Source organism: Tenacibaculum skagerrakense (assembly GCF_004345825.1).
Classification (GTDB): Bacteria; Bacteroidota; Bacteroidia; order Flavobacteriales; family Flavobacteriaceae; genus Polaribacter; species Polaribacter skagerrakensis.
In genome coordinates, this window is the sequence record NZ_SLXM01000001.1 from 461,374 (window position 1) to 519,044 (window position 57,671).

Annotated in this window: 51 protein-coding genes and 12 tRNA genes (2 of these 63 only partly in view); 42 read left to right on the forward strand and 21 right to left on the reverse strand. The window is 30.6% G+C overall.

Annotated elements, in window-relative coordinates:
* The 18 genes from EV195_RS02105 to EV195_RS02185 form a co-directional block, all read left to right on the forward strand.
* A protein-coding gene (locus EV195_RS02105) for a M90 family metallopeptidase (RefSeq protein ID WP_132792253.1) crosses the window boundary here: on the forward strand, positions 1-585 show its 3' portion. 192 nt of this gene lie to the left of the window's left edge; only the last 585 of its 777 coding nucleotides appear in the window; its start codon lies off the left edge, out of view; the stop codon is at positions 583-585.
* A 37-nt stretch (positions 586-622) separates the two neighbouring features.
* Positions 623-1,360 carry a hypothetical protein gene (locus tag EV195_RS02110; RefSeq protein ID WP_132792255.1) on the forward strand — a complete coding sequence of 246 codons (738 nt, stop codon included), beginning with the start codon at positions 623-625 and terminating at the stop codon, positions 1,358-1,360.
* 886 nt (positions 1,361-2,246) lie between these two features.
* Positions 2,247-3,608 carry a PcfJ domain-containing protein gene (locus EV195_RS02115; RefSeq protein ID WP_132792257.1) on the forward strand — a complete coding sequence of 454 codons (1,362 nt, stop codon included), beginning with the start codon at positions 2,247-2,249 and terminating at the stop codon, positions 3,606-3,608.
* Between the two features lie 57 nt (positions 3,609-3,665).
* Positions 3,666-5,057, forward strand: a complete 1,392-nt coding sequence (locus EV195_RS02120) for an RtcB family protein (RefSeq protein WP_132792260.1) — start codon at positions 3,666-3,668, stop codon at positions 5,055-5,057.
* Between the two features lie 168 nt (positions 5,058-5,225).
* Positions 5,226-5,768: a hypothetical protein gene (locus EV195_RS02125; RefSeq protein WP_132792262.1), complete on the forward strand. Its 543-nt coding sequence runs from the start codon at positions 5,226-5,228 to the stop codon at positions 5,766-5,768.
* 146 nt (positions 5,769-5,914) lie between these two features.
* Entirely contained in the window at positions 5,915-6,607 is a 693-nt protein-coding gene (gene prfH, locus EV195_RS02130) for a peptide chain release factor H (protein WP_132792265.1), read from the forward strand.
* A 135-nt stretch (positions 6,608-6,742) separates the two neighbouring features.
* Positions 6,743-7,270, forward strand: coding sequence for a tetratricopeptide repeat protein (locus tag EV195_RS02135; RefSeq protein WP_132792267.1), 528 nt, complete (start codon positions 6,743-6,745; stop codon positions 7,268-7,270).
* A gap of 18 nt (positions 7,271-7,288) precedes the next feature.
* A complete protein-coding gene (locus EV195_RS02140) occupies positions 7,289-7,606 on the forward strand; it encodes a hypothetical protein (protein ID WP_132792270.1) in 318 nt (105 codons plus the stop codon).
* 621 nt (positions 7,607-8,227) lie between these two features.
* Positions 8,228-8,308: transfer RNA gene (locus tag EV195_RS16610), tRNA-Asn, on the forward strand.
* Positions 8,309-8,611: 303 nt separating this feature from the next.
* Entirely contained in the window at positions 8,612-9,712 is a 1,101-nt protein-coding gene (locus tag EV195_RS02145; RefSeq protein WP_132792273.1) for a slipin family protein, read from the forward strand.
* A gap of 117 nt (positions 9,713-9,829) precedes the next feature.
* Positions 9,830-10,645, forward strand: a complete 816-nt coding sequence (locus EV195_RS02150) for a glycosyltransferase (protein ID WP_132792276.1) — start codon at positions 9,830-9,832, stop codon at positions 10,643-10,645.
* Positions 10,642-11,547 (forward strand): nucleotidyltransferase domain-containing protein, encoded by a 906-nt coding sequence (locus EV195_RS02155; RefSeq protein ID WP_132792279.1) that lies wholly within the window; start codon positions 10,642-10,644, stop codon positions 11,545-11,547. The genes EV195_RS02150 and EV195_RS02155 overlap by 4 nt, the downstream gene beginning before the upstream one ends.
* The gene (locus EV195_RS02160; protein WP_132792282.1) at positions 11,540-13,006 is read left to right on the forward strand and encodes a B12-binding domain-containing radical SAM protein; all 1,467 of its coding nucleotides are present in this window, start codon (positions 11,540-11,542) and stop codon (positions 13,004-13,006) included. Before EV195_RS02155 ends, EV195_RS02160 begins: the two co-directional genes overlap by 8 nt.
* Positions 12,999-13,781 carry a class I SAM-dependent methyltransferase gene (locus EV195_RS02165; protein WP_132792285.1) on the forward strand — a complete coding sequence of 261 codons (783 nt, stop codon included), beginning with the start codon at positions 12,999-13,001 and terminating at the stop codon, positions 13,779-13,781. The genes EV195_RS02160 and EV195_RS02165 overlap by 8 nt, the downstream gene beginning before the upstream one ends.
* Positions 13,778-15,148, forward strand: coding sequence for a B12-binding domain-containing radical SAM protein (locus EV195_RS02170; RefSeq protein ID WP_132792288.1), 1,371 nt, complete (start codon positions 13,778-13,780; stop codon positions 15,146-15,148). Before EV195_RS02165 ends, EV195_RS02170 begins: the two co-directional genes overlap by 4 nt.
* 6 nt (positions 15,149-15,154) lie before the next feature.
* Positions 15,155-16,141, forward strand: coding sequence for a glycosyltransferase family 2 protein (locus tag EV195_RS02175; protein WP_132792291.1), 987 nt, complete (start codon positions 15,155-15,157; stop codon positions 16,139-16,141).
* A 335-nt stretch (positions 16,142-16,476) separates the two neighbouring features.
* On the forward strand, positions 16,477-17,832 hold the full coding sequence (locus EV195_RS02180; RefSeq protein ID WP_165915668.1) for an ATP-binding cassette domain-containing protein: 1,356 nt from the start codon (positions 16,477-16,479) through the stop codon (positions 17,830-17,832).
* Positions 17,825-18,880, forward strand: a complete 1,056-nt coding sequence (locus tag EV195_RS02185) for a glycosyltransferase (protein WP_132792297.1) — start codon at positions 17,825-17,827, stop codon at positions 18,878-18,880. Before EV195_RS02180 ends, EV195_RS02185 begins: the two co-directional genes overlap by 8 nt.
* Positions 18,881-18,884: 4 nt before the next feature.
* On the opposite strand, the gene EV195_RS02190 is transcribed toward EV195_RS02185, so the two are convergent.
* Both EV195_RS02190 and EV195_RS02195 read right to left on the reverse strand, forming a co-directional pair.
* Entirely contained in the window at positions 18,885-19,652 is a 768-nt protein-coding gene (locus EV195_RS02190; RefSeq protein ID WP_132792300.1) for a hypothetical protein, read from the reverse strand.
* Positions 19,645-20,394 carry a class I SAM-dependent methyltransferase gene (locus EV195_RS02195; protein ID WP_132792303.1) on the reverse strand — a complete coding sequence of 250 codons (750 nt, stop codon included), beginning with the start codon at positions 20,392-20,394 and terminating at the stop codon, positions 19,645-19,647. The genes EV195_RS02190 and EV195_RS02195 overlap by 8 nt, the downstream gene beginning before the upstream one ends.
* Before the next feature lie 68 nt (positions 20,395-20,462).
* Between EV195_RS02195 and EV195_RS02200 the strand changes: the two genes are divergently transcribed.
* The 3 genes from EV195_RS02200 to EV195_RS02210 all read left to right on the forward strand — a co-directional run bounded on the left by EV195_RS02200 (position 20,463) and on the right by EV195_RS02210 (position 23,722).
* Positions 20,463-21,404: a sulfotransferase domain-containing protein gene (locus EV195_RS02200; protein WP_132792306.1), complete on the forward strand. Its 942-nt coding sequence runs from the start codon at positions 20,463-20,465 to the stop codon at positions 21,402-21,404.
* 13 nt (positions 21,405-21,417) lie between these two features.
* On the forward strand, positions 21,418-22,581 hold the full coding sequence (locus EV195_RS02205) for an amidohydrolase family protein (RefSeq protein ID WP_132792309.1): 1,164 nt from the start codon (positions 21,418-21,420) through the stop codon (positions 22,579-22,581).
* A 109-nt stretch (positions 22,582-22,690) separates the two neighbouring features.
* Entirely contained in the window at positions 22,691-23,722 is a 1,032-nt protein-coding gene (locus tag EV195_RS02210) for a glycosyltransferase family 9 protein (RefSeq protein WP_132792312.1), read from the forward strand.
* Positions 23,723-23,757: 35 nt separating this feature from the next.
* Here the strand turns inward: EV195_RS02210 and EV195_RS02215 are convergent, their stop codons facing one another.
* The 7 genes from EV195_RS02215 to EV195_RS02245 all read right to left on the reverse strand — a co-directional run bounded on the left by EV195_RS02215 (position 23,758) and on the right by EV195_RS02245 (position 29,261).
* On the reverse strand, positions 23,758-24,492 hold the full coding sequence (locus EV195_RS02215) for a sulfotransferase family protein (RefSeq protein ID WP_132792315.1): 735 nt from the start codon (positions 24,490-24,492) through the stop codon (positions 23,758-23,760).
* Between the two features lie 3 nt (positions 24,493-24,495).
* The gene (locus tag EV195_RS02220; RefSeq protein ID WP_132792318.1) at positions 24,496-25,053 is read right to left on the reverse strand and encodes an SIS domain-containing protein; all 558 of its coding nucleotides are present in this window, start codon (positions 25,051-25,053) and stop codon (positions 24,496-24,498) included.
* Positions 25,050-26,420: a D-glycero-beta-D-manno-heptose-7-phosphate kinase gene (rfaE1, locus tag EV195_RS02225; RefSeq protein ID WP_132792321.1), complete on the reverse strand. Its 1,371-nt coding sequence runs from the start codon at positions 26,418-26,420 to the stop codon at positions 25,050-25,052. The genes EV195_RS02220 and rfaE1 overlap by 4 nt, the downstream gene beginning before the upstream one ends.
* Positions 26,420-27,415: an ADP-glyceromanno-heptose 6-epimerase gene (rfaD, locus tag EV195_RS02230; protein ID WP_132792324.1), complete on the reverse strand. Its 996-nt coding sequence runs from the start codon at positions 27,413-27,415 to the stop codon at positions 26,420-26,422. Before rfaD ends, rfaE1 begins: the two co-directional genes overlap by 1 nt.
* A gap of 10 nt (positions 27,416-27,425) precedes the next feature.
* Positions 27,426-27,953: a D-glycero-beta-D-manno-heptose 1,7-bisphosphate 7-phosphatase gene (gene gmhB, locus EV195_RS02235; protein ID WP_132792326.1), complete on the reverse strand. Its 528-nt coding sequence runs from the start codon at positions 27,951-27,953 to the stop codon at positions 27,426-27,428.
* 49 nt (positions 27,954-28,002) lie between these two features.
* Complete coding sequence (locus tag EV195_RS02240) at positions 28,003-28,581, reverse strand: sugar transferase (RefSeq protein WP_132792329.1); 579 nt, start codon at positions 28,579-28,581, stop codon at positions 28,003-28,005.
* 104 nt (positions 28,582-28,685) lie between these two features.
* Positions 28,686-29,261 carry a phosphatase PAP2 family protein gene (locus EV195_RS02245; RefSeq protein WP_132792332.1) on the reverse strand — a complete coding sequence of 192 codons (576 nt, stop codon included), beginning with the start codon at positions 29,259-29,261 and terminating at the stop codon, positions 28,686-28,688.
* A gap of 441 nt (positions 29,262-29,702) precedes the next feature.
* On the opposite strand from EV195_RS02245, the gene EV195_RS02250 reads away from it, so the two are divergent.
* The 15 genes from EV195_RS02250 to EV195_RS02305 all read left to right on the forward strand — a co-directional run bounded on the left by EV195_RS02250 (position 29,703) and on the right by EV195_RS02305 (position 37,427).
* Positions 29,703-32,786: a SusC/RagA family TonB-linked outer membrane protein gene (locus tag EV195_RS02250; RefSeq protein WP_165915669.1), complete on the forward strand. Its 3,084-nt coding sequence runs from the start codon at positions 29,703-29,705 to the stop codon at positions 32,784-32,786.
* A gap of 10 nt (positions 32,787-32,796) precedes the next feature.
* Entirely contained in the window at positions 32,797-34,260 is a 1,464-nt protein-coding gene (locus EV195_RS02255) for a SusD/RagB family nutrient-binding outer membrane lipoprotein (RefSeq protein WP_165915670.1), read from the forward strand.
* Positions 34,261-34,275: 15 nt separating this feature from the next.
* Positions 34,276-34,791: a hypothetical protein gene (locus EV195_RS02260; protein WP_132792341.1), complete on the forward strand. Its 516-nt coding sequence runs from the start codon at positions 34,276-34,278 to the stop codon at positions 34,789-34,791.
* Between the two features lie 919 nt (positions 34,792-35,710).
* Positions 35,711-35,783: transfer RNA gene (locus EV195_RS02265), tRNA-Cys, on the forward strand.
* A gap of 108 nt (positions 35,784-35,891) precedes the next feature.
* Positions 35,892-36,027: transfer RNA gene (locus EV195_RS16615), tRNA-OTHER, on the forward strand.
* A gap of 8 nt (positions 36,028-36,035) precedes the next feature.
* Positions 36,036-36,107: transfer RNA gene (locus EV195_RS02270), tRNA-Gly, on the forward strand.
* A gap of 6 nt (positions 36,108-36,113) precedes the next feature.
* Positions 36,114-36,184, forward strand: a tRNA-Trp gene (locus EV195_RS16620).
* Between the two features lie 84 nt (positions 36,185-36,268).
* A tRNA-Pro gene (locus tag EV195_RS02275) sits at positions 36,269-36,341 on the forward strand.
* A gap of 96 nt (positions 36,342-36,437) precedes the next feature.
* Positions 36,438-36,510: transfer RNA gene (locus EV195_RS02280), tRNA-Lys, on the forward strand.
* Positions 36,511-36,515: 5 nt separating this feature from the next.
* Positions 36,516-36,589: transfer RNA gene (locus EV195_RS02285), tRNA-Leu, on the forward strand.
* Positions 36,590-36,594: 5 nt separating this feature from the next.
* A tRNA-Gln gene (locus EV195_RS02290) sits at positions 36,595-36,666 on the forward strand.
* 5 nt (positions 36,667-36,671) lie between these two features.
* A tRNA-His gene (locus tag EV195_RS02295) sits at positions 36,672-36,744 on the forward strand.
* 5 nt (positions 36,745-36,749) lie between these two features.
* Positions 36,750-36,833: transfer RNA gene (locus EV195_RS16625), tRNA-Phe, on the forward strand.
* A 31-nt stretch (positions 36,834-36,864) separates the two neighbouring features.
* Positions 36,865-37,350, forward strand: coding sequence for a ribonuclease H-like YkuK family protein (locus EV195_RS02300; protein WP_132792344.1), 486 nt, complete (start codon positions 36,865-36,867; stop codon positions 37,348-37,350).
* Positions 37,351-37,355: 5 nt separating this feature from the next.
* Positions 37,356-37,427 (forward strand) — tRNA-Arg (locus EV195_RS02305).
* 5 nt (positions 37,428-37,432) lie between these two features.
* On the opposite strand, the gene EV195_RS02310 is transcribed toward EV195_RS02305, so the two are convergent.
* Genes EV195_RS02310 through EV195_RS02320 form a run of 3 tightly spaced genes read right to left on the reverse strand, consistent with a single transcriptional unit; the run spans position 37,433 to position 41,947 of the window.
* On the reverse strand, positions 37,433-38,455 hold the full coding sequence (locus EV195_RS02310) for a cytochrome d ubiquinol oxidase subunit II (RefSeq protein ID WP_132792347.1): 1,023 nt from the start codon (positions 38,453-38,455) through the stop codon (positions 37,433-37,435).
* The gene (locus EV195_RS02315) at positions 38,452-39,765 is read right to left on the reverse strand and encodes a cytochrome ubiquinol oxidase subunit I (protein ID WP_132792350.1); all 1,314 of its coding nucleotides are present in this window, start codon (positions 39,763-39,765) and stop codon (positions 38,452-38,454) included. The genes EV195_RS02310 and EV195_RS02315 overlap by 4 nt, the downstream gene beginning before the upstream one ends.
* Before the next feature lie 52 nt (positions 39,766-39,817).
* Positions 39,818-41,947: a Tex family protein gene (locus EV195_RS02320; protein ID WP_132792352.1), complete on the reverse strand. Its 2,130-nt coding sequence runs from the start codon at positions 41,945-41,947 to the stop codon at positions 39,818-39,820.
* A 191-nt stretch (positions 41,948-42,138) separates the two neighbouring features.
* Here EV195_RS02320 and EV195_RS02325 point away from each other — a divergent pair, with 191 nt between their 5' ends.
* Together EV195_RS02325 and EV195_RS02330 are read left to right on the forward strand one after the other, a co-directional pair.
* On the forward strand, positions 42,139-43,206 hold the full coding sequence (locus tag EV195_RS02325; protein WP_132792354.1) for a hypothetical protein: 1,068 nt from the start codon (positions 42,139-42,141) through the stop codon (positions 43,204-43,206).
* Positions 43,207-43,395: 189 nt separating this feature from the next.
* Positions 43,396-44,268, forward strand: a complete 873-nt coding sequence (locus EV195_RS02330; RefSeq protein ID WP_132792357.1) for a DUF4437 domain-containing protein — start codon at positions 43,396-43,398, stop codon at positions 44,266-44,268.
* Between the two features lie 237 nt (positions 44,269-44,505).
* Here the strand turns inward: EV195_RS02330 and EV195_RS02335 are convergent, their stop codons facing one another.
* From EV195_RS02335 to metG, 5 genes are all read right to left on the reverse strand, one after another.
* The gene (locus tag EV195_RS02335; protein ID WP_132792360.1) at positions 44,506-45,951 is read right to left on the reverse strand and encodes a hypothetical protein; all 1,446 of its coding nucleotides are present in this window, start codon (positions 45,949-45,951) and stop codon (positions 44,506-44,508) included.
* A gap of 48 nt (positions 45,952-45,999) precedes the next feature.
* A complete protein-coding gene (locus tag EV195_RS02340; RefSeq protein ID WP_132792362.1) occupies positions 46,000-47,220 on the reverse strand; it encodes a hypothetical protein in 1,221 nt (406 codons plus the stop codon).
* A gap of 56 nt (positions 47,221-47,276) precedes the next feature.
* Complete coding sequence (locus EV195_RS02345; RefSeq protein WP_132792364.1) at positions 47,277-48,179, reverse strand: histone deacetylase family protein; 903 nt, start codon at positions 48,177-48,179, stop codon at positions 47,277-47,279.
* Positions 48,180-48,216: 37 nt separating this feature from the next.
* Entirely contained in the window at positions 48,217-49,683 is a 1,467-nt protein-coding gene (locus tag EV195_RS02350) for a hypothetical protein (protein ID WP_132792367.1), read from the reverse strand.
* 120 nt (positions 49,684-49,803) lie between these two features.
* On the reverse strand, positions 49,804-51,870 hold the full coding sequence (metG, locus tag EV195_RS02355) for a methionine--tRNA ligase (RefSeq protein WP_132792369.1): 2,067 nt from the start codon (positions 51,868-51,870) through the stop codon (positions 49,804-49,806).
* Positions 51,871-52,026: 156 nt separating this feature from the next.
* Here metG and EV195_RS02360 point away from each other — a divergent pair, with 156 nt between their 5' ends.
* Complete coding sequence (locus EV195_RS02360; protein WP_317128200.1) at positions 52,027-52,941, forward strand: S66 peptidase family protein; 915 nt, start codon at positions 52,027-52,029, stop codon at positions 52,939-52,941.
* Positions 52,942-53,085: 144 nt separating this feature from the next.
* Here the strand turns inward: EV195_RS02360 and EV195_RS02365 are convergent, their stop codons facing one another.
* Entirely contained in the window at positions 53,086-53,442 is a 357-nt protein-coding gene (locus tag EV195_RS02365; protein WP_132792374.1) for a hypothetical protein, read from the reverse strand.
* A 37-nt stretch (positions 53,443-53,479) separates the two neighbouring features.
* Here EV195_RS02365 and EV195_RS02370 point away from each other — a divergent pair, with 37 nt between their 5' ends.
* The gene (locus tag EV195_RS02370; protein ID WP_132792376.1) at positions 53,480-53,836 is read left to right on the forward strand and encodes a YraN family protein; all 357 of its coding nucleotides are present in this window, start codon (positions 53,480-53,482) and stop codon (positions 53,834-53,836) included.
* 56 nt (positions 53,837-53,892) lie between these two features.
* Here EV195_RS02370 and EV195_RS02375 read toward each other — a convergent pair whose 3' ends face one another.
* Complete coding sequence (locus EV195_RS02375) at positions 53,893-55,281, reverse strand: TlpA family protein disulfide reductase (protein ID WP_132792379.1); 1,389 nt, start codon at positions 55,279-55,281, stop codon at positions 53,893-53,895.
* A gap of 122 nt (positions 55,282-55,403) precedes the next feature.
* Here EV195_RS02375 and EV195_RS02380 point away from each other — a divergent pair, with 122 nt between their 5' ends.
* Positions 55,404-56,198, forward strand: coding sequence for an SDR family oxidoreductase (locus EV195_RS02380; RefSeq protein WP_132792381.1), 795 nt, complete (start codon positions 55,404-55,406; stop codon positions 56,196-56,198).
* Here EV195_RS02380 and EV195_RS02385 read toward each other — a convergent pair.
* The gene (locus tag EV195_RS02385) at positions 56,195-56,551 is read right to left on the reverse strand and encodes a hypothetical protein (RefSeq protein ID WP_132792383.1); all 357 of its coding nucleotides are present in this window, start codon (positions 56,549-56,551) and stop codon (positions 56,195-56,197) included. The genes EV195_RS02380 and EV195_RS02385 overlap by 4 nt on opposite strands.
* Positions 56,552-56,614: 63 nt before the next feature.
* Between EV195_RS02385 and EV195_RS02390 the strand changes: the two genes are divergently transcribed.
* Complete coding sequence (locus tag EV195_RS02390) at positions 56,615-57,133, forward strand: CvpA family protein (RefSeq protein WP_132792386.1); 519 nt, start codon at positions 56,615-56,617, stop codon at positions 57,131-57,133.
* A gap of 51 nt (positions 57,134-57,184) precedes the next feature.
* Here EV195_RS02390 and EV195_RS02395 read toward each other — a convergent pair whose 3' ends face one another.
* Positions 57,185-57,671, reverse strand: partial view of a carbonic anhydrase family protein gene (locus tag EV195_RS02395; protein WP_132792388.1) — the 3' portion only. 143 nt of this gene lie beyond the right edge of the window; the window shows 487 of its 630 coding nt (coding positions 144-630); its start codon lies off the right edge, out of view; it ends in the stop codon at positions 57,185-57,187.

Genomic DNA, 57,671 nt, shown 5'->3' on the forward strand with positions numbered 1-57,671 from the left:
TCTTTTTTAAATAGTGTTGAAATTGTTGCGGTAGATTTTGAATTGGAAGATTTAGATATTCTTTTAGTGGCATCAAGCGCAGTAATTCCGGTATTTGGTTTTAATAACTGGATGTATCCAAATTTGAAAACGGTTATTATTTATCCAGATTATTTTAATGAGAATTTGGAGTTTGCTGCTAAGTCTGAAAACAAAATTATAGGCGGTTTAGTCGGAAACGGGATGTTCGAAAACAAAATGATTTTATCTAGACGTGCCTTACATCATGGTTTTCTAAATAAAACAGATAAAGGGAATACAGGAATTCACGAGTTTGTTCATTTATTGGATAAACTTGATGGAAACATAGATGGAATTCCAAAAGCATTAATTGATAACGAGAATCTACTACAATGGTTAGATGTGGTTCATGATAAAATGGAGGCGATTAACAACGATGATTCTGATATTAGAAACTATGGAGGTACATCTAAAGAAGAATTTTTTGCGGTTGCTTCTGAGTATTTTTTCGAGCGCCCAAAATTATTACAACGTAAGCATCCCGAGTTATATAAAATGTTACACGACTGTTTTAATATAGATTAGAACTTTTTGAGGCTAAAGTTGGAAACGTAAAAAGGTTATGAAAATAATTGTAAGAGCACTTTTTGAATTCAAAGATGAGACTTATAGAGTTAATTCCCTTGAAGAAATTATTATATTCTTAGAAGAGCTTCAGAATTTTACTCAGTATAATTTTATAGTTTTTAAAGTGTATTCTGAAGAACAATACGAAGGAATAAGATTACATAAGAAAGATCAAATATATTCTATAAAGTACTTTAATCAGACAGAATCAAATTTTGATACGATACAAATTTCTACTATTTCCGAGTATTTTAGTTATGTCCGAAGTTTTCTGAATGAAAATGAAAATAAAACGAGAGAATTATTCGATAAATTAACCCTTCAGAATAAGGAAGAACAAAAAATAAAATATGAAAAATGGAAAAAGGAATATTCTGAATCAAAAGTTTCAAATAAATCTAAGTTTATAAAGAATATTATTATAGGGTTGTCCTTAATACCATTAGTGTTATATGTGTTGAATTTATTTTACACAGGAGATTATAAATTTATAGGTCAAGAAACTGAGATAATTAAAGCAGAGATTTATAAAACAAATTGGGCTCATGCAGCAGGTGGAGGATATTATCAAAGAATTTACTTTAAATTTAAATGTGAAGGGAAGACTTACAATGACATTACAAGGATAAATAAGTTCGTTGGAGAAAGAAAAATTGGAGATAAAATGTTATTGAAAGTTTCAAAATCAGATCCAATGAGATATGTAATCTTAGAATATTTAATTTCTGAGTAGTTTAAAAAGTCAATTTAAAATCAATCTAAGGACTTTTATCAAATAAAAATGGCATATTTGCCTCCTAATAAGTAATAAAACAATAAAATATATAACCTATGACAATGCAATTTGATTACATAATGGACGCCCAAAAGCGATTTCTATGGTGTTACAAATAGGTTATTGTAGTATAAAATCACTTAAAAGCGTCCAAGTTGTAAAATTTGGACGCTTTTTTTATGAAAAATTTTCAAGCTATTGAAAACATCCTGTGAAGTACTACATAGTTCTGCATCAGTAGATTAGTTATCTGAAGAAATTCGGACAGGAATTTTATTCTGTAAAAACAATATAACTAGTTGATTTTCAATAAAATAAATTTAAAAAAGATTTGTGTAATTCAAAAAAGCCTCACATCTTTGCATCGCAATTATGCAACAAAGCAACTAAAAGTTTATAGGTGTTTTGTCAGATCGAGCGCAGTCGAGATCATGTAAAATAAAAAGTTAAACAATTTTAAAACGAAGTACATATGTTTAGTAAAACAGTAAAACAAAGTATTACAATAGAACTAGGTTCTTTAGTATACTCGCTTCGTGACTTCAATAATAAATAGAATTCCAATCTAATTATATGAATAGTCCGAAGCCAAATTAAAGTTTCGGATTTTTTTTATGCCTTTTCCAAAAGTAGTTTAAGCAAAATTTCGAAACATAAAAGATTCGACAGCACCCTTTTTAGGAAGAATTGATCTGTGGAAAACTCTCAAATAACTAGTTATCGTGAGTTTTTTGAATGAAGAAGTATTTGCCAAAATTAATCGCTAATGCAAAAAAATCAACATGTATTGGCTTAGAAATTAAGTGGCTTTACATAGACAATAATCTAGTAAAGAACTTTAAAAATGAAAACGAATTGGAAAACACAAAATGTAGAGAACCGTCAAAGTAGTTTTATTCAACTTGTTGAAAGAATTGATAGAGAAAACAATAAACCAACACGTTATAAAAGAACTATTGAGACCATGCTTCTTGAGTTTTTTGGAAAAACTAGTAAGAAGCGCTATACCTGGAAAAGAGAGACTTTTAAAAGACTATTAATTCATTTATATAATCAAAAGTGTTATGCAATACTAAGAGATTATTACAGTGTAGAGGTAGTTCATAAAATGAGTTCTTTCGGAAATAAAATAGTGAGAAACATAGAAGACTGGAAGCAAGAAGGTTTTGAAAAAGAGGAACAGTTAAAGTCATTAATACAGCACTGTTTTGCAATTTATGAAACACCAGCTTTTTTGGAGAGTTCATTCTTTAGAAGTGATAAAAAACACATGCTTTGGTATATACAAATTGGTAGAGGAAAAAGCATTAAAGAGTTGTCACAAATGCCAGTACAATTAACAAGTAAAATGGCTCACGAATTTAGGAATGCTCCAGCTTTTTTTGAAGCGAACCAAGCATTACGATATGCACAAGCGCTCGGGTTTGGAGCTTCAACAGAAACAGCCAAAACAATAGGTTTTTCAAGGCTTTCAATTATCAGAGAAAGTGAAGAGGAATTTTGGGTAACAGTGGTTCAGTTTTTTGCAAAACAAAAAGGATTAGTTAAAAATGAAGTTGATCAAATAATCGATTATTTGACATATAAATATCGAGAAGATCAGTCATTTTCAATGAAAAGTAGAACGCTAAATGCACTAGTAAATCAAACCAGAGAGTGGCATAGAAATGTATACAAAGCTGAAATAGGTGAGGTATTAACTTGGAAACCATCGGGAATAAAACCTTTGTATGTAGAGGAAGTTGAGGAAGGTAAAAAAGTGATTTATAAAACAGTTGAATTATTAAACTCAGTTGAGCTCTACGAAGAAGGAAATGAAATGCATCACTGTGTTGCTGAATATGACGACGATTGTAAAGATAAGGCTTGTACAATCTTTTCATTACAGCGTCAAGTTGAAGGAGAACAGATGAAGCGTATGGTAACCATTGAAGTAGGATTACCTGAAAGAGAAATCTTGCAAGTTCAAGCAAAGTACAATGAAGAGCCAGATAAGAAATCTGCAGAATTGATTGACTTATGGATGACAAATGCAAAGATTAAAAAGCCAAAAGCTGTTTCGTACGGCGGACCAGTAAATGCAGTAGGAGGTGAAGTTTTAAATACAGTTCATACTCAAAGTTCTGAATATGATACAGGCGAAGTGATTAAAGCAGTTTTTTGGATTTTGTATTTCATTTTTAAGGTAATACTGTTCAGCAGATAAAAGAGAAGATGATGAAATTAACATTCATCTTCTCTTCAACAGAAAAGATTAGAAATAATGGGAAAAAAATTAAAAGGAAAAGACCTAATCAATTTAGGATTTCCAAAGAATAATAGTATAAACATCGCCTTAGGGCAAATTAACCGATATAGGAAAAAGGAAAAGAAAGATCGCATTTTAGAAGAAGCAAAAGACGTGTTGCTTCATCCAGAAAAATATCAAGGAAATGCGATTTGGGGGAAAGTTGCAGAAGGTTTAACAAAACCAGTAGAAGTGAGAATGCATCAATTACGAAATACAAGAGCACCATTTTCAATTTATGGAGAAAACGAAATTGACGATCAAGCGAAGTATCAATTGTACGATGCATTAAAATTACCAATAACAGTGCAAGGCGCATTAATGCCAGATGCACATTCGGGTTACGGTTTGCCCATAGGAGGTGTTTTAGCTACAGAGAATGCTGTAATTCCTTACGGCGTAGGATTAGACATTGGTTGTAGAATGGCCTTAAGTATTTTTCCGATGAAGGCTTCGTATTTAAAAGGGAAGCAACATCAACTAGAAAATATTTTAAAAGACCATACCAAGTTCGGAATGTATGAAACGCATGATAAAAAACAAGATCATGAAATTTTTGAACGAAAAGAGTTTCAAGACATTCCTTTGGTAAAGAGATTAAAAACAAAAGCCTACAACCAATTAGGAACTTCTGGAGGTGGAAATCATTTTGTGGAGTTTGGAATTGTAAACATAGTAGATGAGAATAATGAGTTCAATGTTACAGTTGGTGAATATGTAGGATTGCTAACACACAGCGGATCAAGAGGATTGGGAGCTAACATAGCAAAGCATTATACCTATTTAGCAACGAAACAATGTCCGTTACCAAAAAATGTGCAGCATTTAGCGTGGTTAGATTTAAATACGCACGATGGACAAGAGTATTGGTTGGCTATGAATTTAGCGGGAGATTATGCAAAAGCATGTCATGATAATATTCATAAACGAATTACCAAGTTGTTAGGTGTAAAACCATTGACTATGATCGAAAACCATCACAATTTTGCTTGGAAAGAACAAGTAGATGGGATAGAAAGAATTGTTCATAGAAAAGGAGCAACACCAGCAGGAAAAGGAGTTTTAGGAATTATTCCTGGATCTATGACAGCACCAGGATACATTGTTCGTGGAAAAGGTAATTCAGATAGTTTACAATCAGCATCACACGGAGCAGGAAGAAAACATTCTCGAAGAAAGTGTAAAGAGAAATTTACAAAAAGCGATATCAAACATCAATTAAAAATGAATGATGTTAGTTTAATCGGTGGAGGAATTGATGAAGCACCAATGGCGTATAAAAACATCAAAAAAGTGATGGGAAATCAACAAGAATTAGTTGATGTCGTTGGAACATTTACACCGAAAATCGTACGAATGGATAAGTAGTTAATTCAATAGTAAACCGGAGCCTGAGCGGAGTCGAAGGCTTAATATAAACCGTCATTACGATGAATGTAACGGAGTGAAGAGAAGAAGTAATCTTACGGATATAGATTAACAGATTGCTTCATTTCTTCCGAAGTTTCAGGATGTAATGACAAAAACAAAAAAACTATGGGAGCAAATCATAATATAAAAAGATACGGAGAATTATGGCCTGATTACCGAATAGAATTAGGCTTAAAAATATTAGAAAAATTAAAGCAATGGATTATTGTTTCTGGAGGATGGGCATGGCATTTTATGTCAGAAATGAATCATAAAGAATATAAACATGCTCATGATCATAAAGACATAGACATTTTTGTGAATCCGAAGAATATTGGAATTGTAATGCAAATTTTATTGGAAGAAGGATTTCAAAAAGTTTGGACGAGATACGATAAACTTCAAAGTGATGAAAACTTTAGACGATACGAAAAAGTAGAATGGTTAGATATTGGAAAAGAAGTAAGAATTACCATCGATTTTTTTGAATCAAAATCGCTTAAAACTATAGAGGTGAATGGATGGAATGTGGTAGATCCTGAAACCTTATTGAGTTTCTATTCAAACATTCATTCAAGTGATAAATGTTGGGCGGTAAAAGGAGCATTACAATTAGTATCGGAACATAAAAACCCAGTTGGTAATCCATTGTTATCAAAAATGCCTTAAAGGCACTTTGTCAATTCGAGTGAAAGTATTCGAAATGAAATGGAGAATAGTTTTGTATCGATAAGTGTACATATAGTTCTCGATAAAATTTTAATCTCATTTTTTATTCAATTAAAATCACTTGAACTAACAGTAAGAAATAATACATGGAAACAAAAACAATTCAGTTTACAGCAGGGCGTGGTCCGGCAGAATGTACTTGGGTAGTTGCAAAAGTTTTAAAAACGTTCATTAAAAATAGTTCGAATGCGGGAATATCATATGTGATTCTGCATCAAGAAAAAGGAGTTGAAAACGGAACAGTTCAATCTGTTTCGTTACAACTTAAAGGTCAAAACCTAACGCTCTTTTTAAAAGATTGGTTAGGAACAATTCAGTGGATTGGAAAATCAACTTTTAGGAAATATCATAAACGCAAAAATTGGTTTATCGGTTGTTTCGAATTAAAGGAGTTGAAAATTTTAGAGGTTTTTGAGAGAGATATAGAATTTCAAGCAATTCGTAGTTCTGGACCTGGTGGCCAGCATGTAAATAAAGTGAGTTCGGCAGTTCGAGCAAAACATATTCCAACAGGAGTACAAGTGCTAGTTTCAGAAAGCAGATCGCAACATCAAAATAAAAAGTTAGCGATTAATCGATTAAAAGAACAATTGGCAAATTATAATATTCAGCAATTGCAAGAGAATATTCAAGACGAATGGGAAAATCATTTGAATTTAGAAAGAGGTAATCCAGTTCAAATATTTACTGGAACAGATTTTAAAATTCAGAAGAAAAAGAAAAATTATAAATCAAAACGCGGTCAATTAAAAAGTGATTTGCGAAAAGAATTAAACTAATAAAACTCGTCATTACGATGAACAAAACAAAGTGAAGAGAAGAAGTAATCTGCTTATTTTATCCTAAATCTAGTTTAGAAAGTAACAGATTGCTTCGTTTCACTCGCAATGACGTTTAGTAAGAATTAAACTAAAATGAAAACACTAACGAATAATTACATTTTTAAGGCATTGGATGCATATCCATATGATTTAGAAGAAGCAATCGAAGCGTTAACATATGCCTTAGCCTACGATGAAAAAAATGTTATGGCTTTATGTTTAATGGGAAGAATTTATGCAGAACGTTTACATGATTTCGACAAAGCCAAGGAGTATTATGCAGAAGCAATCACAGAAAATATAAATGCTTTTCATGTATATCCACATTACATTAATGTATTGCTTTGGAATGATGACAATCAGGAAGCAGAGAGATTAATAGATTTTGCATTAACAATTAAAGGTGCAGATAAAGGAGTTTTAAACGTAAAGAAATCGCAGTATTTAGAAAAATGCGGAGAATATAAAAAAGCGTTGAAGGCTTTAAAAGAAGCGAAGCGAGTTACCTATAATAACGATTACTTATATACGATTAATCAAGAAAAGGAACGTATAAAGGGGAAAATGCCTAAAGAGAAAAAGAAAGAAAAAGGAAAAAAAGAAAAGAAAAAGAAAAAATAATTTTTAAAATCAATAATTATGAGAAGAGAAGTTTTACATAGGTTTTTACAGAATACAGATAACACGGGAAGATTTGTTGTACAATCTAAGATTACGGGAATCACCTATTATGTGGAACCAATTGATAGCGGAAAACCTGATAAATTATGGGGAGATGTCGATCCAGTTACGAAAAAGTTAACCGGTGATTATGGGAATATTCGAAGAGGTGCTGTTAAACCTTCCGAATCTCTAATTACTGAAGAAAACGGATTTGTAAATATCAATACGTTTAAAGGAAGTCCGCTTGCGGAAATTGACCGTAGAGATAAAATTTACGAGAAAAATTATAAATAATTTTCACTACGTAAAAAGAATGCGCAATAGCATTACATATTTGCAGTGTAATTATGAAAAAGAAGAAGAAAAAAGCTTGAAAAAGGGAAAGTAGAAAAAGAAAAAAGCCTCATCATAACAAATGGATTATGATGAGGCAAATTAAAATCCTCTTTAGCTCAAAAGGAAGAGCTGTGGTAAAAGACCTTTGTTTCGTAGCCACGGAGTGATTGGATGATGTTGTTAGTAACTTGCATACTAATGAATAGAATTTGCAGAAGCACCGAAATTAAAAGTTTAAGAGTAGGGAAGCGCATTTAGAGCCAGTCAGCCTTATTTTTAAGGAGTATCAGTTCGAATCTGATAAGAGGAACAAAAAAGTTCATTAAAATATTTAAAATATCAAACGAGTCTTGTTGCGTGTTTCTGTATAACACCATTGTATACAATCGTGCAAAATTTGTATTCGCTTTTGTATATGCAACTTGATTTGAAGGTTTCGATTATTAGCCAAAAAATAATCATCATTCTATAGGTCACGGGTTCGACTCCCGTCATAAACATTGTTTATGTAGTTCAGTTGGCAAGAACGATAGATTTTTTAATTGTGTGGGTTCGAATCCCACTATCCTTAACGGATATGGCGAAATGGTAGACGCGCTAGACTGTTAATCTGGTAATTGTGGTAAGCCTAATGGCGAATCGGTTCGACTCCGATCCAAAGCTCATCATCTTGTAAAACTGATGTTAGGAAAGAAAGTTGGTATGTTCTGAATGAGTTCTTAAATGAACACTTTGACAAGAACTTTGAGATTTTCAATACTAAAACTAGAAAGTAATAATTTTTTACAAATCAGTTGAAGTCAGATTAGATTTCAATCCATTTTTAAAAACGAATTATCGCCTTTTTTTAGATTGTTTATTTCCGTGCTTTGAAAAGCATTTGGACATATCGCTTTTATAAAAAAAATTAAATAAGAGTGTTTTAGTATTCACTAAAACCAAACAAAAAATAAAACTATAAAAATGAAAAGAGTAAAAATTAATGCAGGAAAAGTAGGGTTAGTTTTCAAAGGAGGAGACTATCAAAAAGTAATTACACAAGGAAAGCACTGGTTGTTCTTAAACCAAAATGTAGTTATGTACGATTTAACTCAAGAATTTAGAACGTCAGTAGCTTTAGAAATTTTATTAAAAGATGAGGTTTTAGCTGATATGTTAGAACTGGTTGAAGTTGATGATAATGAGTTAGTATTGGTTTATGAAAACAATAACTTCAAAACTACATTACAAGCTGGAAGATATGTGTATTGGAAAGGTTTGGTTGACAGAAAATTCAAAAGAGTTGATTTAAGTAAAATTGACATCACAGAAAATATTGAGAAATCATTATTTAGAAATTACGAATTGTCAAAATATATCAGAGTATTTGAAGTAGCGGCTTATGAAAAAGCAGTATTGTTAATAGATGATGTGTATACGAAAACCTTAACAGGTGGAACCTACAGATTCTGGAGAAACGATACCACTATTAAAATTGCAAAGGCTGATACAAGACAGTTACAAATGGAAATTGCAGGTCAAGAATTATTAACTAAAGACAAAGCAAATATTAGAATTAACTTTTTTACTCAGTATAAATTTATAAATATTGAAAAAGCGCTTTTAGAAAATAAAGACTTCGAAAAGCAATTGTACATATTAATGCAATTAGCATTAAGAACTTATGTTGGTACTTATACTTTAGACGAGTTATTAGAGAAAAAGGAAAACATTGCAACTGCTGTTTTTGATCAAGTATCTAAAGAAGCTGATCAATTAGGTGTTAAAGTAATTAACTGCGGAATTAGAGATGTTATTTTAACTGGAGACATGAAGGAAATCATGAATCAAGTATTAGTAGCGCAAAAAAGAGCGCAAGCTAATATTATTACAAGAAGAGAAGAAACTGCTTCAACAAGAAGCTTATTAAATACAGCAAAATTAATGGAAGACAATGAAATGTTGTTCAAGTTAAAAGAAATGGAGTATGTTGAAAAAATTGCTGACAAAATTGGAGAAATTACAGTTTCTGGAAACGGTAATATGGTGAAGCAGTTAAAAGATATATTCATCGTAAATAAATAGAAATAGTTCATTGAGATGAATAAGGTAACCTTTAGTCAAATTTTTAAATTTGATTAGAGGTTTTTTCATATTCAAGATATTCACATTATTTTTAATTTTTTAATTATAAAGAGAGTCTTGAGTTTTTTAACTGCATCCATAGTAATTTATAATAATATCAATCAAGTAAAGGATTTACTGAATGATCTCACTTTATATAATGGTAAAATACAAGTTTTTGTAATCGATAACTCAGATCAAAACCATTCACAGTTTTTTTCGAATATAGATAAGGTTAAGTATCTATTTAACAATAAAAATCTAGGATACGGAAAAGCACATAATATAGCTATCGATAAATCTATTGAGTTAGGTTCTAATTATCATATTATACTAAATCCTGATATCAGACTTAATAAAGGAACTTTAAATTCTATTGTCAATTTCATGGAAAACAATCCTGAAGTAGGAATGTGCAGTCCTAAAATTCTATTCCCAAATGGAGATTTACAATACTTATGTAAACTAATTCCAAAACCTCAAAATTTATTAATTCGAAGATTTTTACCTAGTAAGAAAATTATTAGCAAGCATGATAATAAGTATGAGTTGAGGAATTTTAGTTATAACCATAATATAGAAATTCCTTATATTTCAGGATGCTTTATGTTTGCAAAAACTAGTATTTTAGAAAAGGTTAATGGCTTTGATGAACGCTTTTTTTTGTACTTTGAAGATTTGGATTTAACAAGAAGAATAGGGCAACTATCTAAAACCTATTTTTTTGCAGAAACTTTTGTTTATCATGGGTATAATAAAGAATCGTATCGAAATAATAAAGTTTTGATTTATCACATGAAAAATGCAGTTAAATATTTTAATAAATGGGGTTGGTTTTTTGATAAGGAGAGAAATGAAATTAATAAAAAGACCCTTTTACAACTAAATAAATGACTAACTTAATAAAGGTAATATCATATTTTTCAATATTCAAGTATCCTTTAACAGCTGATGAGATTTTTTATTTCTCAGATAGAAAAGATAAAGATACTGTGATGGAAGAATTGAAAATGTTAGAAGAAAAAGGTGTAATTTATGAAAGTGAAGGTTTTTATTCTGAAGTAAAAAGCGATGATTTAATTTCAAGACGTTTAAAAGGAAATAAAGAGGCAGAACTTATAATGCCTAAAGCTTGGAAGATTTCTAAATTTATATCTAAATTCCCATATATAACTTCTGTTAGTATTTCCGGATCTTTGTCAAAAGGCTATTTTGAAGATAAAAGTGATATAGACTTTTTTATAATTACGAAGAAAAATAGATTGTGGATTGCCAGAACATTTTTAATTCTGTACAAAAAAATCTTTCTTTTAAATTCTAATAAGTATTTCTGTGTAAATTATTTTATGAGTTCAGGCCACTTAGAAATTGAAGAGAAAAATAGGTTTACTGCTACAGAAATTGCAACTTTAATTCCAACTTACGGAAAAGATATATTTCATGATTTTGTAAATAAAAATAATTGGGTTTATGAATATTACCCAAATTTTAAGCTGGAATCAGAAAATACAAAAACTATTTCAAAAAACTTGATTTCTAGGAGTGTTGAAAAAATACTGAATAAGAAATTAGGAAATAAATTAGAACGATTTTTTATGAAAATAACGATAAAGAAATGGAATGACAAATTCCATCATTTGTCTAAAGAAGATTTTGAAGTTGCCTTTAAATCTTCCGAAAATGTATCTAAGCATCACCCAAGTAATTTTCAAAAGAAAGTATTAGACTTATTAAATGAAAAATACGAGAACATAGAAAAAAAACATTACATAAAACTTACGCCAGAAAATGTTTAAAGTAGCACTAGCAAATTCATATTTCTACCCTTTTGATGAAAAACAATGGAATAATCAAACACCTTTTCCTCCTTTAGGAACTATTTATGCTGCTTCTTTATTACGAGAAAATGGTTATAATGTAAGTCTGTTTGATACTTGTTTGTTAAATAACATCAATTCTGTTGAATCTTTTTTAGATGAAAATGAGCCAGATGTTTTTGCTATTTATGATGATGGGTTTAACTATCTGACCAAAATGTGTTTAACTACAATGCGAGAAGCTGCATTTGAAATGATTAAGCTAGCTAAACAAAGAAATTGCAGAGTGTTAGTTTGTAGTTCAGATGCGACTGATCATTCCGAAAAGTATTTAAATGCTGGAGCAGATTTTATCATTCAGGGAGAGGGTGAAATTACTCTAAAAGAAATGGTAACAGCTATTGAAAATAATGATGATTTATATACCATTCAAGGAGTTGTTTATAAAAATGATGCGGGAGAGTTTATTAAAACAGGAAAAAGAATTGTGTATAAGCAATTAGATGATTTTCCAATGCCAGCTTGGGATTTGATCAACATGGATGCTTATAAAAGCATTTGGAAAAAAGGAGGAAATGAATTTACATTAAATATAGCAACAACTAGAGGTTGTCCGTTTAAATGTAATTGGTGTGCAAAACCAATTTATGGTAACAGGTATAATTCTCATTCGCCAGAATATATTGTAAATCATATAAATTTTTTGAAAGAGACTTATGGAGTAAGCAAATTTTGGATGTGCGATGATATTTTTGGATTAAAACCAAATTGGGTTCAAGAATTTAATTCCTTATTGAAAGAGCGAGAGTTAAAAATCCGTTATTATATTCAAAGTAGAGCAGATTTATTATTAAAAGAAGATACAATAGATGCTCTAGCAGAAAGTGGACTTACTGAAGTTTGGATTGGAGCAGAGAGTGGATCTCAAAAAATACTTGACGCTATGGACAAAGGAACTACCATAGCACAAATTGAAGAGGCTACAAAATTATTGAAACAAAAAGGGGTAAAAGTTGCATTTTTTATTCAATTCGGATATTTAAATGAAACAAAAGAAGATATTAACCTTACCATTAAAATGATTCAGGACTTACTGCCAGACAATATTGGAGTTTCTGTTTCTTATCCTTTACCAGAAACACCTTTTTACGAGAAAGTAAAGGAAGATTTAAAGGTAAAAGCAAATTGGACAGACTCTGATGATTTAGCAATGATGTTTCAAGGAACATTTAATTCAAAATTTTATAAAAAATTACAACGATATACCCACAAAATATTCAGAAGAAGTCAAGGTGTTAGCTTTTTAAAGAAAATTTTGAAATCTCCATTTTCTTTAAAAAAGAATGAACTAAGATTAATTTGTCTGTTACCTTATTATGCGATTACCTCTAATATTCAAGCTAGGCAATTAAAAAGATTACAAAACACAAATGCATAGTTTTTTCGACATAGCAGCTGCCACCTATGATGATACTTTTACCAATACCAAAATAGGTTTAGAGCAACGGAAAAAAGTATATCAAAGTTTAGATTTTATTTTAAATCAGGATAAAAAACTTAATATACTAGAATTAAACTGTGGTACAGGAGAAGATGCAATTGCGTTTGCTAAGAAAGGTCATAAGATTATTGCAACAGATATTTCGGAAGGAATGATTGCCGTTTCTCAATCTAAAAATTCATATGAAAATCTTCATTTTGAAGTACTAGATAGTAAAGCTATATATCAAGACAGATTTAAGAATAATTTTGATGTGATTTTTTCTAACTTCGGAGGATTGAATTGTCTTTGTTTTGAAGATCTAAAATCTGTAATTAACGATAGTTTTTCAGTTTTAAAACCGAAAGGTAAATTTATTATGGTTTTAATGCCAAAGAATTGTTTGTGGGAGCAAATTTATTTTTATGCAAAAGGAGATTTTAAAAAAGCAAAACGACGAAGTACAACAGATTCGTTACTAGTAAATGTAGAAGGCGAAGATGTGCCAACTTGGTATTATAATCCAAGTGATATAGAAACAATGTTGCCGAAAGATTTAAAAATAACGAACATTCTACCAGTTGGTTTTGCAGTGCCTCCTTCTTATTTAGAAAATTCTATTTTGACTAAATCTATTTTGTGGCCTGTTTTAAAATCAATTGAAAAAAGAATTAAACGTCCGTATTTTGCAAAATATTCAGATCATTTTTTAATTGAATTAACAAAAGAATGAGTGTAGTTTTAACCCATGCATATTATATCTTTGAAGATGAGAAGGAGCAGAATATTATGCGTCCCTACGCTCCTTTAGGTCTACTATACATTTCAAGCTATCTTACTAAGAATAACTTTAAGAATGAGGTTTATGATTCAACCTTTTATTCTTACCAAGAACAGCTATCATTTATTTATAAAAATCAACCTAAAATAGTTGCGATTTATACAAATTTAATGACCAAAATTAATGTTGTTAAATTAATGAAAGAGTTAAGGTCGAATCCGAAATATGGAAATCCAGCAATTGTTTTGGGAGGCCCAGATGTAACTTATAATTGTGAAAATTATTTAAAAGCAGGTGCCGATTTTTTGATTATTGGAGAAGGAGAACAAACCAGTTATGAATTATTTTCTGCAATTGTAGAAGGTAATGATTATAGCGAAGTTCAAGGAGTTGCGTTTTTAGATGAAGAAGGGAATGTGAAGAAAACTCCTTCTAGAATCAAAATGAAAGAATTAAAAGACTTACCATTGCCTAATCGTGAGGCAATTCCAGTTCATAAATATTTAGAAACTTGGAAAGAGCATCATGGTAAAAGTTCAATGACGGTAAGTACGCAACGTGGTTGTCCTTATACATGTAAATGGTGTAGTACGGCAGTTTACGGGCAGAGTTATAGAAGAAGACCTGCTGATTTAGTTGCTGAGGAATTAAAATTATTAAAAACAACATATAAACCAGATACCATTTGGTTTGTTGATGATGTTTTTACAGTGAGCCATAAATGGTTAAAAAGCTTTCATGAAGAGGTAATTGCACAAGACGCAATAATTCCATTTGAATGTATTACCAGAGCAGAGAGATTAAATGATGAGATTTTACAACTGCTTAAAGAAGCAGGTTGTTATAGAATTTGGATAGGAGCTGAAAGTGGTTCACAAAAAATCATTGATGCTATGGATAGAAGAGTAGATGTCGATGTGGTGAAATCTGCTATTCAGAAAACCAATGAATTGGGAATTGAAACAGGTACTTTTATTATGCTTGGATATCCTGGTGAAGATATGACCGATATTAACAATACCGTTCAGTATTTAAAAGATGCCAACCCAACACATTTTACAATAACGATAGCTTACCCAATAAAAGGAACATCTTTGTATAACGAGGTTGAAACAAAAATTACCAACAAACCTGAGTGGCAAACTTCAACAGATAGAGATATTGATTTCAAACGAACTTACAGTAGGAAATTTTACGATTACGCAGTTCGTTATGTAGTGAATGAGGTCAATAGTTCTAGAAATAAGTCAGTTGTTTCCTATGGAAAAACAAAAATAAGATCCATACTAGCACAAGTAGGAATGCGAATTTATAAATAAGAATTAATGAGTGATTTTCGCAGCAATGTTACAGTTGTTATACCTACAAGAAATAGGTTAGAATCTTTAAAAAGAACGTTGGTTTCATTAAAGAATCAATCACAATTACCTAAAGAGATTATTGTAGTCGATTCTAGTGATGATAAAATTAAAGAGGAAGATATTAATAATAGCTATACATTTTCACAGCTATCACTAATACATTCTAAACCATCAGTTTGTTTACAAAGAAATATAGGAATTGAAAAAAGTAATTCTGAATACATTTTTCTTTGCGATGATGATATGGAACTTCCCGAAAACTATATAGAATCGATTTCAGAATATTTAAATGAAAACCAAGATGTTAATATCGTAAGTGGTTTGGTTGTTGAGAAAAGAAATGAAGGATGGAAATATTCAGAAACCAGAATCTCATTTTTAAAACTTTTAGTATATCACATTTTTGGTTTATCAGTTTGGGCTGAACTTAAACTCAAAGACTTTTCAAAGAATAAGCTTATTCAAAACTTCGTAAAAAATTATTTAAAAAAAGGAAATAGAATTGCCAAGTCTGGTTGGCCTATAGTAATTAATTATGAGTTGCCAGTTTTTAAGACACCTATTTACAGTTTAATGTGTGCTATAGTTAGATCTGAAACAATTAAAAAGTCACCTTATGATGTAGCTTTTTATGAAAATGGAATTGGAGATAATTATGATGTGTTAATGTCTATGAATAGTGAAATCACAGTTTTAAGTACTATAAAAGTTAAACACCATAAAGCACCAATAAACAGATTAAAAACTGAACAAGCATATTATTATAGAGTATCGGCTTTACATTATATCTTGTTAAAATTTGAAAGATTTGATACTCGTAATTTAGCCTTTTTCATGTGGTCAATTATGGGAAATTCAATGCTTTTTTTATCTAAAGGAAGATTTAAAATGTTAGGATATAACATAAAATTATTAACCAGAATTTTAGCTAACAAGAGCATTTATAATTAGGAATGATAAAAACGTTATTAAAAGCATATCGGTTGATACCTATTTCGAAGAGAAAAAAACTTTCAGGTTTTTTCTCTTACTCCTTTATAAATACAGTTCTAGATTTTATTTCCTTAGCGCTATTAATTCCGGTTATTTTAATTTTACTAGATAAAGAAAGAGTAAAAACTATTTTTTTAGAGCATTTTAATATAGAATTAAACAACACATTAACAATTGTGTTATTATTGAGTTTGATTGTTTTTTATGTGGTGAAAAACTTAATACAAACCTTAATCATTAAAAAACAGTCAAGGTTTATTTATAGTATTTCTACAGAGATTTCAAGGAACTTAATGAAGAAATTTATTTACGATAACTATTCTAACTATAATAAAACAGATAAGAGTTCTTTTTTTAGAGACGTTTTTCAATTACCAATAGTGTTTTCTACAAACATATTAAATTCGTATTACACCATTTTTTCGGAATTGATTATTTTGTTTGTAATTATCATAATTTCAGCAATCTATAAACCAATGGTTACTGTATTGGCATCTATATTCTTATTTTTCTTTGTGGTTGTTTTATTATGGTTTAAAAGAAGAAAGTTAAATGTGTTTAGTGAAATCATTGTAAAGTTATACGAAAAGAACGTTAAAAACATAACCAATATTCTTCAAGGTTTTATTGAAATTAAATCAACTAGAACAGAGAAGAAATTTCAAAAAGTATATGAAGTTTCAAGTGCAGAACATAATCAGCAATTAGCATTACAAACCACCTTCAAGCAAACAAATTCTCGCTATTTTGAAATTTTAATTGTAACAGGGTTATCTGTTGTTATCATATTTTTTATGTTTAGTGCAGAGGCAGTTAATGTTTCGGTATTATTATCTTTTTTTGCTGGAATTAGCATAAAAATTTTACCTTCTTTCAATAAAGTTTTAAATGCTTATGTGAGTATAAAATCAAATAAAAGCTGCATCGATTTATTAGGAAATTATAGATTTACTGAAGAAAAACAATCTAGTAGGTTACATTTTATATCTAGTTTAAAGCTTAGAGATATCAGTTTTAGTCATGGAAAAAAAACATTGGCTTCCAAATTAAATTTAACGGTTGAAAAAGGAGATTTTATCACAATTTCTGGAAAATCTGGAGAAGGTAAAAGTACCTTGTTACAAGTAATGGCGGGTTTATTGCAGCCTAAACATGGTGATATTTTACTTGATGAGATTAGTATTCATTCAAATGAAAATATTTTTGATTTTGTTGGTTATGTATCTCAACAACCTTTTTTGTTTCAGGGTAGTGTGTTAGATAACATTACCATGTTAAACCACGAAAATCTAAATGTTGATTTTGTTAACCAACTTATTCAAGAGTTAGAACTGGAAGATTGGGTAGCTTCTTTACCAAATGGATTAGATTCTGAATTACTAATAGAAAGTAAAACTTTATCAGGAGGACAAAAACAAAGAATAGCTTTGGCAAGAGCTTTATATTTTAGACCTGAAATATTACTATTAGATGAATCTACTAATCAATTAGACGAAAGACTAGAAAAGAAAGTTTTCACTTTTCTAAAATCTCTAACGGACGATAGAAATGTTACTATTGTAGCAGTTTCTCATAACAACACCATAAATAATTTCGCGAAGAAAAAGTATGTTTTAAAAAACAAACAACTAAACATAAAAGATGTCTAAAAGATTACTGTTTATAACACCAATTTTCCCAAAAAAATTAGAGGAAGATTATGTCGTTCCATTTTTAGCTCAGTTCACTTATGTGTTTGCAGAACAAACAGATGTTGTAGTTGATGTTATCAGTCTTGCATATCCGTTTGAAAAGATAGAATATAAATTAAATAATGTGACAGTTTACGCCATTGGAAGTAAGTTTATTTCTCCAATAAAGCAATTTCCTTTTATGCTAAGAGCTGTTTATAAAGGAGTTCGTTTACATAAAAAAAATAAGTATGATGGTGTTTTATGTTTTTGGTATAGAGAAGCTGCTCTAGTTGGCGTATTATTAAATAAATTATTAGGATTAAAATTAAGAGTTTGGTTTTTAGGCCAAGATGTTCAGAAAGGAAATAAGTATATTCCATTACTACGAATCTCGCCTAAAAAGCTTATAATGATTTCTAAGCAACAGCGGGAAATTTTTTATAAAAATCATAACATCTTTATAGATAAAATCGCAAATGTAGCATTTGACAGGAAAAAATTCCCTGAATTGAACAAGGATGAAAGACCAATAGATATTATAGGAGTTGGAAATATTGGCTTCATAAAAAATTATGCACTTTTTTTAGATATTATCATAGTATTGAGGGAGTTTTTCCCAAATCTCAGAGCTGTCATTTGTGGTGCAGATGCAGGTCAAAAACCTTTACTAGATAAAAAAGTACAAGAAAACCAATTAGAACAAAACATAACTTTTACTGGAAGGATTTCGTTAACGGAGGTATATGATTACATGAACAAATCAAGGGTGTTTTTACATACCTCAAACGCTGAAGGCGCAGGTTTGGTTTTACAAGAAGCTTTATACTTAGGTTGTAAAGTTGTTAGTACTATTGAAGTTGAAGAATCTGATGAAATTAAAAATCATTTTTTCTTTAGTAAAGATACCGATGTTTTAACTAATAACATAAAAGAGTATTTAAATAACCCTTTTGAACCAGTTAGAATTGAAAGGTTTAAAATGGAAGACACTATCCAATGCATTTACGAATCTTTTTTTAACTAGCATTTTAATTAGTAGTTCTTAAGTTCGTTTTTTTATTTATTTTTTCAAAGAATGTTGGTTTCGGAGTAAACGGAACATTAAAAAAGTTGAATATTTTTTCAAATTCAGAAAGGTGATTTAACTTATCGATGGTTGTCTCAATTACTTTGATTTTTGGAAATTCTTTTTTGAATCTTTCTGCTTGGGAATAAGTTTCGTCAACGTACCAGTTTAAATATTTAAATTCAAACTTTTTCATAAAATTAGGTTTGTTAACTTTTTTTACTTGAAATGGATTGAACCTGCTTTTTAAAACTCTAATATAAAAGTAGAACAAGCGATATTTTATTTTATCATGAAAAGGGACTTTATGAATTGGACTTTTCATTAATGGATTGATCAACCAAATTAATCCGTTGTGAATTAAAGGAGTACAATTAACTCTATAAAAGCTGTCAACAATTTCTTTTTTACTTCTCTTTAAAAATATAATACCAATCTCTTCCTGCGGAATATGATTAGGCAGTAACCAACCAAAACCTTTTATAAAACAATGATTTGTTTCTATATAACATCTTTTATCTGCTAAAGAATCTTTTATTGTCTTTATTTTAAGAGGAATATCCTTTTCCATTTTCGATTGATCTCCTCTAAGAAAAGAAACCATAGGTTTATCGTTCATTATTGGGGAAGGTTCATGAAAAGAAGCAAAGCCCTCTACTTCCTCTAATATTCCTGCTAAATAATTAGAGCCTGATCTACCGGTATTGATACAGAAAATATATCTAATCATTTATAACTTTATTATTGCTTTTCTTTAGTGCAAAGGCACAAATTATTTCTTTTTCTTTGAATTCTTTGAAAAGGGATTCCTTTTTTATTTTCTTGAATATATCAATACTTCTTATATCAACTTTTTCACTTAAAAAATCAACAACTTCCCAGTCAAATATAGAAAAGGTTTGTTTCATTTTTTCTATATTATGTTTATAGTTTTCTATAAATAATACCTTATTGTTTTCATCTTTGAAACTTCTAGAGTTTCTTTTTCCAGATAAATTTGGGCTTAAAAAAGAGATAATAATATGTCCTTCAGGTTTTATAACACGATTCCATTCTTTAAAAGTTTTACCAAGTTCTTTTACATAACCAATCATTAAAGATGAAAGGATAATATCTGTACTGTTGTTTTCCATAAAAGGAAGTTTTTCATCCTTTACTACAAAACTTTCAACTTCTGGATATTTACTTATAAACTTTTCTAACATACCTTTAGAAACATCACATGCAATATATTTTTTAGGATTACACTCTAATAAACTAGAATAATTTGTGCCAGTTCCAGCTCCGATATCAAGTATTATTTTTCCGTTTATATCCAGTTTATTAAATATCTTGTTAAGGATTAAAGAGTTATAAAAAACAGCGATATTTCCTTTACTTAATTCATCATCATAGGTTTTTGATAAAATGTTATAAGCCTTGGAAGCACTCAACTTTTTACTAAACAAGGAATGATATACTTTACTAAACATTTTTATATCGAAATTTTTAATCCTAAATTGAAAAACCTAAAATAGCGATAATTACAGACATCCCACCAATGGAAAAAAAAATTGATTTTTTATGTATAGGAGCTCAAAAATCTGGCACCTCTTGGTTATATAAAAATTTGCAAGACATAGAAGAATTTAGTTTGCCACAGGTGAAAGAAATACATTATTTCGATAGAAGTAGCACATATCCATCGCCGTCTAAAAAATCTTTTTCAAGCCGTGTTTTAAACCCAAAGTATGTAGCAAGAGCCATTGGAAGTATTGTAAAAGCAATTTTTCAAAGAAATTTCAATAAAGCTGCATTTGTTTTTAAATGGAATTTTGCATTGAATTACAATGATAAATGGTATTTGTCATTATTTAAAAATCTAAAAGGTTATAAAGGGGAAATAACACCAAGTTATTCCATCTTGGAAAAAGAGGATATTAAGAAAATACATAAACTATTACCAGATGTAAAATTGATTTTAATGCTTAGAAATCCTATTGATAGAGCTTGGTCACACTACAGGTCTGGAGTTAGTAAAACATATAAGTTTGATATCAATAACTTAGATAGTTCTGAGATTATAAAATTTATGAAAAGCGAGGAACAAACAATGCGCTCTAATTATTTAAGAACTATAGATAATTATTTAGAGGTGTTTAAAAAAGAACAACTTTTAATATGTTTTTATGATGCCATTATAGATTGTTCAGATATTTTAATTAAAGACATCTTACATCATATATGCGGAGAAAATTCAATAGCTATTAATCATCTTAATTTAAGAGAAAATGTTTCAGTAACTCGCAATAAAGTTACTTGCCCCGAAGAAGTAAAAGAATTTTTAAAAGAAACTTATTACCATCAAATTAAAGAATTATCTGAGAAGTATGGAGGATATTTTACAAAATGGTATGAAGAGGTTTATAATGAGGGAATTCTAGATAAAAAGAGAACTTTTACATCAACGCTTACACCAGAAAAAGCGGAACAAAATTTCTAATAATTATCTTTTTATGATTTTGAAAAGCGTTCATATTTGTGGAGGAATTCATAACAATACCAGAAAAAACATTAAGATTGTTAACGACAAGATTGTACAAATTAGTACCGTTGGCAAAGATGTTATAGAGTATAAAGAAGGTATTTCCTTTCCTGATGATGTTATAATTTATCCGGGTTTAATTAATTCTCATGATCATTTGGCGTTGAATACGCATCCTATTTTAAAGAAAAGAACTTATAATGATTATATAGAATGGTCGAAAGAAGATTTTGATAAGGAAAAGAAGGAAATCAACAGTATTCCTTTTGAATTAAGATGCCAATGGGGAATGCTCAAGAATGTAATTCATGGTTTTACTACTGTTTTGCAACATGATAAATGGAGCGATGCAATTACTTCAGAAATGTTAGATGTTTATACGAAACCAAGAATAATACATTCCATAGAGTTTGATCGTAAATGGAAATTAAAGGCATTAATACCTTACAGAAAAAAAAAGATTATTCATTTGGCTGAAGGAAAAAGTAAAAAAATACTTCAGGAACCTCATGAGTTATTAAAATATAGTCTGTTTTCTAAACAAACAATTTTGGTTCATGGTATTTCTCTTAAAGCAAAAGAAGCAAAGAATTTTGGAGGGCTTATTTGGTGCCCAAATTCAAATATTCATTTGTATGATGAAACAGCAAACGTAATAGAATTAAAGAATAGTTTACCAATTTTATTTGGTACAGATTCTACTGTAAGTTCAGATTGGGATTTATGGAAACATATTAAACAAGCAAAAGCTTTAGAGTTGCTTTCAGATGATGAATTATACAATAGTTTAACTGTTACTCCGAGTAATTTATTTGGTTTTACTAGTAAAGGAATAATAGAGGAGAATAAGTTAGCCGATATTGTGGTTTCTAGAAAGAAAGATATTGATAGTATAAGTTCTTTTTTTAAGCAGAATAATGAAGATATTTTACTAATTATAAAGTCTGGAGAAATTGTTCTTTTTGATGAAATTATTCTTGAAGATGTAATATCTAAAGTTTCAGTTGAAAATTTTGAAAAAATTAAAATAGGGAATAGTATCAAATACTTGAAATTTCCTATTCAAAAGCTTGTTCAGCAAATAAGAGATTATTATCCCAATTTCGAATTCGATTCCTATTTTACAATTCACTAAAATTGAGTCAATTTTATCAATTTGAAATTAAATTAATCAAACTACATATAGCCTAAAATCCTTTTTTATATTTGATTGCTAATTAAAATCGGTAAAAAAACAATGTTTAATGGATAAAAAGGAATCACTTTTCAGTAAACCGTGGAAAAGTAAAAAAGCACCTAAAAGAATACTAGTAATAAGGTATCAAGCTTTAGGTGATGTATTCATTACATTCCCTTTTATTTCTGATTTAAGATCTAGATACCCTAATACTGTTTTTGAATTATTGGTTAGAGATGCATACGCTGATTTACCTTCAAAAATGAAAATGTTCAGTGAAATTCATACAGTAATTAGATCAGAATCAAAATGGCAACGAATTAAATCATTCTTTAAAGTACGATTAAAGCTCTTGTTTAAGAGATATGACATTGTTATCGATTTACAGCGAAATCATTATTCTCGATTTATACGACAATCTTTTTTCCCAAAGGCTTATACAGAGTTTGAGCGATATGCTCCTGAGCTCGCATCAGAAAGAACTAAAATAGCTATTGAAAAGTTGGAATTAGGAGTGTCTAAAATGGATTTTACTTTTGCAAAAGAGTTTCCTAAAGATCCAACAATGATAGATTTATTAATCGAAAATGGTTGGAATGAAAACAATAAGCTCATTTTATTAAATCCTGCGGGAGCATTTATTACTAGAAACTGGTCGTTAGATAACTACGTAGCTTTAGTAGAAAAATGGTCAGAGAACAATCCGAATACTCAGTTTGTAATCCTGGGTATTGAAAGATTAAGGAAAAAAGCCGAAGAAATAAAGAAAAGAGTAGGAGATAAGATTATAAATCTAGTAGGAAAAACTAATGTTTCTCAGGCCTACAGTGTGGTGTTAATGTGTGATTTGACGTTAACTGAAGATTCAGGTCTTGGTCACTTTTCTTGGTTGTCTCATATTCCAACAGTAACAATGTTGGGTTCTACAAGAAGTGATAAGTCTGCACCTTATGGAGACCATACCTACTTTTTTGATTCTTCAAACTTAGCATGCGGTAACTGTATGTTGCGCGAATGTATTCATGAAGAGGTAAAATGCATGGAGCAAATTAAAGTAGAAGATGTATACACAAAAATGAAAGAATTGGTTACTTATTGAAAAGCAGATTAAATATTGACTTAAATAAGATGCTTTTATAGGTTTTTAAAATGATGTTCAGCAGAACTGTAAGATTGATACAAGTCTTTCTTAGTTTGCTCATCAAGTTCTATTAGTTCCTTTTTGTTTTTTAAAATGGATTGCTTCTTTATATTTTCCGATCTATCTCCAAGGATTCCTGTAGTCTTTTTTAACTTATATTCTGGAGTTAATGGTTCGTTTAATTCCAAGAATTCACTTAACTTAGAAAGAGTTTCAGATGTATTAGAAACAATATCTTCGTAAGTAACAAATGTTTGCTGGCTAGGATGTAGCTTTTTGCTGAATTCTAATAAATAAGTAATCCTCTCTTGGTAATAGGAAACATAATCAAAATATTCAGATACGCCATTATATGCTTTTTTGAGTTTTTTCATACTCGAAAGCGTTTCGTGAGGATCTCTAATTAGAAAAATAAATTTACCATTTGAATCTTTTAATAAATCATGGTTTGGAGTAAGATGATTATGTAATACCTGATCAGTGAAATAAGGAAATTTTTTAAAAAAGGATTTGTTATTTACTCGTCCAAAAAATTCTGATTTCTGAAAATCGTATGTTGATTTATAAACACGGGCTTGTTCTCCCGAACCAATTATTGAAGGATTACTAGATAAAATATGTTCTAAAAGAGAGCTTCCAGATCGCATATGCCCCATTATAAAAGCAGGTGATCCGGATTTAATTACATTGAAATAACTCTTGATTATAAATTTCTTAGCTTTACTCATTTCCTAAAATTTCTTATCAATAATATCGCAAATACGATGTTCTATAAATAAATGTACTTCTTGAATAATCGGTGTTTTAGTAGAGCTTACGATAATATTTTTATTGCAATATTCATTCATTAAACCACCGTTATTCCCACTTAACCCGATAGTAAAACAGTTCTTTTTCTTCGACTCTTTGAGTGCATTAATAACATTTCTGCTATTCCCGCTAGTGCTAATTGCAATAACTACATCTTTTTCCGTAACAAATGCTTCAATTTGTCTTGAAAAAACATTGTAGTAGGTAAAGTCATTACTTACTGAAGTAATCACTGAAGTGTCTGTTGTTAAAGCGATTGCAGGTAAAGCTTTTCTATTTTTCTTGTTGAAACAACCAACAAGTTCTGCTGCCATATGCTGTGCATCTGCCGCACTACCACCATTTCCTAATATATAAATTCTTCCGCCAGCTTTTAAACGTTTAGAACATTCATTAGCAACATATATAATTTCTTGCTCGTAAGCTTTTATAGTCTCTCTTAATACTAGAATATGTTCTTCTAAGTTTTCTAATATCATTGTTTTATCTTGTTTATTATACTAGTCGTGCTTTTTCCTTTAATATAATCAATTACAACCGTTGATTTAGCAATATCATTTCCAACAATATCTTGAACTTTATAATCACCTCCTTTAACTAGAACATCTGGTTCTATAATTTTAATTAATTCATAAGGTGTTTCTTCATTAAAAACAATAGTATAGTCAACACTCTTTAGAGAGTTTAATAAGTAAGCTCTATCATATTCAGAATTTATTGGACGATTATCTCCTTTTAATTTCTTTACGGAATTATCAGAATTTACACCAATAACAAGAATGTCTCCCATTTTTTTAGCTTGTTCGAGATACTTTACATGTCCTAAATGCAAAATATCAAAGCATCCGTTTGTGAAAACTATTTTCTTATGCTCTTGTTTTAGTTTCGCTAGAGTGACTTTTAAATTCTCAATGTTTTTTACGTTGTGTTCAAGAGCATTAATTTCACTTATGGAAGCTGTAGCTACACCAATTTTTCCAACAACAACTCCAGCCGCTAGGTTTGCAAATTCAATAGCCTCATCGATAGTTTTATTCTCTGCAAGTTTATAAGCTATTGCAGCAATTACAGTATCTCCGGCTCCTGTAACATCGTATACTTCTTTGGCTTTGGTAGGAAAAATTTTTAAATGGTCGTTAAAAATTGCAATACCTTCTTTACCAAGTGTTATAACTGAGATTGTTAAATTATAATCTGATTTTAATTGAGAAATTCCTTTTTCTAAAGTATTATGATTAATATCGAAATTAGTAATACTACTAGCTTCTTTTTTATTTGGAGTTAATAAGTATGCACCAGAATATTTAGAATAATCTGAACCTTTAGGATCTACTAATACTTTTATGTTTTTTTTAGCAGCAAACTGTATAATTTTTGATGTCAACTCTTTTGTAAAGAGCCCTTTGTTATAATCAGATAAGATGACGATATCGTAGTTTTTAACTATATTTTTATAGCGTTCAAAAACGCTATCAGATGTGTCGCTAGTAATTTCTTTTACATCTTCTTTATCGTAGCGAACAATCTGTTGATTTGAAGAAAGAATTCTTGTCTTTTTTGTTAATACCCTTCCTTTTTCAACGATTAAAAATTCAGTGCTAATATTATTTTTTTCAAATAAACTTTCGATTTCCTGAAAACTGTTATCATCTCCAATAACACTTAAAATATCGGCATTTGCGCCAAAGGCTAAAAGGTTATTTACTACGTTTCCAGCACCTCCAATATTGGTAATGTCGTTATTAATTTTTACAACTGGAACAGGAGCCTCTGGTGATATTCTATGAGTAGAACCTATGAGGTAATTATCTATAATAATATCTCCTATAACTAAGATGTTCTTCATTATTTATGATTCCAATTAAATGATTGTTTGATATAAGGAATATACTGTTTAATTCCCTCTTCTAAGGTATATTTTGGAGAGTATTTCAAATACTTTTCACTTAGACTGATATCTGCCTGTGTATTCATTTGATAATTACTATGTGGATTTTCGAAATAGTCTACAGTTAGATTTGTGCCTAATTCTTTTTGTAAAATAGTGACTATATCTAAAAAGCTCCTGCTTATGCCTGTGCCAATGTTATAAACACCGTTGGTTACTGGGTTACATGCTAGTAAAGTAGCGTGAACAACATCTTTTATATAAACAAAATCACGTAGTATCTTATCTGATCCAAAAAATAATTTAGGAGCATTATTTGATAAAATTTGATGTCCTAATTGCATAATCATAGATGATGTTTTTCCTTTAAAAAATTCTCTTTCTCCGTAAACATTAAAATATTTTAAACCAATTATTTGAATATTCTTCTTTGTTTTTGAATAATTTGAGGCAATTTGATCCATTGCATATTTTGAGAAACCATAAGGAGTATTTGGTTCTTCCTCTCCTATTTTTTGTGGAGCAGTTGAATTTCCGTAAGTAGCTCCTGAACTTGCATAAACTAGTTTTGCGTTATTTACTTCAGCAAGATGTAAGATATCATAAAAACTATTAACGTTAGTTCTCATAATTACTTCTTGATCATATACTCTTGTATCTGAAATAGCTGCTAAATGAAAGATGTAATCTATATTATAATCGTTCAACTTTTTCAAATCGTCTTGCTTAGAAATATCACCGCATATAATGTTTCCATTGAACCCTATTAAATTTTTATAGTGTCCGAAGCTTTTTAAATTGTTGTTGTTAAAAGTTTCATTATTTCTAAAGATATCAAAGATGATTACTTCACAATCAGGAAAGTTTTCTTGTAAAAACCAAGCAATATTAGATCCTATAAAACCTGCGCCTCCTGTGATAAGAACCGTTTTGTTGTTAAAGTTTTCGTACATAGGTTAGTTGTCAACTTTTTAGTTTAGAAATTGCATTTATTTCTTTTATGGATGATATCATAAATTTAGCTTTACTATTCTCCTTACTAATATCTTGATTGTTATTGATTAATATGGTGTTTTTAATACCAAAGTTAATGGCTGTCTCTATATCAGTTTCTTTATCGCCTATAAGCCATGAGTTAATTTTATCTATCTTATATTTTTTGTCAGTAAAATCTAACATACCCGTATTGGGCTTTCTACAATCACAATTATCTTGAGGTATGTGTGGACAAAACAAGACTTCTAGTATTTTGATATTTTCTTTTTTAAATTTATCCAGCATCCAATCAGTAAGGTGTAAATAGTCTTCTTTTTTATAATATCCTCTACCTATACCACTTTGATTGGTGATTATGATAAGCTCAAAACCACGGTTTATAAAATCACGACAACTATCAAAAACTCCGTCAATAAATTCAAAGTCTTTTATTTTATGAACATAACCAATGTCTTTATTAATGACACCGTCCCTGTCTAGGAAAATTACTTTCATAAGAGTTTAGTTTGTGTAAAGATAAATTATGTAATACTTCAATTAAATATTAGTTACTATTAAGAGTAATTATAATTTTTATTGTTTTTAGTATAATGATAGTATCAAGTTTTATTGACCTGTTATTTACGTAATATAAATCATATTTTAGTTTGTCTAAATTATCTTTTGGTTTTGCTTTAGGTAAACAAACTTGGGCCCAACCAGTTATTCCTGGTTTTATTTCATGTCTTAAAGAAAAGTTTGGATCAATTTTAAGGAATTGATCAACATATTTAGGTTGCTCAGGTCTTGGACCAATAATTCGCATATCACCTTTAATAACATTAAATAATTGAGGAATCTCATCAATCTTACTTTTTCTTAGTACTTCACCTAAAAAAGTAATTTTATCATTAGCGGTATTAGCAATAGTCTTTATTTTATATATGTAAAATAGTCTATCATATTTACCAACTCGAATTTGATAATAAATAGGGTTTTCTCTTAAGTCTAGAAAGCTAAGAATACATCCTAGGATAAATAATGGAGAAGCTATTAATAGTAGGAATGATGCTATTAAAATTTCAAAAATCCTATGTAAGACGGATTTACTATGAGCATCTGAATTAATTAGTACACTTTCCATTTTTATTCAATATCAAAAAAACATCAATATATATCTTTTAATTGAATTGAATATTAAGAGTTGAATAGTTTTTGTGTATGAGTTTGTTTTAAAACAGTGATGAATTATTTAAAGACATAAGTAAATTTTAACGTAGGCGTATCGTCAAAAAAACTAGGAGAAACAGCTAGTTTATTTTCAAGATTAAATGGTTTTGTAAATATATAACTCATTCCAGTACCTATAATTGCTCCAGCAATTACATCAATAGAATCATGTTTTTTAGCTTTAATACGAGAGAATCCTACATAACCTGCTAATACATATGCAGGAGCTCCATATTCCCATCCATATCGCCTTTGTATAAAAGCAGCACTTGCGAAAGACACAGAGGTATGTCCAGATGGAAAACTATTTAAACTTTCTCCATTAGGACGTTCTTTATCAATTAATAATTTTAATCCCCAAGTAATTGCAATTGTACTTATTAACGATTCCGAAAATTGTAACGTTCCTTTTTGTCCGTCTTTCCAAATAAAAGATGAAGTTAAAGATAAAGCTGGTAGTAACCCAACAAGTAAGTCTCCAGATGTTTTGTGAAAGTTTTCGGAAGAAGTAAGCTCTTGCTGAGCATAGGAAAACGGATTATTAAATACAATTAGTAAAACAAAAATTAACTTCAGAGATTTTCTTTTTATCATTTAATTTAAATTATTTAAAGATGGGGGAACCTTAAAATAAAAGTTCAATAGGTTAATAAACCATATGATAATAACTAGTTGTTTTTTTAAGTTGTTTAACAACAGTGTTTTATCGATGAATAAAAATAGGAGTAATAAAAGAGGTAAAAATTTAATTTTTTTAAAATACATTATTCATTAGGCGAACGACATAAAAGTTAAGTTATAGTAGGATCTTACAAAAATGATTAAAAGAAGAATGTACTTTCTCTTTTCTATTGAAAAACAAGTGCATTTGATTATCAATTTGTTACGAATAATAGTCTCGTAATATACATAAAGAAATCACTTTTTTTTTGAATTTAGAAGTCATCAAGATTGTTAAGTTTTTGTGAAAAATATTCAATGGTAGTATTGTTTAACTAATATTTATTCATGATTTTTGCTAAGAATCAATTAAAAATGAAAAACATAATGAAAGGAAAGTCTAAAGGATTTTTGACCCTATTATTGTTGTTCTTTATGCAACTATCTTTTGCACAAGAAAAAACAATTCAGGGTAATGTTACTGACTCAAGTGGTCCACTACCAGGAGTTAGTATTGTAATCAAAGGAACATCTAAAGGAGTTCAAACTGATTTTGATGGAAATTATTCTATAAAAGCAAATACTGGTGATACATTAGTATTTAGCTTCGTAGGAATGAAAACTGTAGAAAAAGTTGTTTCAACAGATAGTACTATTAATGTACAGATGGTTGAAGATTCAAATGTGCTTGATGAAGTAGTTGTAACAGCAATTGGTATTAAACGTAAGCCGGACGAAATTACTACGGCAAACCAGGTTGTAAAAGCAGATGAATTAAACCAAGCAAGTAACCCCGATGCAGTCCAAGCCTTAGCTGGTAAAGTCTCAGGTTTACAAATTAACACAACTTCTGCTGGTTTAACTCCAAATACGCAAATTACTCTTCGTGGTAATAGATCTATTTCGGGAAATAACTCAGCATTAATTGTAATTGATAATATTGTTTCTTCTGCAGAAATATTATCAACTTTAGATCCTAACACTATTGAATCTATGAACGTTATTAAAGGAGCTAATGGAGCTGCTTTATATGGTGAATTAGGTGCTGCAGGTGTAATTATTGTAACAACTAAAAAAGGAGTAAAGGGAGCTGATAAATTTTCAGTAAACTTAAAGTCTTCAGTAACTGTTGAAGAAATTGCTTTTTTACCTGAAACACAAGATCGTTTTGGTCAAGGTTGGGGAGGTAATATTGAAACGGTAGATCAAGGTTCTTGGGGAGTTCCTTACAACAACGCAATTATTTCAGTAGGTACACCAGATGCTAATGGTAATTTTAGAAACTTCGAATACAAGCATATCGAAGACAATATTTTACCTTTCTTCGATACAGGCTTTAACCTTCAAAATGCGATATCTATTGCTGGAGGAAGTATGAAAACTGGTTTTATAAACTTTAGTTATTTAAACCAAGAGTTAGATGGAGTTATACCTACAAGTGAGTTGTCTAAGCATAACTTCTCATTAACTTCTGGTAAACAAATCGATAAGTGGTCTATTCAGGGTATTGCTAGATACACAGAGGAGTCGACTGAAGATGTAAACGGAGGAAACATGTACCAACGTTTATCAAATACACCAGGAAACGTTCCTATCGAGGCTTTTAATAGTGGAGATAATAATGATCACTGGACTATTTATGACACAAGCCCATACTGGACTTTACAAAATGACAGAAGATTAGGAACAAGAAGAATTTTTGATTTATCAGGTGAACTTACGTATCAGTTTAATGATCATGTGAATGCAATTTTGCGTTCATCGGTTAGAAATATCCAAGATGATGATGAGGTTCGAAGAAATTCGTATTTAGATACTGATAATTATGTAGGAACTAATAGATCTATTAGATCTTTCTATCAAATTGATAATAAGTCAGAAAGATTCATTTATACTGATTTATTAGTTAACTTCGATTATAATCTTACTGAAGATATTACGTTCAAATCTAATGTCGGTATGAACGCTACAGATAGAAGATTTTCACGACTAGTAAATGGAGGTTTTGATTTAGCAAGTGAAGGTTTCTGGAATTTATCAAACATTACTTCTATTCCAGATATTTTCGAGCAGAATACTAAAAGTAGAACAATAAGTGTTTTTGGACAAGTTGATTTAGGATATAAGGATTACTTATTCTTAAACATGACGGGAAGAAATGATTGGAATTCAGTATTACCAAAAGCAAACAGAAGCTTCTTTTATCCATCTGTAGGTGTTGCTTTTATACCTACTAAGGCTTTCCCAGAAATCAAAACTAAATTTTTCCATAAGGCAAAAGTTTCTGCGAGTTTCGTGAAAACAGGAAATGCTACTGCGTTAGCTCCTCAACAAGTTTCTACAGTTGCAGTAAATGATACTTTTTACCCAGATACTGGATTAGTATCTTTAGTTGGACAAGGAGCAATTGTTGATCAAAATATTAAAAATGAGTTTATCAATTCTTTTGAAGCAAATGTAAACTTAGAGTTTTTAAATATTAATGGTCCAAGAATAACATTAGATGCATCTGCTTCTTTCGGAAAAAACACTGATCAGATATTAAATATTTCTAGTTCTTCAGCTACAGGATTTTTTAATTCTTTAATTAACGTGGGAGAAACTAGTTCAACTTCTTTAGAAGTAGATTTAGGATTTACACCAATTAGGACAGAAGATTTTGAATTAAGCGGTAGAGTAGGTTATAGTTCGTTTAGAACTACTGTTGATAAAGTAACAGATCAATCTGATAGAGTTGAGGTTTTTAATGGCCCTGGAACTATTGGTGCTTATGCTATTGAAGGTCAGGAGTTTCCGATTTTACAAGGAACTGCTTACGAGAGAGATGATCAAGGTAGAGTCGTGGTTGATGCTAACGGAACACCTCAGATTGCTGCAGGTTTAAAAACGTTAGGACAAACTACTCCTGATTATATTTTAAATTTTGCCTTAAATGCAAAGTACAAAGGATTTAGTATAGCGGCAGTTGCTGATTATAGAACAGGACATGTATTCTATTCTGGAATTAAAAACCAACTTTCAGGTCAAGGTAGAACAATTGAAACGACTTACAACGACCGTTTGCCGTTTGTTTTCCCTAACTCAACTGTTCAAGGAACAGGTACTGATAACACAACTGTTTTATCACAGAATGGTGTACCAGGAAATCACCCATATAACAATGCTTATGATTACTATACAGGAGATCATAATGACATCGATGAAAACTTCATAACAGATGCAACTGCTTTTAAATTAAGAGAAGTATCTATTAGTTATGATTTACCTAATAAATTTATTGAAAAATTAAGTTTAACAAGGTTGAATATTGGAGTTAGTGGAAGAAACTTATGGACAAGCTTACCTTCTCAAAACTTAGATTATAACGACCCTGAATTTGCAGGTAGATTTGGTATTGGTGGATATGGAATTACACCACCAACAAGATTCTATACACTTTCAGTAAATGTTGGATTTTAAAAAAATAAAAATGAAGAATAGATTTAAAATAATATCAATGCTAATGCTTTGTATAAGCATAGTATCTTGTAGTGATTATTTAGATGTAAATGATAGTATAGATAATCAAAATTTAGATGAACTTACTCCAAACCAGTTAATTGTTGGAGCTCAAGCTTTAAGTGCAGAAACCTACGCTAATAGATTGAACAGAGTTGGAAACTGGATGGGTGTTGCTTGGTCTGGTAACTATTTAGCTTTTAATGATGCCTATGGTTTAGAAAGCAGATACCAATTTTCTAATACATTTTATGATGATGTATGGGATAATATTTACCGATTCACTTCTAACTTCGCTACTATTGAAAAATATAACGATGATAAGAATTGGAATAATCAAAAAGCGGCAGCAAAAATTTTAAAGGCGTTTTATTTTCAATATATCGTTGATTTATATGGCGATGCACCTTATTCTGAAGCTTTTCAAGGAACTGATAATTTGTTCCCTAAATATGACGATGCTCAGGATATTTATATGAGTCTTATTGATTCTTTAGACGAAGCAATGACGATGATCAATACTGGTTCTGAAGAGTTTGGTATAAATGACATTACCTTCAATGGTGATATGGGTAGATGGAGAGCTTTTGCAAATACAATCAAACTAAGGTTATTAATTCGTTTGACTGAAAAAGCTCAATCAGATGCTACATTAGGAACCTACGTTACTACTAAATTTGCAGAATTAAACGGAGCACAATTTATTACTCAAGATGTAACTGTGAATCCAGGATATTCTAATGCAGATGACAGACAAAATCCATTCTGGGAGGTTTATGGTTTTACACCAGTAAATGTTCCTACTGCGCAAGGTAGACAAACTGGACCATCTGAATTTGCATTTAATTTGTTAGACAATTCTAATGATCCAAGATTAAACAGATTATGGAAGCCTAACACAGGAAATAGTAACACTTTTGCAGGAACTCAGCAAAATGGAACAGGAAATTCGGCTTCTATTGGAGATGGAGTTTTAAAAAGTGCAGATGCTGACTTACCAATTATGTTAGCTGCTGAAAGCTATTTTTTACAAGCTGAAGCTGTTCAAAGAGGATACTTAACTGGAAATGCTAAAATGTTGTTTGATCAAGGAGTTACAGCTTCTTTTGATTATTTAGGAGCAACCGACGCTGCAACTTACATTACAAATACAGATGCAGATGCAGATCTAGGATTTAATGGAGGAGATCCGTTAAGAGCGATTATTACTCAAAAGTGGATTGCTTTAACAAGTGTATCTGGAGCTGAGTTATGGATTGAGTACAATAGAACAGGTTTTCCTAGTAATTTACCATTACCAAATGCTAGCACAGATAGTAATATTCCAGTAAGATTATTATATCCAGCTTCTGAATATTCAGGAAACTCTCAAAATGTTAAATCTCAAACTAGAAGTGATGCTTTCTCTTCTAAGATTTTTTGGGATGTTAATTAATAAAAAGTATTAAAGATGAAAAAAATAGTAAATATAAAATCATTACTAGCTGTAGTTGTTGGACTTACATTAGCTTCATGTGATCAAGATGTTAGTGTGCCAGATATCCCTAGAGAAAACTCATCTGCAGCAATAGTAAAGGAGGAGACTGTCTCAGTTCAGGAAGGAAATACTTTTTCTTTTACAATTGAACAAGAAAATTTAGTAGAAGAGAGATTCGACGGTCAAGAATTTTTTGATGTTGTTTCTGGTCAAATTGGAATTAGAGTAATCGGTGGAACGGCTACTTTAGATGAAGATTTTAGTTTTAACATTCCAAAAATTTTCGATGTAAGTCCATTCTTATTGCAAGACGGATACTACTATGGTTATGATGCGAGTGTAAGTTTAGAGCATATAGTTAATAATGTAATCACTATTATTAATGATGGTCAAACTGAAGGAACAGAAACTATTGAATTACAGTTTTTCCCTGTTGGTATAGCATCTGTAATTATTAACGATACTTTAATTGTAGAGATTAACGATTAATAACTATTCGTTATTTTTAAATGAAACAAAACAGGTTAAACTTTTTAGTTTAACCTGTTTTTATTTTAATAAACAGCACTTAATTTTTTTTAAAGTTACCAATATCAAAAAAATAATTAGTTTTGTAACTGAAAAATGAATATAACAGCAATACATAGTAAACAATTAGGACTTTGTTCTTATGATTTTCGCCCGAGAATTTGGCGAATAGGATGCTATGTATTCAATATTTAAGTATGATTTATAAAATTTAGAAAATAAATATATACAAATGAAAGCGTCCAATTGAATTGGACGCTTTTTTTTGGAAAAAATTTTAGGAAAGAAAATGCTCAACTAGTAGAAATAACATAAAGCGATAAAAACTGAAAACAATTGAGAGACAGGCCTTTGTAAAAATGTTTAAAATCCGTTGAAAAACGGACAGGGAATCTATTGCTTAAAAACAGTATAACTAATTGAAAATCAACAAAATAAATTAAAATATTTCTTGTGTAATTGAAAAATGCATTCCATATTTGCAACGTCAAAACGAAGTAAAAAAGACATTTATAAAAACAATATAAAATGAAACATTATTCAAAACATAGTATAACAAATCAGTTCCGATATAGTGATCCGGGATTTGATCTTCAGTTATGCGGAGATAAACTATTCATTTTATTAAAGGAGATATATTACGATGGTATAAACTAACAATTAGTTTATATGTATAAAATTAAAAGCATCTCCGTAAAAAGAGATGCTTTTTTTATGAAATAGAATGAAGGAAGAGCAATTGACGGTGGCAACGGTTTTGAAATGAGTTTACGAATTCAATGAGTCCACGAGAAACTAGAATTATTCGAGTTAAAACCTTTCGGAGTTAATCACTCGTGTGGGCTCTCCCGAAATTTCGGGACCACTTCTTCCGCATAATAACAAGGTGGCTGAAAGGTTAAGGCAGCGGACTGCAAATCCGTTTTTTATGAGTTCGAATCTCATCCTTGTTTCAATGATTGAAATAATTTCAAATTGATTTGAATATTATGGAAATCCAATTTGGAACTCAATGAGATCGTATGACAATCTCATCCTTGTTTCAAAGTTCATTGACAATAGGAAGTGTTGAGCAATTGGTTGGCTCGCCAGACTGAAATGAGTTTACGAATTCAACGAATCAACTATGTAACTCTTGAGTTTTGAGTTAAAATCTGGTCTTGTATAAGCGTGTAGGTTCGAATCCTATCACTTCCACAAAAAATGCATCTATAGTGTAATTGGTAACATAGGAGACTTCCAATCTTCAGTTTCGAGTTCGAGTCTCGATAGATGCTCAAAATACGCTCATGGTGTAATGGTAGCATATTAGTCTCCAAAACTTACGATTAAGGTTCGAATTCTTATGGGCGTGCAAAATGGTTCATTGTGGTTAATGGCTAACCTTCCCGACTGTCTCTCGGGAGATACGAGTTCGATTCTCGTATGAACCGCAATACTGGGAAGATAACGATTGGTTGTTTACCTGCTTTGGATGCAGGAGGTTGTAGGTTCGAGTCCTGCTTCCCAGACAAATTTTAGAAAGGAGAGTGTGTTTAATGACTTGGGATAATTTTATGAATTATCATGGCTAAAAAAGGAAAAGAAAATTCCCAAGTCATTTAAAATGAGGTATAACTCAGTTGGTAGAGTACTGTGCTTTTAACACAGGAGTCTTGGGTTCGAATCCCAATGCCTCAACAAAAGCAGGAATGGCGGAAAAGGCATACGCGTCTGATTTAGAATCAGAATATTGAGAGTTCGAATCTCTCTTCCTGTACAAATAAACCTGTGATGTAAAGGTTAGCATACAAGATTTTGATTCTTGTTGTATAGGTTCGAATCCTGTCAGGTTTACAAATGGTGGTTTTAGTTTAACTGGTAAAACGTCTCATTGTGGATGAGAAGAATAGGGTTCGAGCCCCGAAATCACCCAAAACGGAACAATAGCAAAGTTGGTCAATGCGTCGGTTTGAAGCACCGAAGATATAGGTTCTCCCGACATTTCGGGACTATTTGTTCCACAAGAAAAAGAGAATTTTAAGAGTAGAAAAAATGAAAATTGTTAATCAGAAATGGAGAAACTTTAGTGGAAAGGTTTTCCAAGAGCCAATTACAGAAATTGTTGAAAAAGCAATTGTAAGAGAATTAAGTGAAGGATATAAACTTAAAGTATGCGTAGGATCGGATTCTCAAGCTTATAAATCTCACATTGAATATGCAACAGCAGTTGTTGTATTGAGAGAAGGAAAAGGAGGTTTTATGTTTATAAAAAATTTAAAAGGAACTAAGCAAATTGGTATTAAAGAACGTATGTTAAAAGAAGTAACAATGTCGGTTGAAGTTGCCTATGCAATTTGCAATATTCTAGATAAACATAAGGTGAGTCTGGAAGTACATGCGGATATTAATACAGATGCTAAGTTTCAATCAAATGTCGCGTTAAAAGATGCTATGGGATACATTTTAGGAATGGGATTTGAGTTTAAAGCCAAACCTCATGCATTTGCAAGTTCATCATGTGCTGATAAAGTAGTATAATATTTAAGCATATAGTTTAACGGATAAAACGTTAGGTTACGACCCTGAAGATGCGAGTTCGATTCTTGCTATGCTTACTACTTTATTTCCTTTCTAAAATCTTTATCATTTTAAAAGATTTCAATAAGTGAAATAGACCTGGAACTATTAATAAACCACCAACTAATAGTGAAGCTCCTAAAACATCTATTACAGCATTCGGAGCAATCTTATCTAAAAGATTGATTGTACCATTTTTTGTAATTAAAAAATTAGGATGGTGTGGATATAAGGCTACTGTGATAATTAATAAAACTTGAATTCCGGCAAAAACTCTACTGGCAATACGTATTCCTTTTTTAACGGAATACCATAGAGGATATAAAAAAGCTGCAGAAACTAAAATTAAGCCAATGCTAATGTTATTATGAATTATACTTTTTACAAAAGTTGAATCGGTAACATATCCATATATTATTGTAATTAGCCCTAAAATTACTACTACTATAGTAGCAATTTTCGCTTTACGAACATATACAGGATACCCTTCTTCATCTGCTTCACCGATTAATAGAACAGCAGATAAGAACGTGCATAAACTAGCAAAGAACAATCCTATTAAAAAGGAAAAAACATTAAACCAAGGATTGATGTAAGCTTCCACAAAATCTAAAGGAATATCTTTAGTAATCAAGATAATTTTACCGCTTACCATTCCTCCGAAAATCATTCCTAAAAAAACAGGTGTAATTAAACTAGAAACATGAAATAACCAATTGTATACGTGTTGCGATTCATCTACATAAGCATCGTAATGTCTAAATACAAAAGCAACACCACGTAAGGTAATTCCTAATAACATTAATGTAATAGGAATATGCAATGAAGTAACCATTACTTTATAATACAGCGGAAAAGCAATCCAAAGAATAACAATTAGAATGATAATCCAAATATGATTGGCTTCCCAAACAGGCCCCATTACACGATAAATTGTTTTCTTGGTAATTTTCTGATTGTCTTCTGATGAGAATAATTCAAGAATACCCGCGCCAAAATCAGCTCCACCTAATAATACATACAACAGTAAAGAGAAAAATAAAAAGAATAGAACAACTGAAATCATAACGTAGTAATTAGAGTTGAGTTTAACGATTTAATTTGTCTGCGAAGTAACCAAGCTACTGTAATAGTTAAGATGGTGTATAACACTACATATAAATAAAAGCTATATACAATTCCAGGCATCGGTGTAACTGCATCTGTAGTTCGCATTATTTTATGAATAATCCATGGTTGACGCCCAACTTCAGTAACAATCCAACCAGCTTCTAAGGCAATAAATCCAGCAGGGGCTAGAAAAGCGAATACTTTCCAAAATAATTTCTTATCAAACCAATGTTTCTTTTTCCAATTAGAGAAGAAGAAAAAGATTCCTGCAAACATCAATAATCCGCCCAATCCAACCATCACTTGAAAAGCATAATGAACAATAGCTACATTCGGAATTTCATCTTCTGGAAAATCATTTAATCCTTTTACTTCAGCATTAAAATCGCCAAAGGCTAAAAAAGAAAGTGCTTTTGGAATTTCAATTTTATAGTTGACTTCTTTTTTTTCTTGATCAACAATTCCACCAATATATAAAGGAACACCTTTAGAAGTCTCATAATGAGCTTCCATAGCTGCTAATTTTACAGGTTGACGTTGAGCAACATCTTTTGCAGAAATATCTCCACTTATTGGCTGTAAAATAGCTGCAATTGCACCAAATGTTATAGCAATTTTAAAAGCCTTTTTATGTAATTCTTTCTGTTTGTTTCTTAGTATTTGAAAAGCATGAATACCAGCAACGGCAAATCCTGTAGCTGTAAATGCTGCTAACACCATGTGCAAAGCTTGTGTAAACCAAGCCGGATTTAATAATGCTTTAATAGGATCGATATTTAAAAATTGCCCATCTACATAATCAAATCCAGAAGGAGCGTTCATCCAACCATTAGCAGAAACTACTAAAATACCAGAAGCAACACCTGCTACACCAACTATAACACCAGTAAACCAATGAAATTTAGGTGGAATTTTGTTCCAGCCATATAAGTAAAATCCGAGTGCAATTGCTTCCACAAAAAAAGCAGCTCCTTCTAATGAAAATGGCATACCAATTATAGGTCCTGCATGTTCCATAAATTCGGGCCATAACAAACCTAATTCAAAAGATAAAGCAGTTCCCGAAACGGCGCCTGTTACAAAGAAAATAGCAACTCCTTTTTGCCATGCTTTTGTTAGTTGTAAGTATACTGGATTTGCTGTATTAAGCCACTTCTTATGAGATACAATCATAAAAAAAGGCATCACCATTCCGATACAAGCAAATACAATATGAAAAATTAGCGTGAATGCCATTTGAAGTCGTGCAGCATCTATATTTTCCATAGAGAGATTTTAAAAAGATAAGTGTTCCGTAAATTTACGAAATTATACACTTTTAGCCACCTTTTTTCATGCTCAATTGTATACGTTTTCTGGCTATATCTATCTCTAAAACTTTTACCTGAACTTGTTGTTGTAGTCGAACAATTTTATTGATATCTTCTACGTATGTGTCGGATAAATTTGAAACGTGTACCAATCCACTTTCTTTAATACCAATATCAACAAAACAGCCAAAATTTGTAATGTTATTCACGATACCAGGAAGTACCATTCCAACTTTTAAATCGGTAATGGTTTTTACTTCTTCACTAAATGAAAACGCTTTTGCTTTTTCTCTAGGGTCTAAACCGGGTTTCTCTAATTCTTTTACAATGTCTTTTAACGTAAGCAAACCGAATTCTGAAGTTACGTACTTACTTAATTGAATCTCTTTTAGTTGTTTTGTATTTCCAATTAAATCTTCTGTTTTTAACTGTAAATCTTTAGCCATCTTTTTTACTAAAGAATAACTTTCAGGATGCACACTTGAATTATCTAGCGGATTATCTCCTTGCTTTATTCGTAAGAAACCAGCAGATTGCTCAAAAGCTTTTCCTCCTAATCGCGCTACTTTTTTAATATCATCACGTGTTTTAAATACACCGTGCTGATTTCTATGAGTAACAATATTCTCTGCTAGTTTTGGCCCAATTCCAGAAACATAACTCAATAAAGAAGCACTAGCAGTATTGATATTTACACCAACTTTATTTACGCAGTGTTCTACAACTGTGTCTAACGATTTTTTAAGTTGGTTCTGATCAACATCATGTTGATATTGGCCAACACCAATAGATTTTGGATCTATTTTTACCAATTCAGCTAATGGATCTGCCAAACGTCTTCCAATAGAAACAGCACCACGAACCGTTACATCTTCTTTTGGAAATTCATCTCTTGCAATTTTTGAAGCAGAATAAATTGATGCTCCAGCTTCATTAACTACAAAAACTTCAAGATTTTTTGTAGCGGGAATGTTCTTTATAAATCGTTCTGTTTCTCTTGATGCCGTTCCATTTCCAATAGAAATAGCTTCAATATGATATTCTTTTATTAAATGTTCAATTGTATAAGCAGATTCTGTAATATTGTTTTGAGGAGCATTTGGATAAATAGCTGTGTTATAAAGCAATTCTCCATGTTCACTTAAACAAACTACTTTACACCCTGTTCTAAAACCAGGGTCGATAGCTAAAATTCGCTTTTCGCCTAATGGAGCTCCTAATAATAATTGTTCAAGGTTGTTTTTAAAAACTGTAATAGCGGCTTCATCTGCTTTTTCTTTAGCAATATTCATTGCTTCTGTAGTTAAAGAAGGTAATAATAAACGTTTGTAAGCGTCATCAATAGCCAATTGAATTTCGGCTCCACATTCGTTATTACTTTTAATCAACTTGCGATCTATTTTTTCTAAAACACGATCATCATCAATTTCAATTTTAACTCTAATAATCCCTTCTTTTTCTCCACGTAAAATTGCTAATAAACGATGAGAGGGAATTCTATGCAAACTCTCTGACCAATCAAAGTAATCTTTAAATTTCTGAGCATTTTCATCTTCTTTCTTGGTTTTTACAACTTTGGTAACAATTGTTGAAAAACGCTCTAATTCTCTTCGAATTAAATTACGAATATCCGAACGCTCATTAATCCATTCTGCTATAATGTGTCTGGCGCCTTCTAATACTTGCTCTTCATTTTCAACAGCGCTATTTATGTACTTAGAAGCTATGTAATCTAAATCATCAGCTTTTTGACTCATGATGATTTTTGCCAACGGTTCTAGCCCATTATTTTTTGCAGTTTCGGCCTTGGTTTTACGTTTTTTCTTGTAAGGCAAATAAATATCCTCAAGTGTTGTTAAATCTTGAGTGTTTTCAATTTTAGACTGTAACTCAGCGGTCAATACTTCTTGTTCTTCTAAAGCTTTAAGAATTGCTTTTTTTCTTTTTTCTAAGGTTTCAAAAGCTTCTTTTAAGGCCACGATTTCTCCAATTTCAACTTCATCTAAATTCCCAGTTCGCTCTTTACGATAACGTGCAATAAAAGGAATGGTACAATCTTCATTTAATAATTCAACAGTGTTTTGAATACTTTTTTCTGAATAAGAAGTTTTTGAGGATATATATGAAATCAGCTGCATCGACAGTAATAAATTTTTAAATAGTATTTCGAGTTACAAATAAACAAAAAAGAAGGATTTTAAAATTTGTTTTTCTTCCATGTTTAAAAATTATACATTCTTGATTAAATATAATATGCTTAGGGTAAATAAATTGAAATGAGGAAAAGATTGATTTATTTTTAATTCAATAACCTTTAAAATTAATAAGTATGAGTCATGTGTATAGTCCGTCTAGGCATAAGGAGAAAAAAGAAGTTGTATCTGATAAGAAAATGAAAGAGATTATGAATGAGAGAAGATGGCAATATGTTGATTTAGGAATATCAGATGAAAGTTTAAAAGAGAACTTTGATTTTTTAAATGATGCAGTTGTTATTCGTTCGGGAGCTGAAGGAATTCCTTTAATGACAACTACGGGGATTTATGGTCCAATTAAACCCTATCAAAAAGTTCGTTTAGAACAAGGTACAGGAAGAGGATCCGTTGTAAAAGTGGAAGAGGAATATACTGAAGAACATTCTTTATTAGACGAGTTAAAAGAAAGACGAATTAATGCGAAAGTTCCTAAAAAAGGAAATGCTTTAAAAGTTCAAGCAAAGTGGGTGAGCGGAAAAGATGGTGGAGGTTTGCCTTCTGTTGGTAATTCTGCAAATGTTTTTGGAGCAACAGGATCGTTATTGGTAAATGAAACAGAAATCGATTTTCCTGTGTTAGATATTCATCATAAAGATTTTGATGAAACATTGAAATATTATGGGGCAAAAATTTTAAAGCCAGGAGAATCTTTTCATATGGGATTTAATAAGCCTTTGTTTGGTATGGAATACGACACTAGTTTGCCAGGCTACATTCAAGATTACGTTATGAAGTCTTATGGAGGCGGAGGTTTATTTGTTGAGCATCATCCGTTTCCACATATTTGGTTTCCAAATCCAACTGAAGAAGAAAAGTCAACGAATATTTGTCGTATTTTATTAGGACGAATTATAGAAAGTAAAGAAGAACAAGAGAGAGATAATAGAGAAAGTTGGGAAGAGAATAAATGTCCAGAAAGACATGGAAATAAGTTACAGCCAGAATATCATTTTACAGTTTTTAGATTTCCTTCTGATGGACATGCAATTGCTGTTGATGAATGTTGCATTCATAATGATAGTTTTTGTAATGGGAAACAAGTTGTTTTTTTAGCAAATACAGATGCAAATACGGTTGCGTTACGAGAAACGGCTCCATTTAAAAACCTTCGAATTTCAGAGCAAGAAACTCCACATAAATAGAGAGAAATAAGAAAATTAAAAAAGTCCAGATTTACTGTAATCTGGACTTTTTTATTTGGCAAACGTGTTCAGATAATAAGTTTTTTTACTCTCTTATGTAACTATCCTTTTTGACCGTTATTGTTCATATAAGTAACTAACCGTAATTTTGTTTGTATATATTCAGGTTGAAATTATATTTAAAGTATTATGAATAATAAAGTAACAATCCTTCTTCTTACCATTATGTTTATATCTTGTGCCTTACAAGAAGAAGAGAAAAAATCAAATAGCGCAGTTTTATCAGAGGTAAAAGAAGATTCTATTACTAACCCAACCAATAAAGTATTGTTGTATTCTGATGTGGTTTGGGAAAAGTTAAATCCAGCTAGAGGAGAAAAAAGTCCACAAGCAGGAACATTATGGGGTAATCGAAAAAGTGAAGTACCAACAGGTTTTCTAGCTAAGTTTATTGATGGTTTTTCTTCGCCACCACACATACACAATGCAACTTATAGGGCAGTAGTTATAAAAGGTTCTATACATAATGATGATCCTGCTGCTGAAAAATTATGGATGAAACCAGTTTCATTTTGGACACAGCCTGCTGGTGAATCTCATATAACTGCTGCAAAAGGTTCTGAAAATATTGCCTTAGTAGAAATTGATAAAGGTCCTTATTTAGTTAAACCTATTTCTGAAGCTTTTGATAATGGAGAACGACCAGTTAATATTGATGTTTCTAACTTAATTTGGTTAGACGGGAATGATATTAAATGGATATCTGAAAAAAGTAATATTTCGACAAGTTTATTATGGGAAGAAACAAGTTCAAAGAATAAAGGGTTATTTCTTAAAATACCTGCTAATTCTAAAGGAAAAATAGTGTCGTCGGGTAATGTTTTTCATGGAGTTGTTATTAAAGGAATTTTAAACTATGATCTGCCTAAAGACCAAATACAAGTGCTGGAGAGCGGAAGTTATTTTGGAGCTACTGATAGAGCAGAACATAAAATTGAGAATAATACAACTTCAGAGGTAATTATATATATAAGAACAAATGGGGAGATTTCTGTAAGATAATTCGATTAATGTTTTGAATATTCTTTTCTGAATAAAAACTTTTTGAGGAGATTTATGTTTTCAACTGTTTTTACAAAACTTAATTTTAATACTTCTTAATGATGCAAATGAAAAAATAAGTCTTTTTATTTTGTTTTTTTGTGGAAGTTACTGAACTATTCGCATATAGTTAATAGATTTAAAAAAAGTCCAGATTTACTATGATCTGGACTTTTTTAATTTATAGAATTTTTTATTCTACTGGGTAAATTTTGTAAGATAGTATGTCTTAGTTTTAGTATCCATATCTCCTTTTATAAAGAAATCCTTGTATTTAAATATGGTTTTCGCTACTTCACTTTTTGTAGGATGTTTATCAATCTTATCAAAAATATTTTCAGGAACTTCCTTTTCTGGGGAGTGTTCAAAATTATCATTAAAAACACCTTCTATTCTGGTAGATTTTGTACTAGAAAATGAGTTATAGGCAAACATTGTCGGATTAAAGAAAAAAGTAACGTTTCCTGCGCCTCCTATTGGAATTCCACCAAAACCAGGTCCCATCATAAATCCACCACCACCTCTGGCTTGTTTTACATATCCACCAATGGTAAATAAATAATCATCAGCAACCTTAATTACCGAAACGCCTATATTTTCTGCTGTTATTTTTCTTAAAAACTTTTTTGTTTTTTCTAATTCACGATAACTATTGTAAACTGCACCTTCTTGAATAATTGGAGTGTTTTTAAAAGCAATAGTTTCATTTTTATTAACTGCGTATTCCTTAATGAAAGCACCTGAGTTATAATTAAGAATTTGCATTGAAAAAATGTCTTTAGTAGCAGCAACTTCAAAAATATACTTATCGTATAAAAACGAATTAGTTTTCTTTCTTGGAGAATTTATATTTAACAAAGGTTTTTCAAAAGTTTTCATTGAAGATTTTTTAGTTTCAATATCAATTGTTAAAACCTGAGTTTTTTCCTTGTTTTGGTCGAAGGTAATTACTATTTCGTTGTTTCGAACATATATTTTTGTTTTATCAGAAACAGCTTCTATTGAATTAGGTACATCCTTTTCAAATTTATTTATCTTATCTGGGGTTGTCAGTAAATTTGCAATTCTTACAGCTTTACCGTTTTTACCAGCTATTAATGTACTTTCTAGATCAATTTTATTTTTTATTGGTGATCCATCAGCATCAAAATTATATAAAAACAACTCACCTGAAAGTTTATTTGCGGTTAAGAAATGGAGCTTATTAGCTGGAGAGATTGTCTGAATAAAGTATTCATATAGTGGTAACTCGAACTCATTATGATTTGTAGATTTAGATGAGTAAGAAAAATTAATTGAGGTAAACTTGTTTTTGTTTGGATTAGATAAGAAAATTCGATAATCTTCATCATGAATATCAGCTCCTATAAAAACTTTATATTTTCTTTTTTTTGTATCAGAAGCTAATTTATCTATAAGTTGAAACTGATCATTTAATTTATAACCATATACATTTTTTGCGTCTGCAATAAAAATTACAGAATTTCCATTTTCTTTATTAACAATGGGAATGACATCTTTAATATCAGTAGAATTTTGTTTTAAAACATTCCTAAAGTTAGTTAATTGAGTTTGTGCTGGTAAAGCTATTACAGTTAGGGTTACAACAATGAAACCTAACGCTTTTAGGAAACTTTTTCTCATCATATTTTTTTTCAATTTAAAATCGACGGCAAATATAAAACAAACGATTTATTTACTCCTAACAAGAGGAAACTTTAAAGCAATACCAGTTTGAATATCTGGTGAATTGTTAAGATATAAATCTTGTTTAAGGTATAAATTAAGAGTGGTTTTAGGAGTTCCATAGGTATATAATAGACTCCAGGCCGATTGATGTTCGGTGAGTTTTTCAAAACCGTTTGACCAACCAGAATGTATTTCTTGCCATTTTCCAACTAACTGATAATAATTGGCTTCATCAGGATTGTTATAACTGGTTTGTCTTTGATAGTTTATACCCCATGAATGATAATTTTTCTTTGCAGTATATTTTGTGTATTCAATCATAGATTCAAGACTTCCTAAAAAATTAAGGTCTCCGAGTTCAACCGTATTTCCAAAATTCATAATGTTTTTTCGTAGTACAGCCAATCCAACACCAAATCTAAATTCAGTATTATTTTTAAATCGCCATTCTTTTGTTAAGTTACTCGAAAACCCAAAGTCTAAAGAAGGATTGTATTCTGAAGTATTTATCCCCATGTGAGCGCCAAAACTCATAAAAATATTTTTATGAGTTAACTTGGGAAAAGAAGGATAATAAAAATAGTTAGTTTCTATTCCTCCAAAAATAAACTCACCATCTTTTAAGGTTAAGACTCTTCCGTTTTTGTCTTGATATCTTACATTTACTTGATTTAGTCCGTAATATCTTCTTCCAAAAGGATCTTCACCGCCCGCAATATTACTATGAAACCATTCAATAAAATTATCACTGGTAATAGTTGAAAAAGGAAAAAGCCCTTTGGTAACTAAATACGATCTAAGTGTAAAAGTAAGATCGCTTTTAGCAGTAAGCTTTGTAGTAAAATCAATTCGTATGTTTTTAAAAACAGCATCAACAACAATAGTAGAGTATTCGGCTGGCGTAGTTTCTTGGTCTATAAAAAAGTGTCTATTGTACCAAATTAATTGTCTCATTTCATTTCTCGTAGCTTCATCTTTAGGGATGTACTTTTCAACAAACGGATTAAACGTATTTGCACTGGCAATAGAAACTTGTAGTTCGTTTTTATCAACAGGGCGCACTTTAAAATTTTGGTTGATTCGAGAAGAAAACATTCCAAAATGATGAATAGGAAGCATGCTAGGTTTGTCTATTCCGTTTTTAAGAAAAGCACTACTGTTATGTTGAGCCGAAGCATCAGTTAAAAAAGCAATTCCTAAAATGATAAAGACAAGTTTATGCATGTAGTAAAAATAAAGCTTTTAAGATTTTTTTCTTCTATTCTACCAAAAGAAGCGACTTAAAAAAATATCTCTTGAGCTAAACGAAACGTATTCGCATGAGCTTGCACAATGATATTAATATCTGTTGAGTAACCACCGCCCATACTGCACATTACTGGAATTTTGTTATCATAACAAGTTTGAAGAACAAAGCGATCACGTTCTTTACAGCCTTCAAGAGAAATACATAGTTTACCAAGTTTATCACTTTCTAAAATATCGACACCACACTGATAAAAAATAAAATCTGGTTGCTGCTCTTTAATAAGTTTAGGTAGCGTGTTTTTTAAAATGGAGAGATACTCTTCATCTTTTGTGTTATTTTCTAAAGGGATGTCTAAATCAGATTGCTCTTTATGAAAAGGATAATTTGTTTTTCCATGCATTGAAAATGTAAAAACAGAAGGGTCATCTTTAAAAATTTCTGCTGTACCATTTCCTTGATGTACATCTAAATCAACAATTAATACTTTTTTAATCAATCCTTTGTTTTGAAGATAACGTGCCGAAACCGCTTGATCGTTTAACAAACAAAATCCCTCGCCACTATTGGTAAATGCATGATGTGTTCCACCTGCAATATTCATTGCAATTCCATGTTCTAGCGCAAATTCCGAAGCTTTCATGCTTCCATCAGTAATCACCATTTCTCGAGCAATCAATTGCTCACTTAAAGGAAAACCAATTTTACGTTCTTCTTTTTTAGATAAGGTAATGTTTAATAAATCGAAAAAATATTCTGGTGTATGAACGGAAAAGAAATATTTGTTATTTGGAATTTCTGGCTCAAAAAAGTTGTCTTTTGCACAAGTGCCTTCATGGATTAATTGTTGCGGTATTAAATCATACTTTTCCATCGGAAATCGATGTGTGTCTGGTAAAGGATGATTGTAAATTGGATGATAGGCGATCTTTAACATTCGTATTCAAAAGAGATGCTCAAAGCTATTTAATATATTAGAATGCTAAAAATTTATAGCTATTATTTTTCCTGTCATAATAACTATAAACGGTCTTCTGCTGTAATCTAAAAAAGTGACTTTCATTATTCTTTAAATCACTGTTTCCTAAAAATTGACTTATTTTATGATATACATTTTCCTTTATTTTACTAGAACTTGGGTTTAAATCTAAATCAACCGAGTAGGTTAAATAATTGGATTTAACCTTTCGATAAACGTTTAAGATATAAGCGTGAGGATCTAAAAAACCTCTATAATTATTTACAGAGTACAAATAGGTTAAGTTACTCATGTTTACTCCTATCATAGGATTATCAATTGTAGCTGGCTTTTTCCCTCCAACAGTAATTTGATAACTTTCAGGTTGTTGCTCAACAAAAATCCCGATGTCACTATAGTAAAGATTGTTCAAAAACTTTTGATTGCTTGTTGATTTTCGATGCTTTTTCCCTTTAATCACCATTTCATAATCTTTAAATGGAAAAGGTTTAGCTACATCGGCAACAAAACTTTTTATAATACTTTCATCTATTACATTATGCACATTAATTTTTAACTGCTTTTTAGTACAAGCAACAATAAATAACATGTTATTTAGTAGAAAAGAGTTAGTAGTTTTATTTTTACTAGCAACTTCAAAAAAAGGTTTTTTTATTTTCTGTAAGGAAAAAGATTCATTAGCTAAATCGAGAGATAAAATTTGTGTATAAAATTTATTTTTATCAAAAACTATCTTGATTGTTGCATCAACAACATACAATTTGGTGAAATCTGTAGCGCTTTCAATAGGAATTGTTTGTAGTTTATTTTCTACGCTATTATTTTCAAGCTCTATAGAATGTAATTTTGTAATGGTGTAATCGTTATACAATACATTAAATAACAGTTTAGACAAACTTGTTTCTTTACTGTTATTTAGTAATAGTTTCTGACCTTTTAAATTGAAGGATTTTAGTGTAGATTTTCCATCATTAAAATATGTTTTGACAACTAAATTAGAAGAGTTGTTTTTTAAAAACAGTAAATGAGTTTTATCTCCCAAGTTCACACTTTGTAAAAGTGTCATGTTTTTAGCAGAGAAAGATTCGTTTTTATAGTAAGCAGTATCTTTTTTAAAGTCAAATTCAACTTGTTTGAAACGCTTTAGGTTTTTGTCTGAAACAATAAAAGTATAGGTGTTTTCAGTATATGTTTTTCCTACAATTCCGCTAAACCTTCTGTTTCTTTTTATTGATAATTGCTTCTTTGATTCAAATTTCGAGTTTGTTAAATAACTATAGATAGAGTCTTTATTACTAATAAAAGTAACAATATCATTATTCAAGTTGTTCACTATTGAAAGTGAACCTCGTATTGTTTTTGAAGATGTTTTTAAAGAAGGTTGAATTTCACCTAACTTTTCTTGCGCAAAAACTATTGAACTACAAAATAAGATTAAAACTAGGGGTAATTTTTTAATCATGCATCAACATTTAAAACACTAATTTACAAAATATTGAATAAATATAAGTTAGTAGTTTTTCTGATGTTGATGTAAATTATAAAGAATAAAAAAGAGCCTTGAAAAAGGCTCTTATATTTACTAGGAAACTTGTCCGCCGTTATGTACTTTTTGTTGTGGCTCTACAAAAGCTAAAGATCCATCTTCAGCATCAGTCATTAAAATCATACCTTGACTTTCAATACCACGTATTTTTCTTGGCGCTAAATTACATAATACGGTAACTTGTTGCCCAATAATATCTTCTGGTTTAAAACTTTCAGCGATACCAGAAACAATTGTTCTTACATCGATTCCAACATCTACTTTTAGTTTTAATAATTTTTTCGTTTTCGCAACTTTTTCTGCTTCTAAAATAGTTCCAATTCTAATATCCATTTTAGTGAAGTCTTCAAACTCAATAGTCTCTTTTTGAGGTTCAACTTCTTTATTTGCAGCTTCGTTTGCTTTTTTAGTAGCTTCTAGTTTTGCTAATTGAACTTCAATAGTTTTGTCTTCTATTTTAGAGAAAAGTAAAGGAGCTTTACCTTCCATAATTTTATGACCAGTCGGAAGTAAAACTTTCTTTGAAGTTATTTCACTCCATGAATTTTCTACATCTTTATTAATGTTTAAAATATCTTTTAATTTTTCAGAAGTAAAAGGAAGAAATGGTTCAGATAAAACAGATAAGGCTGTAGCAATCTGTAAAGCTACATACATAATTGTTTTTACACGCTCTTCATCCTCTTTGATAAGAGTCCAAGGTTCTTCATCCGCTAAATATTTGTTTCCTAAACGGGCCACATTCATAAACTCTTGTGAAGCTTCTCTGAATCGATAACGTTCAATTGACTTAGCAATAACATCAGGGAACTGTTGAAGTTGTTCCATAATCTCTTCATCAAGTTCTGTAAAATCATTAGGTTCAGGAACTATTCCATTATAGTATTTATTTGTTAAAACTGCTACTCGATTGATAAAGTTTCCGAAAATAGCAACTAACTCATTGTTGTTTTTTGCTTGAAAATCTTTCCAAGTAAAATCGTTGTCTTTATTTTCAGGAGCATTTGCTGTCAAAGTGTAACGTAAAACGTCTTGTTGATCTGGGAATTCTTCTAAATATTCATGTAACCAAACAGCCCAGTTTTTAGAAGTAGATAATTTGTTTCCTTCTAAGTTCAAGAATTCGTTTGCAGGAACATTTTCAGGTAAAATATAACCTCCATGAGCTTTTAACATTGAAGGGAAAATAATACAGTGGAATACAATATTATCTTTTCCAATGAAATGAACTAGTTTGGTATTTTCGTCTTTCCAATAATCTTCCCAGTTTTTACCTTCACGAGCAGCCCATTCTTTCGTAGAAGAAATATAGCCGATTGGTGCATCAAACCACACATAAAGTACTTTTCCATCTGCACCTTCAACAGGTACAGGAATTCCCCAGTCTAAATCACGTGTTACAGCACGCGGACGTAATCCATCATCAATCCAAGATTTTACTTGTCCTAATACATTCGATTTCCAGTCGTTTTTATGTCCTTCTAAAATCCACTCACGTAAAAAAGCTTCATGTTTATCTAAAGGTAAAAACCAGTGCTTAGTCTGTTTTAATACAGGAACATTTCCAGTAATTGCCGATTTAGGGTTGATTAAATCTGTAGCGTTATGACTCGTTCCACACTTCTCACATTGATCTCCATAACTTTCTTCATTTCCACATTTAGGACAAGTTCCAATTACAAAACGATCTGCTAAAAATTGGTCTGCTTCCGCATCATACAATTGTTCAGAGACTTCTTCAATAAACTCACCATCAGCATACATTTTCTTGAAGAAATCTGAGGCAGTTTCATGATGTATTTCTGCAGATGTACGAGAGTAATTATCAAATGAAATTCCAAAATCTTCAAAAGATTGCTTAATAATAGCATGATATTTATCGATAATTTGTTGAGGAGTAACACCTTCTTTCTTTGCTCGCATAGGAATTGCAACACCGTGCTCATCTGAACCACAAATGTATGCAACATCATTTCCTGTTAAACGTAAAAAACGTGCATAAATATCTCCAGGTACATAAACCCCAGCTAAATGTCCAATATGAATAGGACCATTTGTATAAGGTAATGCCGCTGTAATTGTATATCTTTTTGAAGAACTCATTTTCTTGTATTTTGAAGTGCAAAAGTACAAAACACGCTTCTATTTTGTTACATTTACACTAACTAGATTTTAACGTGATTAGAAGAAGTTAATCGTATGCGAAAATTCATGATACTAATGCTGTTAACGGCACTCCCAATAAGCGCTCAAAAAACAATGAAGTTAATTACACCTCCTTATTTAAAAAAGGGAGATACGATTGCAATTGTAGCTCCTGCAGGAATATTAAAAAATAGAGAAGAAGTTATTAATGATGCTAAAAAATTAGTAGAAAGTTGGGGGTTAAAAGTGGTAATAGGAAAACACGTTTTTGCTCAAGCAAATCATTTTGCAGGAACTGATGAGCAACGTTGTCAAGATTTTCAAGAAGCATTAGACAATCCGAAAATAAAAGCTATTTGGAGTGCTAGAGGGGGGTATGGTTCGGTTAGAATTTTAGATAAGCTTGATTTTACAAAGTTCAAGAAACATCCAAAATGGATTATCGGGTATTCTGATATTACAGCATTTCATAATCATGTACACAATTTAGGAGTAGAGAGTTTGCATGCAATGATGGGAACAAGTATGCAAGATAAACCAGAGGATATCACAGAGACTATTGATACTTTTAAAAAAGCATTGTTTGGTAAACAACTTGATTATACTATAAAATCTTCCGAACATAACAGAAGAGGAACTGTAGAAGGTGTTTTAGTAGGAGGAAATATTGCAATTTTGAGTTCTATGCTAGGTTCGGATAGTCAAATAAATACTGATGGAAAAATTTTATTTATTGAAGAGATAGGCGAATATAAATATGCTATTGATAGAATGCTACAAAGCTTAAAAAGAGCGGGTTATTTTACAAAAGTTAAAGGAATTATTGTAGGTGATATGACCAAGGTTAGAAAAAACACAACACCATGGGGAACATCTATAGAACAGTTAATTCTAGACATCGTTCCTGATGACATTCCGGTTCTATTTGGGTTTCCAGCAGGTCATGAACCAGATAATAGAGCTTTGCTAATGGGAAGAGAAGTAAAGCTATCAGTTGGAAGTAAGTCTTCTTCGATTAGTTTTAAATAACTTAGAAATATCTACTTGTCCCGAAGTTTTGGGAGTTTCAGGTTCTCATCAAATGAAGTAGTTATAGTGTGAGATTCCGAAACAAGTTCGGAATGACGTTAGTAGACAAATATTATGTAAGCTTAATATTTAGTTTTAAAGAAATCACATCGCTTTTAATCTAAACTCAAGATTCTCCAGATCATTAGATAATTTTTGAAAACGATTTTTTCGGTTTTCTTGTTCCGCATACCTTTTTCCATAATCACCACCAAATAACCAGAAAAAGATACTAGGCTTCGACCGGTTATGTCGAGTTTCTTCAAGGTTAAAATCAACTTTATAAATTTCTTGTTTGAAAGCATCAGAAATAATCGTTGAGTCGATTACGTACTTTTTAAATCTTCTAATTTCTATGTTTAGTTGATTGATTTCATCTTCATCGATGTATTCATCATAGCTGTGACGAGCAAATTCTGCTTTTAAAAAGGAAATGTACTTAAATAATTTTTCTTCATTCATAATAATCTAAATATAGGTATTTTTGTAAGAAAATGCTATGGCTCAACATAATAAATTAGGTGAAAGAGGAGAGGAGTTAGCAGTACACTATCTCCTTAAAAAAGGTTATAAAATAGTGCATCGTAATTATAGATATTTAAAAGCTGAAGTAGATATTATTGCTAAAAAAGATGATGTAATAGTGGCTATTGAAGTAAAAACAAGAACTTCTAATTACCACGGAAACCCCAAAGATTTTATCAATAAAAAGAAAATTCAGTTATTAACTTCCGCTATGGATTTTTACATGCAAAAGAGTAATTTAGAGTATGAAGTTCGATTTGATATTATCTCTATTGTTGGAAGTACTTCATTTAAGATAGAACACATTGAAGATGCATTTTTATATTTTTAAAATAAAAAAAGCGATGCATTTGCATCGCTTTTTCAATATAAATAGTATCTAAAAAATTATTCTTTCTCAGCATTACCATTTTCGAAGTAATCTTTAACGTCTTCGAAAGAATTTGGCATTGCTACTATTTTCTTGTCTTTGTTTAAGATGAAATAAGTTGGTGTTCCTACTAATTGATAGGTAGTTACAACTTCATTTTCCCATTTATTATCAGGATGAGTTCCCATTACATTATGCCATCCTTCTAATTTTTTCACATATTCTGTCCACTCAGCAGCTTCTTGTTCAATACCAAAAGCAATCACAGAAGTTTTAGCATGAGTTTTCATGTACGTATGTAATAAAGGAATTTCTTTTAAACAGTGAGAACAACCTGTACTCCAGAAAACTAATAAGTATTCGTCACTATCGCTTAAAGTAGATAAAGAATACTCATTTCCACCTTCTGTCCATGAGAAATCTGGAGCAATTCTTCCTACTGTAGCACGAAGTAACGCTACTTTATCATCTCTAAATTTTTGATCTTGTAAATCACTTGGAAGTTTATCATAATAATCAGCAAAAAGACCATCTACAATTTCAGAGTTTCTAGCATTTGCAAAACGAGTTATTAGATATTCAATTACTTCTTTCTTAACATTATTATCATCTAATAATCCCATTACTTTAGCAACTGACTGCTTATATAACTCCTGTTGTGTAGATTGATTTTCAGCAATGTTTAGATAAAAAACATAGTTCGTTATTTTATCAACTATAAATGGAGAATTGTATAATTTCTTATTCGAAAAATCAACATTTTCAAAGAAATTTTCAATAACATGATCTAAATATTCTTGAGTATCGTCAAAAATAGAAGAAGAGTTTGTTGGTTTTGAAGCTTTAATGTACGTGTTCACTAACATTCCTTCAGATTTACCTTCGTAAATTTCTTGAATATCTTCTTGCTCTTTATACGCTTTTTTGTAATCTTTTTTGATTTGTTTATCTTCAGACTTTAAGTATTCTACCTGATAAGAATCAATCTTTCTTTGCATTTTACCAATTGCTTCTAAATATTCACGATATACTTTATTCTCTCTTGATTTAGTAAAAAGAATAGATTCTTCTGGATACACTGGGTTGAAAACAAATTCAACATTTTCATTATTGAAAAAGAAATCAACAAATCCTGCTCCTTGGTTTCTATAGGTAACTCTATAAGCACCTTCTTTCGCATCTGCAGGTAAATTTAGTTCAAACCTACCAACTTTTTGAGTATTCCCACCAATGTTTACATCTTCAAACACAATAGTAGAGTTACTAATAAATTTTTGCTTTGCACCTTCGATTTTATATAAAATAACCCAATCACTTTCTTCTGGCGGTGTCATCGTTCCTTTTACAGAGTATTGAGCATTTGCAATCGATGTAACAAATAGTATTAATGCAAGTAATCTTTTCATCGTTAACAAGGGATTTATTTAAAATAATATTTATAATTCTGTTACCAGTATTTCAATAAGTATACCAAAATTACTATTTCTTATTTAATTTGAGTACTTTAGGTTAAACTTTATTCAAAATAATGGTTATAAAAAACAAAATAATCTGGATTACCGGAGCTTCTTCAGGCATTGGAAAATCACTGGCAATACATCTTTCGCACCAAAATACAAAATTAATATTATCTTCTAGGAATGAATCTTCTTTAAATGAAGTAAAAAAAATATGCGGAGGTTTAGAAAGCATAAAAATTTTGCCATTAGATCTTGAAGATTATTTGAATTTAGACAAAAAAGTAACTGAGGCCATTGCATTTTTTGGTCGTGTAGATATTCTAATAAATAACGGTGGAATTAGTCAAAGGTCTTTAGCTAAAAATACAAGTATTGAAGTAGATAAGCGATTAATGGATATTAATTACTTAGGAACTGTTGCGCTTAGCAAAGCAATTTTACCTCACTTTATTGAAAACAAATCAGGGCACTATGTGGTTACTACTAGTATAGTAGGAAAAATAGGAACGCCTTTACGTTCTACCTATGCTGCAACTAAACATGCTTTGCATGGTTTTTTTGATAGTTTACGAGCAGAAGTTCACCAAGATAATATAAAAGTTACGTTGGTTTGTCCAGGTTTTGTTACCACGAATGTTTCTAAGAATGCTTTAACCGGAGATGGTACACCACAAAACAAAATGGATGAGGCCACAGCTAATGGAATTCACCCAGATAAGTTTGCGAAATTGATGGTTAAAGCAATTACAAAACAAAAAGAAGAAGTTTATATTGCAGGTGCAAAAGAAAAATTAGGAGTGTTAGCTAAACGATTTTACCCAAAACTACTTTCTAAAATGATTCGAAAATTAAGTGTTACCTAGTTAAAAAAGTCAATAGCTTCAAAATACGTAACGATAGCTTCTTTCATTAAAACAGTTTGTTCACCAGGTTTTAGATTAGGAAGTTCTGTTACAATTTTGTAGTGTGGCCAGCCATCATCATCAAAAAAATCAAACTCATAATACCCATAAGGTTCTAAAAGTTTACAGATAGCTATATGCATTAAGTTAACCTTCTCATCTTTTTTAAACTTACGTTGTCCTTGTCCTAATTCTTGAACTCCAATAAGGTAAATGATACTATCTAAATTTAGCTCGTCTCCTTCGGCAAATTGTTCTGATAAAGACGTTACTAAAAAATTCCACTTTTCCTTTAAATTACCAACTTTACTCATTCGTTTTTAATTGAAGCGCAAAGATACGAATGAGTTATTTATATTTGTTAAAATTCTAGTACTATGAATGTATTTGATATTATTATAGCTTCATTGTTACTCTTTGGTTTTGTTAGGGGATTAATGAAAGGATTATTTGTTGAAGTAGCATCTCTTGTAGCGTTAGTTGCTGGTGTATATGGAGCTATCCACTTTTCTTATTTTTTAGGAGATTGGTTGAAAAACAGTTTAGATTGGTCAGAGCAATACATTACATTGGTAGCCTTTGCTGGGACTTTTGTAATAATTATAGTGGTTATAGCATTACTAGGAAAAATATTAACCAAAATAGCAGATTTTGCTTCTTTAGGAATCTTAAATAAAATTTTAGGAGGAGTTTTTGGAGCCTTAAAAATTGGATTAATTCTAAGTGTAGTATTTATTTTTTTTGGTAGAATGAATGATACTATTCCTTTTGTAAAAAAGGAAAGTTTAGAGCAATCAATTTTATACAAACCAGTAAAGAAAATAGCTCCGATGATTTTTCCTTCAATAATTAAAGGAGATGAAGAAAAGTCCGAATCGGAAGCTAATGATTTATAAATAATAAAAAAGGGATGATTAATCATCCCTTTTTTATTATTTATGTATAATTTATAACATGTTTACCTTTCCAGTAGCTAATGAATAAACACCTCCTACGATAGATATTTCTCCATTGTCTTCCATTTCTTGTAAAATTTTACTTTTCTCTCTAATCCTTTCTATAGTTAATTTTACATTGTTTTCAACTGTTTTTTCTACAAATTCTTTATTAGAAGAATCAGCAACTCCATCTACTTGTTCAGAAGCCATTTTTGCAGCTGGAGTAATATTGCTTAACATTGCTGTAATGTTTCCTAATTCAACACCATCACAAGCGGCTTTAACAGCGCCACAACTTTCGTGTCCTAAAACTAATATTAGTTTACTACCAGCAACTGCACATGAATATTCCATACTTCCTAAAATATCAATATTTTCAAAGTTTCCTGCAACACGGGCAACAAATATGTCTCCTATAGTTTGGTCAAAAACTAATTCAACAGGAACTCGTGAATCAATACAAGATAAAATCACCGCTTTTGGGAACTGACCATTG

Bases quoted from the DNA above. Each gene is read 5' to 3' on its own strand.
- EV195_RS02115 (WP_132792257.1), top strand. From the start codon at position 2,247: ATGAAAACGAATTGGAAAACACAAAATGTAGAGAACCGTCAAAGTAGT.
- EV195_RS02180 (WP_165915668.1), top strand. From the start codon at position 16,477: ATGAAGAAATTTATTTACGATAACTATTCTAACTATAATAAAACAGAT.
- rfaE1 (WP_132792321.1), bottom strand. From the start codon at position 26,420: ATGAAGAACATCTTAGTTATAGGAGATATTATTATAGATAATTACCTC.
- EV195_RS02110 (WP_132792255.1), top strand. From the start codon at position 623: ATGAAAATAATTGTAAGAGCACTTTTTGAATTCAAAGATGAGACTTAT.
- EV195_RS02370 (WP_132792376.1), top strand. From the start codon at position 53,480: ATGGCTCAACATAATAAATTAGGTGAAAGAGGAGAGGAGTTAGCAGTA.
- EV195_RS02145 (WP_132792273.1), top strand. From the start codon at position 8,612: ATGAAAAGAGTAAAAATTAATGCAGGAAAAGTAGGGTTAGTTTTCAAA.
- EV195_RS02310 (WP_132792347.1), bottom strand. From the start codon at position 38,455: ATGATTTCAGTTGTTCTATTCTTTTTATTTTTCTCTTTACTGTTGTAT.
- EV195_RS02215 (WP_132792315.1), bottom strand. From the start codon at position 24,492: ATGAGTAAAGCTAAGAAATTTATAATCAAGAGTTATTTCAATGTAATT.
- EV195_RS02330 (WP_132792357.1), top strand. From the start codon at position 43,396: ATGAATAATAAAGTAACAATCCTTCTTCTTACCATTATGTTTATATCT.
- EV195_RS02380 (WP_132792381.1), top strand. From the start codon at position 55,404: ATGGTTATAAAAAACAAAATAATCTGGATTACCGGAGCTTCTTCAGGC.
- EV195_RS02200 (WP_132792306.1), top strand. From the start codon at position 20,463: ATGGAAAAAAAAATTGATTTTTTATGTATAGGAGCTCAAAAATCTGGC.
- EV195_RS02120 (WP_132792260.1), top strand. From the start codon at position 3,666: ATGGGAAAAAAATTAAAAGGAAAAGACCTAATCAATTTAGGATTTCCA.
- EV195_RS02375 (WP_132792379.1), bottom strand. From the start codon at position 55,281: ATGAAAAGATTACTTGCATTAATACTATTTGTTACATCGATTGCAAAT.
- EV195_RS02240 (WP_132792329.1), bottom strand. From the start codon at position 28,581: ATGGAAAGTGTACTAATTAATTCAGATGCTCATAGTAAATCCGTCTTA.
- EV195_RS02140 (WP_132792270.1), top strand. From the start codon at position 7,289: ATGAGAAGAGAAGTTTTACATAGGTTTTTACAGAATACAGATAACACG.
- EV195_RS02185 (WP_132792297.1), top strand. From the start codon at position 17,825: ATGTCTAAAAGATTACTGTTTATAACACCAATTTTCCCAAAAAAATTA.
- metG (WP_132792369.1), bottom strand. From the start codon at position 51,870: ATGAGTTCTTCAAAAAGATATACAATTACAGCGGCATTACCTTATACA.
- EV195_RS02220 (WP_132792318.1), bottom strand. From the start codon at position 25,053: ATGATATTAGAAAACTTAGAAGAACATATTCTAGTATTAAGAGAGACT.
- EV195_RS02365 (WP_132792374.1), bottom strand. From the start codon at position 53,442: ATGAATGAAGAAAAATTATTTAAGTACATTTCCTTTTTAAAAGCAGAA.
- EV195_RS02245 (WP_132792332.1), bottom strand. From the start codon at position 29,261: ATGATAAAAAGAAAATCTCTGAAGTTAATTTTTGTTTTACTAATTGTA.
- EV195_RS02360 (WP_317128200.1), top strand. From the start codon at position 52,027: ATGAAGTTAATTACACCTCCTTATTTAAAAAAGGGAGATACGATTGCA.
- EV195_RS02210 (WP_132792312.1), top strand. From the start codon at position 22,691: ATGGATAAAAAGGAATCACTTTTCAGTAAACCGTGGAAAAGTAAAAAA.
- EV195_RS02135 (WP_132792267.1), top strand. From the start codon at position 6,743: ATGAAAACACTAACGAATAATTACATTTTTAAGGCATTGGATGCATAT.
- EV195_RS02160 (WP_132792282.1), top strand. From the start codon at position 11,540: ATGTTTAAAGTAGCACTAGCAAATTCATATTTCTACCCTTTTGATGAA.
- EV195_RS02190 (WP_132792300.1), bottom strand. From the start codon at position 19,652: ATGATTAGATATATTTTCTGTATCAATACCGGTAGATCAGGCTCTAAT.
- EV195_RS02125 (WP_132792262.1), top strand. From the start codon at position 5,226: ATGGGAGCAAATCATAATATAAAAAGATACGGAGAATTATGGCCTGAT.
- EV195_RS02250 (WP_165915669.1), top strand. From the start codon at position 29,703: ATGAAAAACATAATGAAAGGAAAGTCTAAAGGATTTTTGACCCTATTA.
- EV195_RS02195 (WP_132792303.1), bottom strand. From the start codon at position 20,394: ATGTTTAGTAAAGTATATCATTCCTTGTTTAGTAAAAAGTTGAGTGCT.
- gmhB (WP_132792326.1), bottom strand. From the start codon at position 27,953: ATGAAAGTAATTTTCCTAGACAGGGACGGTGTCATTAATAAAGACATT.
- EV195_RS02170 (WP_132792288.1), top strand. From the start codon at position 13,778: ATGAGTGTAGTTTTAACCCATGCATATTATATCTTTGAAGATGAGAAG.
- EV195_RS02335 (WP_132792360.1), bottom strand. From the start codon at position 45,951: ATGAGAAAAAGTTTCCTAAAAGCGTTAGGTTTCATTGTTGTAACCCTA.
- EV195_RS02340 (WP_132792362.1), bottom strand. From the start codon at position 47,220: ATGCATAAACTTGTCTTTATCATTTTAGGAATTGCTTTTTTAACTGAT.
- prfH (WP_132792265.1), top strand. From the start codon at position 5,915: ATGGAAACAAAAACAATTCAGTTTACAGCAGGGCGTGGTCCGGCAGAA.
- EV195_RS02385 (WP_132792383.1), bottom strand. From the start codon at position 56,551: ATGAGTAAAGTTGGTAATTTAAAGGAAAAGTGGAATTTTTTAGTAACG.
- EV195_RS02315 (WP_132792350.1), bottom strand. From the start codon at position 39,765: ATGGAAAATATAGATGCTGCACGACTTCAAATGGCATTCACGCTAATT.
- EV195_RS02155 (WP_132792279.1), top strand. From the start codon at position 10,642: ATGACTAACTTAATAAAGGTAATATCATATTTTTCAATATTCAAGTAT.
- EV195_RS02350 (WP_132792367.1), bottom strand. From the start codon at position 49,683: ATGATTAAAAAATTACCCCTAGTTTTAATCTTATTTTGTAGTTCAATA.
- rfaD (WP_132792324.1), bottom strand. From the start codon at position 27,415: ATGTACGAAAACTTTAACAACAAAACGGTTCTTATCACAGGAGGCGCA.
- EV195_RS02205 (WP_132792309.1), top strand. From the start codon at position 21,418: ATGATTTTGAAAAGCGTTCATATTTGTGGAGGAATTCATAACAATACC.
- EV195_RS02320 (WP_132792352.1), bottom strand. From the start codon at position 41,947: ATGCAGCTGATTTCATATATATCCTCAAAAACTTCTTATTCAGAAAAA.
- EV195_RS02300 (WP_132792344.1), top strand. From the start codon at position 36,865: ATGAAAATTGTTAATCAGAAATGGAGAAACTTTAGTGGAAAGGTTTTC.
- EV195_RS02175 (WP_132792291.1), top strand. From the start codon at position 15,155: ATGAGTGATTTTCGCAGCAATGTTACAGTTGTTATACCTACAAGAAAT.
- EV195_RS02260 (WP_132792341.1), top strand. From the start codon at position 34,276: ATGAAAAAAATAGTAAATATAAAATCATTACTAGCTGTAGTTGTTGGA.
- EV195_RS02255 (WP_165915670.1), top strand. From the start codon at position 32,797: ATGAAGAATAGATTTAAAATAATATCAATGCTAATGCTTTGTATAAGC.
- EV195_RS02325 (WP_132792354.1), top strand. From the start codon at position 42,139: ATGAGTCATGTGTATAGTCCGTCTAGGCATAAGGAGAAAAAAGAAGTT.
- EV195_RS02345 (WP_132792364.1), bottom strand. From the start codon at position 48,179: ATGTTAAAGATCGCCTATCATCCAATTTACAATCATCCTTTACCAGAC.
- EV195_RS02165 (WP_132792285.1), top strand. From the start codon at position 12,999: ATGCATAGTTTTTTCGACATAGCAGCTGCCACCTATGATGATACTTTT.
- EV195_RS02390 (WP_132792386.1), top strand. From the start codon at position 56,615: ATGAATGTATTTGATATTATTATAGCTTCATTGTTACTCTTTGGTTTT.